The 57,671-nt window shown below is 46.6% G+C and carries 52 protein-coding genes, 2 tRNA genes and 1 pseudogene (1 of these 55 cut by a window edge); 25 read left to right on the top strand and 30 right to left on the bottom strand.

The window, feature by feature from the left end; genetic code table 11:
• The 3 genes from QUA83_RS01900 to QUA83_RS01890 all read right to left on the bottom strand — a co-directional run.
• Nucleotides 1-264, bottom strand: the 5' portion of a protein-coding gene (locus tag QUA83_RS01900; protein ID WP_333291068.1) for a hypothetical protein. Its footprint begins 153 nt before the window's first position; only the first 264 of its 417 coding nucleotides appear in the window; it begins with the start codon at nucleotides 262-264; its stop codon lies beyond the left edge, outside the window.
• Between the two features lie 265 nt (nucleotides 265-529).
• Nucleotides 530-602: transfer RNA gene (locus QUA83_RS01895), tRNA-Thr, on the bottom strand.
• A gap of 141 nt (nucleotides 603-743) precedes the next feature.
• The gene (locus tag QUA83_RS01890; protein ID WP_333291067.1) at nucleotides 744-2,900 is read right to left on the bottom strand and encodes a WD40 domain-containing protein; all 2,157 of its coding nucleotides are present in this window, start codon (nucleotides 2,898-2,900) and stop codon (nucleotides 744-746) included.
• A gap of 382 nt (nucleotides 2,901-3,282) precedes the next feature.
• Here QUA83_RS01890 and QUA83_RS01885 point away from each other — a divergent pair, with 382 nt between their 5' ends.
• From QUA83_RS01885 to QUA83_RS01865, 5 genes are all read left to right on the top strand, one after another.
• Nucleotides 3,283-4,428 carry a sulfate ABC transporter substrate-binding protein gene (locus tag QUA83_RS01885; protein WP_333291066.1) on the top strand — a complete coding sequence of 382 codons (1,146 nt, stop codon included), beginning with the start codon at nucleotides 3,283-3,285 and terminating at the stop codon, nucleotides 4,426-4,428.
• A gap of 101 nt (nucleotides 4,429-4,529) precedes the next feature.
• Nucleotides 4,530-5,390 carry a sulfate ABC transporter permease subunit CysT gene (gene cysT / locus QUA83_RS01880; RefSeq protein ID WP_333291065.1) on the top strand — a complete coding sequence of 287 codons (861 nt, stop codon included), beginning with the start codon at nucleotides 4,530-4,532 and terminating at the stop codon, nucleotides 5,388-5,390.
• Nucleotides 5,380-6,258 carry a sulfate ABC transporter permease subunit CysW gene (gene cysW, locus QUA83_RS01875; protein WP_333291064.1) on the top strand — a complete coding sequence of 293 codons (879 nt, stop codon included), beginning with the start codon at nucleotides 5,380-5,382 and terminating at the stop codon, nucleotides 6,256-6,258. The genes cysT and cysW overlap by 11 nt, the downstream gene beginning before the upstream one ends.
• 156 nt (nucleotides 6,259-6,414) lie before the next feature.
• Entirely contained in the window at nucleotides 6,415-6,774 is a 360-nt protein-coding gene (locus tag QUA83_RS01870; RefSeq protein WP_333291063.1) for an NIL domain-containing protein, read from the top strand.
• A gap of 525 nt (nucleotides 6,775-7,299) precedes the next feature.
• Nucleotides 7,300-12,762 (top strand): DUF4347 domain-containing protein, encoded by a 5,463-nt coding sequence (locus QUA83_RS01865; protein WP_333291062.1) that lies wholly within the window; start codon nucleotides 7,300-7,302, stop codon nucleotides 12,760-12,762.
• 145 nt (nucleotides 12,763-12,907) lie between these two features.
• Here the strand turns inward: QUA83_RS01865 and QUA83_RS01860 are convergent, their stop codons facing one another.
• On the bottom strand, nucleotides 12,908-13,288 hold the full coding sequence (locus tag QUA83_RS01860) for a c-type cytochrome (protein WP_333291061.1): 381 nt from the start codon (nucleotides 13,286-13,288) through the stop codon (nucleotides 12,908-12,910).
• Between the two features lie 180 nt (nucleotides 13,289-13,468).
• Here QUA83_RS01860 and petG point away from each other — a divergent pair, with 180 nt between their 5' ends.
• On the top strand, nucleotides 13,469-13,588 hold the full coding sequence (gene petG, locus QUA83_RS01855; protein ID WP_015174208.1) for a cytochrome b6-f complex subunit V: 120 nt from the start codon (nucleotides 13,469-13,471) through the stop codon (nucleotides 13,586-13,588).
• Nucleotides 13,589-13,694: 106 nt separating this feature from the next.
• Here the strand turns inward: petG and QUA83_RS01850 are convergent, their stop codons facing one another.
• The 9 genes from QUA83_RS01850 to QUA83_RS01810 all read right to left on the bottom strand — a co-directional run bounded on the left by QUA83_RS01850 (nucleotide 13,695) and on the right by QUA83_RS01810 (nucleotide 22,804).
• Nucleotides 13,695-14,777 carry a glycosyltransferase family 1 protein gene (locus tag QUA83_RS01850; RefSeq protein WP_333291060.1) on the bottom strand — a complete coding sequence of 361 codons (1,083 nt, stop codon included), beginning with the start codon at nucleotides 14,775-14,777 and terminating at the stop codon, nucleotides 13,695-13,697.
• A gap of 98 nt (nucleotides 14,778-14,875) precedes the next feature.
• A complete protein-coding gene (locus tag QUA83_RS01845) occupies nucleotides 14,876-15,946 on the bottom strand; it encodes a glycosyltransferase family 1 protein (protein WP_333291059.1) in 1,071 nt (356 codons plus the stop codon).
• Between the two features lie 14 nt (nucleotides 15,947-15,960).
• Nucleotides 15,961-18,090 (bottom strand): glycosyltransferase, encoded by a 2,130-nt coding sequence (locus QUA83_RS01840; protein ID WP_333291058.1) that lies wholly within the window; start codon nucleotides 18,088-18,090, stop codon nucleotides 15,961-15,963.
• 379 nt (nucleotides 18,091-18,469) lie between these two features.
• Nucleotides 18,470-19,003: a hypothetical protein gene (locus QUA83_RS01835; protein WP_333291057.1), complete on the bottom strand. Its 534-nt coding sequence runs from the start codon at nucleotides 19,001-19,003 to the stop codon at nucleotides 18,470-18,472.
• Between the two features lie 306 nt (nucleotides 19,004-19,309).
• The gene (locus QUA83_RS01830) at nucleotides 19,310-20,380 is read right to left on the bottom strand and encodes a glucose-1-phosphate thymidylyltransferase (RefSeq protein WP_333291056.1); all 1,071 of its coding nucleotides are present in this window, start codon (nucleotides 20,378-20,380) and stop codon (nucleotides 19,310-19,312) included.
• A 427-nt stretch (nucleotides 20,381-20,807) separates the two neighbouring features.
• Nucleotides 20,808-21,518: a M15 family metallopeptidase gene (locus QUA83_RS01825; RefSeq protein ID WP_333291055.1), complete on the bottom strand. Its 711-nt coding sequence runs from the start codon at nucleotides 21,516-21,518 to the stop codon at nucleotides 20,808-20,810.
• 25 nt (nucleotides 21,519-21,543) lie between these two features.
• On the bottom strand, nucleotides 21,544-21,792 hold the full coding sequence (locus QUA83_RS01820; protein ID WP_333291054.1) for a DUF433 domain-containing protein: 249 nt from the start codon (nucleotides 21,790-21,792) through the stop codon (nucleotides 21,544-21,546).
• A gap of 124 nt (nucleotides 21,793-21,916) precedes the next feature.
• A complete protein-coding gene (locus QUA83_RS01815) occupies nucleotides 21,917-22,579 on the bottom strand; it encodes a class I SAM-dependent methyltransferase (protein ID WP_333291053.1) in 663 nt (220 codons plus the stop codon).
• Between the two features lie 36 nt (nucleotides 22,580-22,615).
• Nucleotides 22,616-22,804, bottom strand: coding sequence for a hypothetical protein (locus QUA83_RS01810; RefSeq protein ID WP_333291052.1), 189 nt, complete (start codon nucleotides 22,802-22,804; stop codon nucleotides 22,616-22,618).
• Between QUA83_RS01810 and QUA83_RS01805 the strand changes: the two genes are divergently transcribed.
• Nucleotides 22,731-23,012, top strand: coding sequence for a MarR family winged helix-turn-helix transcriptional regulator (locus QUA83_RS01805; RefSeq protein ID WP_445301753.1), 282 nt, complete (start codon nucleotides 22,731-22,733; stop codon nucleotides 23,010-23,012). The genes QUA83_RS01810 and QUA83_RS01805 overlap by 74 nt on opposite strands.
• A 372-nt stretch (nucleotides 23,013-23,384) precedes the next feature.
• On the opposite strand, the gene QUA83_RS01800 is transcribed toward QUA83_RS01805, so the two are convergent.
• Genes QUA83_RS01800 through QUA83_RS01790 form a run of 3 tightly spaced genes read right to left on the bottom strand, consistent with a single transcriptional unit; the run spans nucleotide 23,385 to nucleotide 24,778 of the window.
• Complete coding sequence (locus QUA83_RS01800) at nucleotides 23,385-23,921, bottom strand: GNAT family N-acetyltransferase (RefSeq protein WP_333291050.1); 537 nt, start codon at nucleotides 23,919-23,921, stop codon at nucleotides 23,385-23,387.
• A complete protein-coding gene (locus QUA83_RS01795) occupies nucleotides 23,922-24,344 on the bottom strand; it encodes a type II toxin-antitoxin system VapC family toxin (protein ID WP_333291049.1) in 423 nt (140 codons plus the stop codon).
• Complete coding sequence (locus tag QUA83_RS01790) at nucleotides 24,341-24,778, bottom strand: type II toxin-antitoxin system HicB family antitoxin (protein WP_333291048.1); 438 nt, start codon at nucleotides 24,776-24,778, stop codon at nucleotides 24,341-24,343. The genes QUA83_RS01795 and QUA83_RS01790 overlap by 4 nt, the downstream gene beginning before the upstream one ends.
• Nucleotides 24,779-25,040: 262 nt before the next feature.
• Here QUA83_RS01790 and rpmH point away from each other — a divergent pair, with 262 nt between their 5' ends.
• The 10 genes from rpmH to QUA83_RS01740 all read left to right on the top strand — a co-directional run bounded on the left by rpmH (nucleotide 25,041) and on the right by QUA83_RS01740 (nucleotide 33,697).
• On the top strand, nucleotides 25,041-25,178 hold the full coding sequence (gene rpmH, locus QUA83_RS01785) for a 50S ribosomal protein L34 (protein ID WP_006632320.1): 138 nt from the start codon (nucleotides 25,041-25,043) through the stop codon (nucleotides 25,176-25,178).
• Nucleotides 25,179-25,220: 42 nt separating this feature from the next.
• A complete protein-coding gene (gene rnpA, locus QUA83_RS01780) occupies nucleotides 25,221-25,625 on the top strand; it encodes a ribonuclease P protein component (protein WP_333039176.1) in 405 nt (134 codons plus the stop codon).
• Nucleotides 25,597-25,989, top strand: coding sequence for a PH domain-containing protein (locus QUA83_RS01775; RefSeq protein ID WP_333291047.1), 393 nt, complete (start codon nucleotides 25,597-25,599; stop codon nucleotides 25,987-25,989). The genes rnpA and QUA83_RS01775 overlap by 29 nt, the downstream gene beginning before the upstream one ends.
• Before the next feature lie 204 nt (nucleotides 25,990-26,193).
• On the top strand, nucleotides 26,194-27,342 hold the full coding sequence (gene yidC, locus QUA83_RS01770) for a membrane protein insertase YidC (RefSeq protein ID WP_333291046.1): 1,149 nt from the start codon (nucleotides 26,194-26,196) through the stop codon (nucleotides 27,340-27,342).
• Nucleotides 27,343-27,353: 11 nt separating this feature from the next.
• Nucleotides 27,354-27,827 (top strand): R3H domain-containing nucleic acid-binding protein, encoded by a 474-nt coding sequence (locus QUA83_RS01765; protein WP_333152569.1) that lies wholly within the window; start codon nucleotides 27,354-27,356, stop codon nucleotides 27,825-27,827.
• A gap of 97 nt (nucleotides 27,828-27,924) precedes the next feature.
• A complete protein-coding gene (locus tag QUA83_RS01760; RefSeq protein WP_333291044.1) occupies nucleotides 27,925-28,437 on the top strand; it encodes a YceD family protein in 513 nt (170 codons plus the stop codon).
• A gap of 122 nt (nucleotides 28,438-28,559) precedes the next feature.
• Nucleotides 28,560-30,068, top strand: coding sequence for an AAA family ATPase (locus tag QUA83_RS01755; protein ID WP_333291043.1), 1,509 nt, complete (start codon nucleotides 28,560-28,562; stop codon nucleotides 30,066-30,068).
• 175 nt (nucleotides 30,069-30,243) lie between these two features.
• Nucleotides 30,244-30,705, top strand: a complete 462-nt coding sequence (locus QUA83_RS01750; protein WP_333291042.1) for an SH3 domain-containing protein — start codon at nucleotides 30,244-30,246, stop codon at nucleotides 30,703-30,705.
• Between the two features lie 708 nt (nucleotides 30,706-31,413).
• On the top strand, nucleotides 31,414-31,590 hold the full coding sequence (locus QUA83_RS01745; protein WP_006632312.1) for a hypothetical protein: 177 nt from the start codon (nucleotides 31,414-31,416) through the stop codon (nucleotides 31,588-31,590).
• A 529-nt stretch (nucleotides 31,591-32,119) separates the two neighbouring features.
• Entirely contained in the window at nucleotides 32,120-33,697 is a 1,578-nt protein-coding gene (locus tag QUA83_RS01740) for a peptidoglycan-binding protein (RefSeq protein WP_333291041.1), read from the top strand.
• Nucleotides 33,698-33,874: 177 nt separating this feature from the next.
• On the opposite strand, the gene QUA83_RS01735 is transcribed toward QUA83_RS01740, so the two are convergent.
• The 3 genes and pseudogenes from QUA83_RS01735 to lipA form a co-directional block, all read right to left on the bottom strand.
• Nucleotides 33,875-34,402 (bottom strand): transcriptional repressor, encoded by a 528-nt coding sequence (locus QUA83_RS01735; protein ID WP_333229416.1) that lies wholly within the window; start codon nucleotides 34,400-34,402, stop codon nucleotides 33,875-33,877.
• Between the two features lie 394 nt (nucleotides 34,403-34,796).
• Nucleotides 34,797-36,062, bottom strand: coding sequence for an RNA polymerase sigma factor SigC (sigC, locus tag QUA83_RS01730; RefSeq protein WP_333291040.1), 1,266 nt, complete (start codon nucleotides 36,060-36,062; stop codon nucleotides 34,797-34,799).
• An 848-nt stretch (nucleotides 36,063-36,910) separates the two neighbouring features.
• Nucleotides 36,911-37,786, bottom strand: a pseudogene (gene lipA / locus QUA83_RS01725) (lipoyl synthase); the annotation flags it as partial.
• 91 nt (nucleotides 37,787-37,877) lie between these two features.
• Here lipA and QUA83_RS01720 point away from each other — a divergent pair.
• Together QUA83_RS01720 and QUA83_RS01715 are read left to right on the top strand one after the other, a co-directional pair.
• A tRNA-Pro gene (locus QUA83_RS01720) sits at nucleotides 37,878-37,951 on the top strand.
• A gap of 474 nt (nucleotides 37,952-38,425) precedes the next feature.
• Entirely contained in the window at nucleotides 38,426-39,547 is a 1,122-nt protein-coding gene (locus tag QUA83_RS01715) for an EAL domain-containing protein (RefSeq protein WP_333291039.1), read from the top strand.
• A gap of 165 nt (nucleotides 39,548-39,712) precedes the next feature.
• On the opposite strand, the gene QUA83_RS01710 is transcribed toward QUA83_RS01715, so the two are convergent.
• The 3 genes from QUA83_RS01710 to QUA83_RS01700 all read right to left on the bottom strand — a co-directional run bounded on the left by QUA83_RS01710 (nucleotide 39,713) and on the right by QUA83_RS01700 (nucleotide 41,705).
• Nucleotides 39,713-40,588, bottom strand: a complete 876-nt coding sequence (locus QUA83_RS01710; RefSeq protein WP_333291038.1) for an SDR family oxidoreductase — start codon at nucleotides 40,586-40,588, stop codon at nucleotides 39,713-39,715.
• A 146-nt stretch (nucleotides 40,589-40,734) separates the two neighbouring features.
• A complete protein-coding gene (gene xth, locus QUA83_RS01705; protein WP_333291037.1) occupies nucleotides 40,735-41,520 on the bottom strand; it encodes an exodeoxyribonuclease III in 786 nt (261 codons plus the stop codon).
• Complete coding sequence (locus tag QUA83_RS01700; RefSeq protein WP_333291036.1) at nucleotides 41,517-41,705, bottom strand: hypothetical protein; 189 nt, start codon at nucleotides 41,703-41,705, stop codon at nucleotides 41,517-41,519. Before QUA83_RS01700 ends, xth begins: the two co-directional genes overlap by 4 nt.
• Nucleotides 41,706-42,004: 299 nt before the next feature.
• Between QUA83_RS01700 and QUA83_RS01695 the strand changes: the two genes are divergently transcribed.
• The 3 genes from QUA83_RS01695 (at nucleotide 42,005) to QUA83_RS01685 (ending at nucleotide 46,881) form a co-directional block, all read left to right on the top strand.
• Nucleotides 42,005-44,155, top strand: a complete 2,151-nt coding sequence (locus QUA83_RS01695) for a type IV pilin-like G/H family protein (RefSeq protein WP_333291035.1) — start codon at nucleotides 42,005-42,007, stop codon at nucleotides 44,153-44,155.
• A gap of 137 nt (nucleotides 44,156-44,292) precedes the next feature.
• Nucleotides 44,293-45,660 (top strand): hypothetical protein, encoded by a 1,368-nt coding sequence (locus tag QUA83_RS01690; RefSeq protein ID WP_333291034.1) that lies wholly within the window; start codon nucleotides 44,293-44,295, stop codon nucleotides 45,658-45,660.
• A 297-nt stretch (nucleotides 45,661-45,957) separates the two neighbouring features.
• Nucleotides 45,958-46,881: a fused MFS/spermidine synthase gene (locus QUA83_RS01685; RefSeq protein ID WP_333291033.1), complete on the top strand. Its 924-nt coding sequence runs from the start codon at nucleotides 45,958-45,960 to the stop codon at nucleotides 46,879-46,881.
• A 530-nt stretch (nucleotides 46,882-47,411) separates the two neighbouring features.
• On the opposite strand, the gene QUA83_RS01680 is transcribed toward QUA83_RS01685, so the two are convergent.
• The 3 genes from QUA83_RS01680 to QUA83_RS01670 all read right to left on the bottom strand — a co-directional run bounded on the left by QUA83_RS01680 (nucleotide 47,412) and on the right by QUA83_RS01670 (nucleotide 48,762).
• Complete coding sequence (locus tag QUA83_RS01680) at nucleotides 47,412-47,840, bottom strand: heavy metal-responsive transcriptional regulator (RefSeq protein WP_333291032.1); 429 nt, start codon at nucleotides 47,838-47,840, stop codon at nucleotides 47,412-47,414.
• A gap of 103 nt (nucleotides 47,841-47,943) precedes the next feature.
• Complete coding sequence (locus tag QUA83_RS01675) at nucleotides 47,944-48,237, bottom strand: hypothetical protein (RefSeq protein WP_006632298.1); 294 nt, start codon at nucleotides 48,235-48,237, stop codon at nucleotides 47,944-47,946.
• A gap of 354 nt (nucleotides 48,238-48,591) precedes the next feature.
• Nucleotides 48,592-48,762, bottom strand: a complete 171-nt coding sequence (locus QUA83_RS01670) for a hypothetical protein (RefSeq protein WP_172186391.1) — start codon at nucleotides 48,760-48,762, stop codon at nucleotides 48,592-48,594.
• Nucleotides 48,763-48,929: 167 nt separating this feature from the next.
• Here QUA83_RS01670 and QUA83_RS01665 point away from each other — a divergent pair, with 167 nt between their 5' ends.
• Nucleotides 48,930-49,520, top strand: coding sequence for a DUF3611 family protein (locus QUA83_RS01665; RefSeq protein WP_333291031.1), 591 nt, complete (start codon nucleotides 48,930-48,932; stop codon nucleotides 49,518-49,520).
• Here the strand turns inward: QUA83_RS01665 and QUA83_RS01660 are convergent, their stop codons facing one another.
• Nucleotides 49,521-49,703 (bottom strand): hypothetical protein, encoded by a 183-nt coding sequence (locus QUA83_RS01660; protein ID WP_445301752.1) that lies wholly within the window; start codon nucleotides 49,701-49,703, stop codon nucleotides 49,521-49,523.
• A 56-nt stretch (nucleotides 49,704-49,759) separates the two neighbouring features.
• Between QUA83_RS01660 and QUA83_RS01655 the strand changes: the two genes are divergently transcribed.
• Both QUA83_RS01655 and speA read left to right on the top strand, forming a co-directional pair.
• Complete coding sequence (locus tag QUA83_RS01655; RefSeq protein ID WP_333291028.1) at nucleotides 49,760-50,911, top strand: helix-turn-helix domain-containing protein; 1,152 nt, start codon at nucleotides 49,760-49,762, stop codon at nucleotides 50,909-50,911.
• A gap of 324 nt (nucleotides 50,912-51,235) precedes the next feature.
• A complete protein-coding gene (gene speA / locus QUA83_RS01650; protein ID WP_333291027.1) occupies nucleotides 51,236-53,245 on the top strand; it encodes a biosynthetic arginine decarboxylase in 2,010 nt (669 codons plus the stop codon).
• 122 nt (nucleotides 53,246-53,367) lie between these two features.
• Here the strand turns inward: speA and QUA83_RS01645 are convergent, their stop codons facing one another.
• The 4 genes from QUA83_RS01645 to QUA83_RS01630 all read right to left on the bottom strand — a co-directional run bounded on the left by QUA83_RS01645 (nucleotide 53,368) and on the right by QUA83_RS01630 (nucleotide 57,385).
• Nucleotides 53,368-54,531, bottom strand: a complete 1,164-nt coding sequence (locus QUA83_RS01645) for an NDP-sugar synthase (protein ID WP_333291026.1) — start codon at nucleotides 54,529-54,531, stop codon at nucleotides 53,368-53,370.
• Nucleotides 54,532-54,977: 446 nt separating this feature from the next.
• The gene (locus QUA83_RS01640) at nucleotides 54,978-55,796 is read right to left on the bottom strand and encodes a segregation/condensation protein A (RefSeq protein WP_333291025.1); all 819 of its coding nucleotides are present in this window, start codon (nucleotides 55,794-55,796) and stop codon (nucleotides 54,978-54,980) included.
• A gap of 73 nt (nucleotides 55,797-55,869) precedes the next feature.
• Entirely contained in the window at nucleotides 55,870-56,259 is a 390-nt protein-coding gene (locus QUA83_RS01635) for a LapA family protein (RefSeq protein WP_333291024.1), read from the bottom strand.
• A gap of 301 nt (nucleotides 56,260-56,560) precedes the next feature.
• A complete protein-coding gene (locus QUA83_RS01630) occupies nucleotides 56,561-57,385 on the bottom strand; it encodes a DUF3153 domain-containing protein (RefSeq protein WP_333291023.1) in 825 nt (274 codons plus the stop codon).
• Nucleotides 57,386-57,671: the final 286 nt, after the last annotated feature.

The raw sequence follows: 57,671 nt of genomic DNA, 5'->3' as shown, positions 1-57,671 counted from the left end.
CAGGTGAAGGGGGGTATTTCGCTTTCGTTCTAAATATTCTTCACGAGATATGCGAAGCTCTTTGCTCGGAAAATCTAGGGGGACATCAGGTTCTGTATAGGCATCAATGTAACAAAACTGACTGCGAAAGCGGATGCCTAGGCGAGTGTACTTACCAGCGTAGTTAGCAGCAGCATAATCGAGAATACGCTGCTTCACCCGTTCTTGAACTGCCGGAGGGATTTTAACTCCGCCTGAATGTGGATCTTTTACCCAAGGGGACATTTCGCTGCTCCGGTACAGTGCTGACAAATTTAGTTTAGAATAGCTTGCTAACCTGAGTTGCTAACATTTAATCAAACTTGATAATCAGACGCTCAAGTTGGCGATCGCCAGATTCAATATAGCTCTAGATATTTCTATTTTTGGAAAAAAGATTACGTTAACAATCAAAATTGCTGAGGCGGGTGACAAGCGCCGTGAGACGATCGCCCGCGAGGCAAAAAAAATAAAGGCTAGAAGTTTTATCTAGCCTTTATTTCCTAAAATAAGCTGGTGACAAGACTCGAACTTGCGACAGGCTGATTACAAATCAGCTACTCTACCAACTGAGTTACACCAGCAACAAAAACTAATATAGCAAATATACAGTCATTAGCGCAACCCCCCCAGCCATTTTTTTTTCAAATTCGCCCAAAAGCCGTACCCACAAAGGCTGAACCAAAATCATCTTTGCCAACTGCCAACTGCCAACTGCCCCTTGACTAATCGCAGCGCCAAATCTTGATCGTCTGATCCGCACTGCCGCTAGCGAGCAAATTGCCCGAAGGTGCGATCGCCACCGAGTACACCGTACCCGAATGTCCCTTAAGACTGCTCAACAACTCCCCCGTCTGCAAATTCCAAATATTAATCGTATTATCATCGCAGCCACTCACCAAAGTCAAACAGTCCCCACTGATAGCAACCGAATCGCCCCGACTCACATAATTTTGCAAAATATGCAGCGCCTCATTCGTTCCTAAATTCGTTACACCCTTTCCCTTCGCATAATGAGTATTTAAAATCCGCAACAAACTGCCCGTGTGCAAATTCCGCAGCTTAATCGTATAATCATTGCTCACGCTAGCAAGAATCTGACCGTCTGGCGCGATCGCCACAGAATTCACCCCAACATTCAACCCCGAAAGAGTCCGCAGCAACTTGCCGCTTTCCACATCCCAAACCTTACTCGTCGCATCCGAACTGCCACTCGCCAATATTTTACCGTCCGGGCTAAAAACCACCGCATTCACATTGTCAGAATGACCCTTCAAAGTCCGCAGCAACTCACCACTCCGCAAATTCCAAAGCTTAATCGTATTATCAGCCCCGCCGCAGCTAGCAATTACCGGGCGCTTCGGGTTAATCGCCACCGAATTCACCTCCATAGAATGTCCGGGAAAAGTACACAGCAAATCGCCGCTATGCAAATTCCAAAACTTAATTGTTTCGTCCGAACTGCCGCTGACCAACATTTTTCCGTCATAGCTAATAGCAACCGAATTTACGCGATCGGAATGTCCCGTCAGAGTGCCAATTAATTCCGCTGTTTCTAAATTCCAAATCTTAATAGTTTTATCCCAACTACCGCTAGCCAAAATTTTGCCGTCAGGGCTAATCGCCAGAGAATTCACAAACGATGAATGTCCTGGCACCGTATATACACACCGCCATTTCTGATGTTTTAATTTGTGGGCTAATTCCTTCACCCGCTTAGCAGCCGCCTCAGCTTCCTCTCTGCGTTTGAGTTCAGCCTCCTCCAAACGCTGGCGTTCCGCCCTAGCTTTCGCCTCTCGCAGCGCCAGCCGCCGCATCTCTCCCTTATAGACTATTCGCTGCTGCTCCTGAATTTCTTTAAGAGTTTCAATATACGGTTGGGCCCAATCTTTAGAAAACCATTCATGAGCAAATTCCGCCTCTAATTTAAATAACTGAGGTTCGTGAGTAAAATCGATATTTAAATAATACAAATCAGCTAAAAAAGCAGCCAATAACTTGTGAATAGTCACAATTATTTGCCGAATAATCCGCAGGCTCAGCTTTTTATCTTTCCCCTCCGCCTCCAACTGGTTATAAACCTCTTCCCAGTTCCAAGGCTGCATCGCCACTAGAGAAACGCTCTGATTGATAACTCCCCAAAAACCCACATGAAAATTAACTTCATAATCGCTGATATCGCTGTACAGTATAGCTGTCGGTACGGGAGACAACACAGTCTGCAACCGCTCCACATCAATATCAGAAATGGATTTTTTGAAATAGTCTCCGTAAAACTGAACCGGGCACAACTCTCCATGCGGGGGGTAGTGCTGGTTCAAAAAAGCTCTTAACTTAGCCGGCAGCTCGATATTCAGATTGTGGCGAAACGAATCGGGGCAATCTTCGCTAATTTTTGCGGGAGCAACTAACAGCAGCAAGCGGTGCTGCTGCTGCTGCAAAATCTGTTCAGTTTCCTGCCTGCTCAAATTAGAAAACCAGTTGTCTCTGTCCCAAATAGTTTGAATTTCGTTCAGCTTAACTCGAATTGCTTCTGATTGAAACTCCCGCATTAAGTCGCGGCAAAGTCGGCTAATTGCCCGCTTATCTCTTACTTCTTGTGCCTTAATTCGGTTAGCCCGTTCTTCCTTTACCCTTTCTTCTGCGTCGGCGATCGCGATTAATTCTTGTTCTCTGGCCTGCTGCCGCTGCAAATATCTCACTTGTGCTTTAATCCAGCGGGGGTCTTTTTTGATTTGCTGGTTCAAAGCTGAAGAACCAGACGGCTCAATTTCTGCATAGCGTTCGTTGACAGCGCTTGCTCCCAATCTTTCTCCCAATTCAGAGGCTACAGGCTTCAACAGTTCAATTAGGGTGTCTGAGACTGGGCGGGGTAAGGACATACCAGTTAAAACTTTTTCTTACTTAAGGACGATCGCGCGAGTCAGGCATATCTCGCTGGGGCGGGGACTCTTGGCAGGGATATTAGATTTGGGCGATCGGCCGATTGTATATGTAAGGAGAATCATGCAGGCGTATCGTGCAGCCGCGCCAGCTTAGCACCTTAACTTAATAATAATATTTATTTATACACTTTACATTTTACCCCGAATCTGAATCGAAAACACCGACGGAAAAGACTTCAGGATATGCGATCGACCCTGAGTTTACCAAATTCGTTTTTTTTGTTGCCATTTCACTCGCTCTTGTCTATAATCGTACTTCACAACCATAATTACGGTATTCCGACCTAATAACCGTACTTTTCCTAGAGGAACAAATATAATGAGCCCGTGGCAACGCTTAACTCAACACCTTCACTGGCCGCAACAGCCATCAGCCAGCACAAATAAATCATTGACTGCGCTGAAAAGATTTGTGTCGCTATTTTTAGTGGGAGTAACTTTAAGTCTGGCCGTTGCATCCTGCGGCCAGGGAACCACTAACAACCCCGCAGCCACTCCAGGCGGTGCTACCCCAGCAGCCAACAAAGGCAACGTAGAATTAACCCTAGTATCCTTCGCCGTCACCAAAGCGGCCCACGAAGCGATAATTCCCAAATTCGTAGAACAATGGAAAAAAGAAAAAGGCCAAACCGTCACCTTCAACCAAAGCTACGGCGGTTCCGGTTCCCAAACTCGGGCCGTAATTGATGGTTTAGAAGCAGACATCGTACATCTAGCCCTAGCCTTCGACACTCAAAGAATCGAAAAAGCCGGACTAATTGAGCCTGGGTGGGAAAAAGAAGTCCCCAACGAAGGGATAGTCAGCAAATCCGTAGCAGCAATAGTCACCCGCGATGGCAATCCCAAAGGCATCACAACCTGGGAAGATTTAAGCAAAGATGGAGTGAAGCTGATTACTGCCGATCCCAAAACATCAGGCGTTGCCCGCTGGAATTTCCTCGCACTTTGGGGCTCGGTTGTTAAAACCGGAGGAGACGAAACCAAAGCATTAGACTTTACTAGCAAAGTCTACAAAAACGTCCCGATTATGACTAAAGATGCCCGCGAAGCTACTGACGTATTTTTCAAACAAGGTCAAGGGGACGCCTTAATCAACTACGAAAACGAGATTCTTCTGGCAGGTCAGAAAGGCGAAAAACCAACTTATAGTATTCCTGAAGTCAATGTTTCGATCGACAATCCGATTGCCATTGTCGATAAAAACGTTGATAAACACGGTACTCGCGAAGTCGCCGAAGCATTTGTCAAATTTCTGTACACCCCAGAAGCTCAGCGAGAATTTGCCAAAGCCGGCTTCCGCCCAGTAGATGCGACAGTAGCGGCGGAACCAGAATTTGCCCAAAAATTTCCGCCCGTCAAAAACCTATTTACAGCTCAAGACTTAGGAGGTTGGGGAGAAATAGAGAAGCAATTCTTCGCTGACGGAGCTATTTTTGACAAAATTCAAGGTTCAATTAGACAGTAGTGGCCGGGGCGGGTTTACGAGATGATTGGTTTTAGGCAATTATTTTTGGTAAAACCAGCCCCGGAGCGCAATTATTCTTTCCAACTCAAAACTATTCACTTATGGCTGAATCATCTGCAATCAGTAACCCTCAATCTCCGATCGAAAATATCAAAAGGGCGATCGGCAAAATCACCTTACCTTGGGGCATCACCCTAGGCTACCTCAGCTTAATGCTATTGCTCCCAGTTGCAGCAATGCTACTGAAAGCCAGCACAGCAAACCCCGCCGAATTTTGGAAAATTGCCACCAGTCCGATCGCCCTTTCCGCCTACGATGTCACCTTCTTTACGGCATTAATTGCGGCATTAATTAACGGAGTATTCGGCACATTAATTGCCTGGGTATTAGTCCGCTACGACTTTCCCTTAAAACGGATTATAGATGCAGTCGTCGATTTACCCTTTGCACTGCCCACCTCCGTCGCAGGTTTAACCCTCGCCACAGTTTACAGCGATAACGGCTGGATTGGTTCGCTTTTTGCACCTTTGGGAATCAAGATATCCTTTACTCGCTTGGGCGTAGGTATAGCGATGATATTTATTTCCTTGCCATTTATAGTTAGAACCGTACAGCCAGTTTTAAACGAGATGGAAAAAGAGATCGAAGAAGCAGCTTGGTGTTTAGGTGCTTCTCAATTTGAAACCTTCTGGCGAGTAGTTTTACCGCCGCTATTTCCTTCTATTTTAACAGGAGTAGCACTCGGCTTTTCGCGAGCGGTAGGCGAGTACGGCTCTACTGTAATTGTAGCTTCTAACATACCTTTCAAAGATTTAATCGCACCAGTATTAATTTTTCAAAGATTGGAACAGTACGACTATGCAGGAGCAACCGTTATCGGCACTGTCATGTTAGCTATTTCCCTGGCAATGCTGTTCGCCATTAATCTCTTACAAGCATGGAGAAGACGCTATGACGGCTAATATCAATTCACCCGCTGATTACAAATTTCCGCCCGCAGGTTCTAGCCGGCGTCAAGAAAAAGCTTGGGTAAAACCAACTTTAATCGGAATTGCGATCGGCTATCTTGCTCTGGTCTTATTTATCCCTACTCTCAACGTTTTTTATCAAGCTTTCAGAAAGGGATTTGAGCCATTTTTGTCTAACTTAACCTCACCCGATTTTCTGCACGCAGCGCAACTTACCCTGGTAATTTCTCTGATAGTTGTGCCTATAAATACAGTATTCGGTTTGTGTGCAGCCTGGGTAATCGGCCGCAATAAATTTCGGGGGCGCACGCTATTAATCAGCCTTTTAGACGTGCCTTTTGCCATATCTCCCGTAGTTGCAGGTTTAATGATTGTACTGCTTTACGGTCGGCTGGGATGGTTCGGGCCGTGGCTGGAGGCGGCCAATATCAGGGTTATTTTTGCCTTCCCTGGAATGGTGCTGGCTACTGCTTTTGTTACCTTGCCTTTTGTGGCGCGCGAAGTAATTCCTGTTTTGGAAGAAGTGGGAACTGATCAAGAAGAGGCAGCGAAAACTTTGGGAGCAAATGACTGGCAAATTTTCTGGAATGTCACGCTTCCCAGTATTCGCTGGGGATTGCTTTACGGAGTAATTTTGACCAATGCTAGAGCAATGGGAGAATTTGGAGCCGTCTCTGTGGTGTCGGGAAATATTGCTAAAAAAACGCAAACTTTGCCTTTGTTTGTAGAGGATGCTTACAAGCAGTACGCGACGCAAGCCGCATTTTCGGCTGCGGTAGTTCTCGGTCTTTTAGCAGTTGTCACCCTTGTGCTTAAGGAGATTTTAGAACGAAAAACTAGAATCAAAGAAGTTGAAGAATAATCACCAGTCATGAGGCTTTAGGGTGCGAAATTGTTAGTCATTAGTATGGGGGTGGCGCTATCGACAATCTAGTGGGAAGCTCGAAAATCTCACAGCTACCCACCCTACAACATATTAGTGCAAAGTGTAAACTGAAACAAAAATTAGGAGTCCCAAATGTTAGCTCACAACACTAGCGAATCTCAATTTGAGGCGATCGGCAATTTTCACAGAACCCAAGAATCAGATATTCCAAAATCTGATAGTGCTGACAGCAGACCAACTCAAACCCGCATTCGCATTCGTGTTCCTAAAGAATATCATCAGGAACCTGTAATCTCTCACCTGATTTCTGAATACGGTTTGACCGTGAATTTTAAGGCCGCTTTGTTGGGTGTCAAAACTTTAGATGATGGTTGGTTTGACTTGGAACTTAACGGTACAAGTAAACAGATTGAAACGGCTCTGATTTATCTCAATGATTTAGATGTGGAAATCTGGAGCAATTCCAATAACCCGGATGAAGAAACTTGGTAATTAGTGAGTCTTTGACGAACAAACCTGGAAGAGTAGCTAATATTCGGGACTGACACACCTAATTTTCTTTCTTCGAGCAGATTTATTGAGTCTAATAGTCTCCAAGAATGTTAGTCATGAGTCAGCCTATCTCTTCCTGTAAAATAACAGTGATCAAGGTTCTAGTAAGGAATGCAAGCCTTCATAAAACTCAGAGAACTTGGATTCCTTACTACCAAGCCATTTGAGGGCGGTTGGTCGATCGCACCTACAGATCATTCAGCAGCTAACCACTAGCAAATCACACCAGCTTACAGCTAATAACCGTGACTGATGACTCTTGATTAACAAATATCGAGCGTCGTCAGTTAACTATGCGATTGAGAATTTTTATAAAATCTGCTGTTTTCTCCCTCTCTGGCATATCAATAAACAGCGCGCAAGTCTTCTCAAACATTGGTGTAACAGCCGGAACAATATCCCCCTTTAAAACTTCTAAACAATCAAACTAACTCAGTTAGGGCAGGGAAGCATAAAAAAAGGTTTTTGTCAATATTCAATTTAGGTGAAATTAAGGGCGATCGACTCTCATTCGCACCGGAAAAAGATCCATCGCTGCTGCGGTTGGTTTGTGATATGAATTTGATGTGTGTGTACCAGGAGAATTTGAACGTGGAACTATATAAAGAACGGAAACACCAGATAGTTTTTGCAGATTCACAAGTTAAAGATTGCGAAAGTTTAACAAAAACGGTCAATCCCGATACAGAAATTGTTATTCTGAATGCCGATCGCGACGGGATGGAGCAAATTGCCGAAACACTGAAACAGCGGCAAAACATTGCAGCCGTCCACATTTTGTCTCACGGCGCAGCAGCCAGCTTGCAACTGGGGGGCACAGAACTAAATCTGTGCAACATTGAAAGCTACCGCAATTATTTAGAAACATGGTTTGCTTTGCCAGCAGTCGAAGCAAACTCGAACTCTCCAATTACAGCTAAACCCGAAATTCTGCTTTACGGTTGCAACGTCGGCGCCACAGAAGCAGGTGTGGCTTTCGTGGAAAGGCTGAGCCAGCTCACGGGTGCAAATATTGCTGCTTCCGATAACTTAACTGGGAATGCTGCGTTGGGTGGAGACTGGGAACTCGAAGTAACTACGGGCAAAATAGAAACACCTTTGGCATTTTCGGCTGAGGCGAGGGAAGCTTACAGTGCAGTTTTGGTCGCCACATTTGGCGAACTCCAAGATGCGATAACTCTGGCTAACGCTTTGCCCAATGCAGACACGATCGCCATCACCGGCAACATCACCTTTGCGCCCGGACAGGTTCTGCCCAGGATTTCTACCCCTATCACCTTTACCGGCGGCGGTTTCACCCTAGATCTCGGCAATAACCGGGGCTTCTTCATCGACAGCACCACTACCCCAGTCACATTTTCCAACCTGACAATTACCGGCGGCATATCTACAGGCGCTGCAGGCACAGGTGGCGGCGGCGGTGCAGCCGGCATGGGCGGCGCACTATTTATCAACAGCGGCACTGTCACAGTTAACAGCGTGACCTTTACTGGCAACAGCGCGACGGGCGGCGCGGGCAGCGCGCCCCCCGTCGCTCCTGCAGTCGCAGGCCCAGGCGGCAACACCGATTTTGCAGGCCTGTTTCCCTTCGTTTCTGCAGGCGGGCCAGGTCAAACTGGCCTCACCGGGTTGCCAAGCATCGGCGCTGAGGGTGGTACGGGCGGTACGGGCGGCAACGGCGGCGCTGGCGGTGGCGGATTGCCCGGTACCGGTCTTAACGGCGGCCCCGGCGGCGCTGGCGGTACGGGCGGCGCTGGTACCGGCGGGACTAACGGCGGTACGGGCGGCGCTGGCGGCGCTGGCGGTCCGGGCGGCTTCGGAGGAGGAGGCGGCGGCGGCGGCGCTGGCGGCGCTGGTGGCGCCGCAGGCACTGGCACAGTAGGTGCAGCAGGCCCTGGGGGCATTGGCGGCGCTGGTGGCTTCGGAGGAGGAGGAGGAGGCGGCGGCGGCGGTGTTGGCGGCAACGGCGGTGTCGGGGGCTTCGGAGGCGGAGGCGGCTTCGGTACCGCAGGCGGAGGCAGCACGACAGTCGGAGCTTTCACCCCGGGCGGCGTCGGCAGCCCAGCCGGCGGCGGCGGCGGTGCTGGTTTGGGAGGCGCAATTTTTGTTAATAGTGGTAGTTTGACCCTGAACAACAGCACTTTGTTCAACAACACAGCAACCGGAGGCGCGGCTGGCGGTGCGGGGGCGACAGCGGGCCAGGGCGCGGGGGCTGCGATTTTTGTCAACAGTGGCGCTACAGCAACTCTGACTAACAACACCATCACTGCTAACACTGCTACTGCTACTGCCCCTGCTGTTGCTGTGGGCGGGGGCATTGCTACTAACGGCGGTACTGTGAATGTCCTAAATTCGATCGTCGCCGGGAATTTGGGCGGCGCGAATCCTGACGTGTTCGGAACCTCTTTCGCGGCCACCAGTATCAACAATTTGATCGGGAATGTTGCTGGCAGCAATTTACCTGTAGCTCAGCAACTGACAGTTCCTCTAGCAAATGTCATCGCCCCTACCGCAGAATTGAACCAGGCTACAGGCGTTCCCCTGACTTATGCTTTGGCTGACAGCACTGCAACTCCTAATCCGGCGATCGATGGCGGCGACGCCGCGGCGGCTGCGGCTGCCGGGGCAACTGACCAGCGGGGTGCTGGCTTTCCCCGGACGATCGGCGCTAGTGTTGATATCGGCGCCTACGAGTACGGCCCGATCGTCACAGGCGTTAAATTCAACGACCTTAACGGGGATAGCCTCCAAGGTGCCGCGGCTACTGAACCAGGTCTTCCGGGCTGGGTGATTTCTGTAGGCACGAAGAGCACTACTACCGCAGCCGACGGCACTTACATCATCCGCGACGTAAAAACAGATACTCCGATTACAGAAGCGCCACCCGATGGAACCCCTGCGACTGCTTGGGTGCAGACCCTCGGCCCGACTCCGGCAAATACGGGTATTGTTAATGTCACGGGTGCCAACTTCGGTAATTTCCAGAAAACATCGATCGCAGGCAAAACCTACACCGATCTCGCGGGCAACGGCTTCACGCCCGATGACACCGTATTAAACGGCATCACAGTTAACTTATACAAAGACACCAACAACAACAACACGCTAGAAGTCGGCACAGATACTGTTGTCGGCACTGCACAAACCACTGCGGGAGCAGGAGATTACACATTCTCGGAGATAGGCCCCGGCAATTACCTGATACAAGCCACTGCCCCAGCCAACTCCAGCATCTCTTTCCCCGCTGCCGCCATTCTCGTTAGTGCCCAAAGCGGTACTCCCGTCACCGGTCAAAACTTCGGCGTTTTCCAAAACATCACCGTTAGCGGCACCAAATTCACCGACCTCACAGGCAACGGCTTCTCTGCTGACGACACCCCGCTCAACGGCACTACCATTCGCTTGTTCAAAGATACTAACGATAACAGCACTTTAGATAGCGGTGATACGGAAATCGCCTCTCAAGTTACCGATACAGCGCCAGCAGCGGCTGGAACGTATAGCTTTGCCAACGTTGGCTCCGGTCGGCACTTTGTGAGAGAAGACGTACCGACTGGTTTCTCACAAACCGCAGGCCCGACTTTTTATCCAATTAACCCGGTCAGCGGCACAAATATTACGGCTCAAAACTTCGGCAACTTCCAGTTGGGCAAAATCAGCGGGATTAAATTTAACGATCTCAACAAAAATGGCATCCAAGATGCGCCAGCAGAACAACCCCTAGGAGGCTGGACAATCTACGTGGATGCCAACAATAACGGCACCTTCGATGCTGATGAAGAAAGCGAAATCACCGATGCTACGGGTCAGTATGAGATCGACGACCTTACAGCCGGCACTTATACAGTGCGGGAAGTGCCACAAACAGGCTGGACGCAAACTGTGCCGCCCGTCAATGCAGCCACGCCTACTCTTTCCGGCGCGTTTACGATCGCCGTCACTAGCGGTACCGACTCCCAAAACAACAACTTCGGCAACTTCAAGCCCAATAGCATCAGCGGTCTGAAGTTCAATGACCTCAACAACAACCGGGTACAAGATACCGGGGAACTAGGGCTTGCCAACTGGCAATTCTTCCTCGATACCAACGATAACGGCACTCTCGACACCGGGGAACCGAACACCCTCACCGATGCCGCCGGCAACTACCAATTCCTCGATTTATCAGCAGGAACCTACAAGGTGCGGGAAGTCTTGCAGCCTGCTTGGACGCAAACTACCCCCGACCCGGATGACATCACTGTCACCAGCGGTCAAGACATCGCTAATATCAACTTCGGCAACTTCCAGTCGAGCACTATTAGCGGTCAAAAATTCAATGACCTCAACAACAACGGCCTTAAGGATGCCGGAGAATTGGGGCTAGGTAACTGGCAAATATTCCTCGACAGTATCAATCCCGATGGCATCTTTCAGCAGGGCGAACCGACTACCATCACTGATGCAGCGGGCAACTACACTCTGCGAGATATACCCGCAGGTACTTACCAGGTAAGGGAAGTCCAGCAAAATGGCTGGACGCAGACGACCCCCAACCCCGCCCCCGTTACGGTAACAGGTGGAGATAACATCACGGGCATTGACTTCGGCAACTTCCTGCCCCAACCCGGGGCGATCCAAGGTCTGAAGTTCCAAGACAGCAACAACAATGGCACTCAGGATGCTGGAGAACCGGGTTTACCCAATTTCCAAATTCAGTTAACCAATGTCGTAGCTGGAACTGCTCCTGCTCCTGTTACTACTACCACAGACAACAGTGGCAACTACCTGTTCGCGAACCTAACGCCGGGAACGTACCGCGTCAGGGAAGTCAACCAACCTGGGTTCACCCAAAGCACACCCGAACCGGCCGACATCACCCTAACTTCAGGCGCTATTGTCAGCGGCATCAACTTCGGGAACTTCCCAGCGCCGACTCCGACGCCGACGCCGCCGCCGACTCCGACGCCGCCGCCACCGCCACCTGTACCCACGCCGACGCCGCCGACTCCGACGCCGACGCCTGAACCGACGCCGACTCCGACGCCGACGCCTGAACCGACGCCGACGCCGACACCACCTGTACCGACGCCGACACCACCTGTACCGACGCCGACGCCGACACCACCTGTACCGACGCCGACGCCGACACCACCTGTACCGACAGATTTGGTTTGCCCTGAGAACTTCCCCAGGATCGCTACTCCCAATGAGGCGGGCACTTCTTCAGCGGGTAATGTGATCAATGGCCCTAACGGCGACGATACGATCGTCGGTAGTGTCGCTAATGACTCTATCTTTGGGTTGGGCGGCAACGATTTGATCTTTGGCCGAGGGGGCGGTGACTATATCAATGGCAATATAGCCAACGATACTGTCTACGGAGGCATCGATAGCGATACTCTCTTTGGTGGCAAAGGGTTTGACCTGATTTTTGGCGATCGCGGTAACGATACGATTTATGGCAATCGTGGCAACGACTCTCTTTCTGGCGACGAAGGCAATGACATATTGTACGGGGGCAAAGCCGATGACGTAATGTTGGGAGGCGCTGGCGACGACGTGCTATTTGGCGATCAAGGCAATGACACTCTCTGCGGCGGCGAGGGTAACAATACCTTAATTGGCGGCAGCGGCGATGATTTGCTTTTTGCTGACACCGGCGATGACTTGCTCTTTGGCGGCATTGGCAGCGATACCCTCGTCGGCGGCAGTGGCAGCAATGGCTTTGTCTTGTCAGCGGGCGGAGGAATTGACACGATTTTCAACTTCTCCGCAGGAGTTGATTCGATCGAGTTGCTGGGAGGCTTGGACTTCAATCAACTGTCATTGACCGAAACTAATGGCTCGACGGCGATCGGAATCGCCAACAGCGACCAGATTTTGGCTATACTAACGGGCGTGCAGCCGAGCCAGTTATCGGCTCAGAGTTTTAACTTGCTGGTTTAGTCCGCAGATCAAACTCGGCACTTAAAACCGAGCATACACTTGCCTGCCGTCCCAGCAGAGAGGGACTAGCGGGAAGCAGTACCTCTAAGCATGGGTTTCGAGGATCAGCCAAAGAAGGGGAACGAATTCCGTTCCCCTTCTTTGGTCAAATTTGTTCGAGATACTTCAGCAAGTCTGCCATTTCTTGCGGACTCGGTTGAAACTGCGGCATTGGTGGGGTTTGTCCGCTGGTGACTTGCCGGATCAGATCGAATTCGGATTTGCGCTCGGAAACTCCGTGCAAGTTGGGCCCGACTTGACTGTCTGAAACCGATATATGACAACCCGCACAGTTCATTTGAAAGATGGCGGAACCCTGAAACGGGTTGCCCGTTAGGGATAGTACGCTTTTGACGTAAGGATCGGCGACTTGAAAGTGACGAATTGCGATCGTCGCCAAGATGATGGCAAGCAACACCGCTAGCGCAAAGATGGCAAGTCGCTCGATCGGGTTTTTAATTTCATTCCTGGCAAGTTGGTTATTCAAAGGAGTTCAATTAAAAATAGTATCTACAAGAAAATTTATTTCTCATAACATAGCTTAATCGTTCGCAGCGGGGAGAGCAAGATCTAATACTCCCGGAAGGGCGCTTTTTGGAAAATTCATCTGTGTAAGTGCTGGTAATATTAAAAATAGGTTGTTAAATCTTAACGTTAAGGAGCTCTCATGGTAGAACCGCTGCTTTCAGGTATTGTTCTGGGTCTAATCTTTGTTACTCTGTCGGGGCTGTTTTTTGCTGCTTATCAGCAGTACAAGCGCGGCGATCAGTTGGGTATCAATAAGTAAAAGGCTTGTAGGGGCGGTGCCTTGAGTGCCCGCCCTGTTTTGAGTGCTCCCCGACTCATCCGTGTATCCGTGTCCAAATCCGTGTTGTGCTGTTCGCTTTTGTTCGTTAAATATATCGATCGAGAATAGCAGCAGTTTCCAAGCCTGTTTTTTCCCAGCTAAATTGTTTTGCTCTGGCTAAACCGAGCTCCCGCAAGTGCGATCGAACTTTGGCATCGACTGCAAGCTCTTGCATAGCAGAGGCAATTTCCTCGACGCTGTAGGGGTTGACTAATAAGGCGCCGTCCCCCGCCACTTCTGGCATGGAAGACAGGTTAGAGGTGATGACAGGAGTGCCGCAGGCCATTGCTTCGAGTACCGGGAGGCCGAATCCTTCCCAAAGACTGGGGAAAACCAGGGCGATCGCTTGGTTGATGACTTTGGGCAAGTCGGCTGCGGGGAGGTAATCTAGGAATTTTACTTTATCGACCAATCCCAATTCTTGAACCTGCGCCTTCAGCAGCGGCGTATAGCGTTTGTCTTCCGAACCTGCTATCCACAATTCGTACTCTGAATTATGATGCAAAGCAGCAAAGGCTGCTACAACTCGCTGCACGTTTTTATAAGGATTATGGCGGCCGATATAAAGAAAATAATTGCTTGTTGGTAAGTCGAGAAAACGGAAAAAACTGGTATCGTATCCGGGGAAAATTGACGTAATTAAATTAGTAGGAATCTTGCAAAAATTAGCGATATCTTTGGCAGTTGATTCAGAGTCACAAATGACGTGTTGAGCCTGCCGCAGCACTTGGGGAATGTAGTAGCGGTGGTAAGGTGTCAGAGGATCGAAGCGGCGGGGAAATCGCAGCGCTATCAAGTCATGTACTGTAATTATATAGCGGCAACCTGCAAATAAAGGAGCTTCGGGAATTGGGGAAAATAACAGGTTAGATTTTAGCTGTTTGTAAATTTTGGGGAGTTGGGTTTGTGTCCACAGCAATCGGTTGATGTGTCCTTTGGTTCCTTGTTCTGGTGTTAGGTTTGGGGGGATTTGGTAGCAGTTATTATTGGGAAAATTTTCTGCTGTTAGTAATGTTGGGTTGAGGGATTTTAGGTGGGGAAATAGGTTTTTGGCGTAGATGGCTAACCCGGTTGGTTTGGAAATTAGGAAGGAGAGGTTGATTAGTAGGTTGGATTGGGGATTGGGCATGGGATAATATGTAGATTGCGGTTTTGGGCTGGGATTTTTTTTATTTAACCGCAGAGGGCGCAGAGGACGCAGAGAGGAGAAAGGAAGAGAGGGAAGATTTAAAGATATTGTTGTAAGATGTTGGCGGTTGCTTTTCCGGTTTTGTGCCAGCTAAATTGAGATGATCTGGCTAAACTAGCAGTTTTTAAGTTCGATCGCACTTTTGAATCTGTGGCTAGTATTTGCATGGCTTCGGCTATTTCTGGGACGCTGTAAGGATTGACTAATAATGCGGCATCTCCGGCGACTTCTGGCATCGATGACAGGTTGGATGTAATGACGGGTGTGCCGCAAGCCATTGCTTCTAAAATTGGTAAGCCGAATCCTTCCCAAAGTGTAGGGAAAACTAGGGCGATCGCCTGATTCATCAGTAGGGGCAATTGAGAATAGGGAACGTAACCGAGAAACTTTACCAAAGATTGTAAACCTAATTCTTCAACTTGTGCTGTCAACTGCGGCGTGTAGGCATTGGGAGGCCCTGCTAGCCACAATTCGTAATTTGCGCGATCGGGCAAAGTCGCAAATGCAGCAATTAATCTTTCCAAGTTTTTATAAGGATCGTGTCTGCCGGTATAAAGAAAATAATTTTTGGTTGGCAAGTCGAGATATCTAAAATTAATATTATCGCAAGCTAGGGGAATGGCGGTCATCTTTTTACGCGGAATTTGGAAAAATTTAGCAACATCTGCCGCCGTTGCTTGAGAATCGCAAATAATGTGTTCTGCTTGTCGCAAAACCTGCGGTATGTAGTAGCGGAAATAAGCTGTTAAACGAGAAAACCGTTGGGGAAATCGCAAAGGAATTAAATCGTGAACTGTGACAATGTAGCGACAGCCGGAATACAAAGGTGCTTCTGGAATTGGGGAAAATATCAGGCTTGACTGCAATTTTTTGTAAATCTTTGGCAAATGGAATTGAGTCCACAGCAGCCTGTTAATTTGTCCTTTCGGCCCTCGATCCGGTGTCAGAGTTTCGGGAATTTGATAGCAAGTATAATTGTCAATTTGCTGGGAAGCAAGTAATGTGGGTTCTAGCTGTTGCAGTTGCGGGAAAAGATTAGCTGCATAAGTTCCGATTCCCGTTGGTTCAGGAGTTACAAAGGATAAATTGATTAAAAGTGGGTTATACACGCTTGAATTAGCCTTTAAGTTCGATCGAGCATTTGAGCTATATCGGCAGGATTTGGCAGCCGAATTGTAGCATACTCTTGGTGAAGAATATCAAAAAAACTATTGACTTTTTTCTCAAAATGTGCAAGTTTAAAGTTCTGACTGCGTTGCTGTGCACCAGCTTGAAGTTCTGCTAGCAAATCAGGATTAACAATTAGTTGATGTGAATGCTGGCACAGCTCCTCAACGGTATTGAACACAAAGCCCGATCGCCCATGTTCGACAATTTCCGGTTGGCCACCACCGTTGAAAACAATCGGAGCACAATAGTTGTGCATTGCTTCCACAGTCGCCATCCCGAAATGCTCAAATCTTTGAGGATTGACTTCACCCAAACCGCAGCCGTGCCAAAATATACTTGCTCTAGCATAAAGTGATTTTACCTCATCAAAGTCAACATTGACTTTGAGATCGATCGCCCTTGAATCTTGCTTCAATAAATTCTGAACAGTCTTTAAATAAGGATTTTTCGGAATGCTGCTGCCAACTAAAATTAGTCGCCATCCTTGAAAATCTTCTGGATAATCCGCTAGCAAACTGCGGAAAGCTTTAATTAGTTCAATTTGCTTTTTTGTTCCCCCAGCTTCAAACTGTCCCACAGCTAAAATGATGTTTTCTTTCGGCACTTTAACTGTTGCCATTTCCACGGGCGGATAAAGCAGAAAAGTTGGCTTTAGGTTCCAGCGTTTCTCCAACCACTTGACGGTAAATTGACTGTTGGCAATAATGAAAGTGTAATCATCGACAGCAAAGTGACGGTTGCGGAAGGTATTGGGAAAGTGGCAGAAAAATACTGAGATCGGCGACAGTGGTTTTACTTTTTCCAGTTGGTTCGCATTGATAAAAATATCGTAGTTTTTGCTTTCTCTGGCAATTTCATCAAAGGGATTTTCCATATCTTCGACGATGATGCTGGAATCGATACACTGCATTCCGCGTTTCTCGTAAAACGCCAAGGGAATAATTTTAATTTTGCATCCTGAAAGGTTGAGTCCGTACCAGGATTCTAAATCGGAAACAGCAACTGGTTTGTTGGCGATAAAAGTAATGTCAAATTCATTTTGTAGCAGCGAGGCGAGGGTAGCGACGTATTTTTGACCGCCACCAATAAAATGTAGTCCGTGATCGTAAATGGCGATCGACATTTTGCGATCGCCCCGAACCACCTGCAACCGAGACAAAATGCGATCGATCTTCAGGCGACTGTAAATCACCGCCAACTTTTCCGACAACTGTGGCAATACTGTTTCGATGATTTCTGGTTTCTGATAATCTAGCAGTTTTTTAATCGCTACAAATAAACTCTCGAACAGCAAATCGTACTGCTTGTTAGTAAAAAAATCCGAAGTATGAATTCCTTTGACTAATTGCAACGGTTCATGTTTTGCCAAATACAAAAACCGATTGCGGTTGCAGAAATACTCGGTAAGTTTGCTGCCTTTACTCGAACCCCGATACTCGTGATGGGCGATGGCGGCGGGAGTATAAAGCATTTTCCAACCGCGTTTGTGGCAGCGTTTGGCAAACTCTACATCCTCAAAATACATCACAAAATCTTCATCTATTGGCCCGACATCTTCGAGACATTTCCTGCGGAAAAGCACCGCCGCCCAACAAAGCCCTTCGACTTCCCGTTCTGTATCGTACTGTCCCGCATCTTTTTCGCCAAAGCCGACATCTTGCCAATAAAAGTTAGGTAATTGCTGAATACCAGCGCTGTTAATTCGCCCGTCTTTAAACAGCAATTTGCCGCTAGTCGCACCTACTTCTTTATTAGTTTCTAGCCGTTTTACAAGAATCTCTAACCAGCGACTGTCAAGGGTAGCATCGTTATTTAGAAAGCCGATATATTGCCCTTTTGCTTCGCTGATGCCGAGGTTGAGGGCTTTAGCAAAGTTGTTGGCGGAGTTGACAAAAATCCGAACTTTGGGAAATAGTTCGCGCAGGGAATTAACGGAATCGTCTTGAGAACAATTATCAATTACAATTAAATCGAGTTGCGATTCGGGATACGCAAGTTTTTGTAGAGATTTTAAGCAATCTTTCGTGTGGCGCAGACCGTTATAGTTGACTATAATTAACGAACATATGGGCAGTGCAGTCATTCGATTTTAGATTTTAGATTTTAGATTTTAGATTGAGTAATTGAAGGATTGAAGAATTTTCGATTTTCGATTTGGAATTGAAGAATTGAAAATTTTTAGAGGGAAAATTTGAAGAATTGAGGAATGTTCGATTTGGAATTGAGGATTTTAGATTGAGGAATGGAAGAATTGAAGAATTTTCGATTTTCGATTTGGGATTGAAGAATTGAAAACTTTTAGATTGAAAATTTGAAGAATTGAGGAATTTTCGATTTGGGATTTAGGATTTTAGATTGAGGAACTGAATAATTTTAGATTTTTGATTGAAGCATTGAAGCATTGCTCTCGCGAATAAATCTAGGGCCTTGTGACCAAATTATTTTGGGTCATCTTTGATGCTTTATTTTTGTCGATCGAGCAATTGAGCGGTAATCTTCTCTAAAATAGCAGTATGTTGCTGCTGCACTGCTTTAATTTGCTCTATTTCCGAGTGAAAAGTTGCGATCGCTCTTTGTTGAGTCTCAAGCTGTGCTGTAACTTCGGGATATTCGCTGCTGAATTCCGATTCAATTTTTTCAAAGAGAGTTTGTTGATTTTCTTGCAATTTTTGCAATTGTGTGCTTAAGGTATGCACGACCCGGGTATTAGCAAAATTGTAAATTACTTGTCGTTCGAGTACCGGTCTGAGCAATTTTCGGACTATTTTCCTAACGACGATGACTGCGGAACCGAGTCGCCTTTGGTAAGAGGTAATGGGGATATTATAAATGTCGAAACCTGCCTTTAAAAGGGCGATATCTTCATCATCTTCATTTTGGGCGATCGCACTATTTTCTGTTCCCAACAGCGACAGCTCAGCAATACCAATTCGCGGCTCCAAAGTTTGCCGCAATTTATCTATAATTTGTTGAGTTGGTATTTCTTCGTACTGCAAACTTCCGTCTCCTTTAGATAACTTACTATGATTTAGTATGGAACAGGCATCTTGGCTGCGTGAATAATAATTGTAACTAATTGTGGAACAGGCATCTTGCCTGTTCAAGGGCGGGCAGGATGCCCAACCCCTACTCCCCACAAAAAAATTCCTCTCTTGTTAAATCAGGATTATTGCTTCCGATATTGGCAATATCTCAATTTAAGCTATAGCAATCCTAAATCATTTGTGAATTTCTTACTCCCTCCCCGAACCCGCGGGGAGGGTTGGGGTGGGGTAAAAAGTTTACGACTCCTGCAAGGATTGCTATAACTCAATTTGACTGTCATCACCAATCATAAACCGCAGAGCTTTTGGACGAGCTGGAGCATTGGTGAGTTGAGCTCGCTGCCCGATCACGCTGTCAACAATTCGCTGGTGAATGCCAACTATTTTCGCCCCTTGTAATATTACACTGTGTTCGATATCAGCATCAATCATCGTCACGCGATCGGCAATACTGCTGTAAGGCCCGATAAAGCAATTTTCAATGCGGCAATTTTCCCCAATTACCACTGGCCCGCGAATTGTAGAATTAATTACCTCCGTTCCTTCCCCTATTTGCACTCGCCCGATAATTTGACTTTTGGCGTCTACTGTTAATTCAGTTGAAGCTACGATACGGCTATCTAAAATGATTTGGTTTGCACTCAGCAAATCGTCTTTTTTCCCCGTATCCAGCCACCAACCCTCTAAATTGCAGGCTTCTACGTGTTTTTCCTGATTGATGAGCTGTTGAATGGCATCGGTAATTTCGAGTTCGCCCCGAGGCGAAGGTTGAATTTGATCGATCGCCTCATGAATACTAGGAGCAAAAAAGTAAATCCCCACCAGTGCTAAATTTGACGGCGGAACTTTGGGTTTTTCTACTAACTGTAAAACTCTGCCTTTCTCATCAACTTTTGCCACACCGAAAGCAGAGGGATTGGAAACTGGACGCAGCATAATCAGAGCGTCTAGTTTCTGCTTGTTAAAAATCTCTAAAAAGGGATCTAACTGATTTTCAATTAAGTTATCTCCTAAATACATAATAAACGGAGAATCGCCCAAAAACGGTCTGGCAACTTTTACCGCATGAGCGAGCCCCGCCGGCTCTGCTTGCAAGATATAAGTAATTTTCGCACCGAAGCGAGATCCATCTCCTGTTTTCATCTTCACCTCTTCCCCGGTTTCGGGACTAATAATAATCCCAATATCCGTAATCCCAGCCGCCACAATTCCTTCAATTCCGTACCACAGTATCGGCTTATTTGCTACAGGAACCAACTGCTTAGCACCCGTATAGGTGAGGGGACGCAAGCGTGTTCCTTTACCGCCAGAGAGGATGAGTGCTTTCATTTGGTGAACTCTGAGTTATCCTTTAGGGTTTGCAGTGCTTGCTTGATTTGCCTGCACTTGTTCGCTCTCGTTGATTTTAAACCACCGCTACCCCGCTGGCAAGAGTTGCCGTGTCTTCTGATACAAATGATTTATTTTGCTCATACTTTTATAGTGCTGGACACACAGAGTGTCAATCGATTTGAGATTTGAGATTTGAGATTTTAGAATTGAAGTATTGACCCCACGGATAAATACGTTCGGCAAGTTTCATCGGATACAGGTTTTTTATTTCTGGACGGATGAATCCGGGGGCTTGTATCCTAGATGCTTTCGGTCAGAAACCAGGTTTATTCCCACAGAAAGCAGTTAAAAGCTGAGTTTTTTGTCAAAAAAACCCTTTCTTAAGGTTGCAAGTGCGCCAGTCCCTATTTAATTGCGTACCCTTTTAATAGCGGCCATATCGGGCAATCAATTGACTACCACTATTGTTTTGATTTGTCAACCAAGCCCACATCTGATCGCCCAGACAAAAATGCCACCATTCGTTAGGATGTTGCTGAAAACCCGCAGCTATCATCGCATTTTTTAATATTTGCCTGCGACGGTGATATTCCTGTTTTGGCTGATCCTTGCTATTAGAAAAATAATCGGGGTAAGAACGTTCTGATATTTCATCAATCGGAGAACCCATATCAATTTGCCGATTGTTTTCATCCACTAAAGTTATATCTAAAGCTGCACCTGTACTGTGAGGGGGAGGCGTTGCGCGATCGAGGCTCGGTACTGCCCAAAATTGATATACGTGTTCTATAATCACTTGGCGTTTGTCTTCTGGAACCGGAAATTCGCAGCCTTGAGCTATGGCAATTTGATTAAAAGTATAATCTACCATAAATTGCTGGACTTCCACCGGCCGATAAGCGTCAAATATCAGAATTTTCCAATTAGGATGATTTTGTTGTAGCTGGGTTTGAGCAGCGATTAAACTCTCTACAACTCCTTGCCGCAAATAGTAAGGCGAATCTGCTTTGCTATTGTGATAGGGTGCACCTAACTTTTGATAAGGGTGCGGTATTTCAAAGGCAAAATGTTCTGGTGGAATAGGGACTAAAGGTTCGCCGCATTCGTCGATCGCTATTTGGTGATATGGTTTCATATCAAGGTTTTACCCTAGTTTATGATTACTGATGAACTACAATACTCGGTATATGCTTGCTTTTCACTTGAGTCCGTCGCGCTGCCAATAGCAAACCCGCTAGAATATCCTTATGTTCTAAATCGTCATAGTCATGTATAATTTCTTTAGCATTCATACCAGAACTGAGTAATTCAAGAATTAACTCTACTGGATATCGGAGACTGCGAATACAGGGTTTTCCGTGGCAGATATTTGGATCGAGTGTGATGCGCTGCAAAAGCTGGTTTTCCATATTTTAGGAGCAAATATTAAATATATCCTAACCTAAAAAGCGTAGCTTTCGATCTGTTTGTAGTAAGGACTTTAGTGCTTTCAATCTCCACCTAAAGTCCTAAAGTCCTTACAGCCAAAAAATCCTAACTTTGACGGTAAGCAACTACCGCATAAAATGGATCGCCGCTTCCTATTCGCAGCATTTGCATAAAACTCGGCAAGTTAGGCTTGCGAACAATTACTTCCGGCTTGCTAAACCCGGGTATGTTCGCTCCTTTAACAGAATCAAAGTAACCCTTGACTAATTCTACCCGATCGCCCTCCGAACCTTCCCGCCAAGCCGCGATCGCCTTTTGATAAAACATCCGGTTGGAAAAGCTCATAATTGCTACGCCACCAGGCTTCAAAATGCGGTGAATCTCGGCAAAAACCGCATCTGGGTGCTGCAAATACTGTACCGAAACGCAGTTGACAACGGCGTCAAACTCTGCATCCGGCAGCGGCAGTTTAGGATTTGCGTTCAAATTCTGCACGAAATAATGATTCAGTCTGCGATTCTTTGCCAACTCTTCTTCATTCATGCCGTGCCCTTCAACATGGGCAAATTGCATCTCGTCGGGCAAGTGAGAAACCCAACTGCTCATCATATCAAAAATCCGAGTATTCGGTTTCAGCCGTTCCCGATATAAATCGGTGAGTTGCTGAATGAATCCATCGTCTACGTGAGTCACAAACCGGGGAGCGGAATAGAACAAATTGTCGTCGGTGTCGTCTAACTTGGTGCGTTGGTCGGCTGGAAGCAACATAAATTCGGATCGCAAACTAGATTTACTCTTTCTAGTTTAAGAACAATAAGAATTGTTAACATATCCGGCAGAGGGCGGATTCCCGCTTTTAGCGTAGCAGTCGATCGCTAAAAAACCTGCTGGCACCCTTTGGGCTTGTGGCAAGAAGACGATTTGCCGACTTTCCAGCATTGGCGACAAACTGCAAGAGGTAAACGGGACGCTGACAGGCGCGATCGATCGCATGGAAGAAACAGGCCTAGTCCGCCGGGAGAGAGACACGCGCGATCGCCACATTTGGCGCATTTGGCTGACAGACTCCGGCATACAACTGCAAGACGTATTGCCCCCGCTGGTAGCTGCCATCCGATATCGAGGTGTCGAGAGCTTTTCAGAGGCCGATCGAGAACTCTTTTCCCAACGGATCGATCGGGCGATCGTCAATCTTTCCTAAACCGACAAATCAATCTTTTGAGTTAAGTGCAGCAGCATCTACCTCTACTACATTACAAATAACAGCAAAATACTACGCACTCTTAAAAAAAGCCGTTTTACTAAATAAAAACTACGCACCCTAACCAAACGACATCTTACTAAAGTATCAGCAGTCAAATACCATCAAAGGCACAAAGGAAATCAACCCAGAATTCAACGGCAACGGCAAAGCAGTCCCTCTATTAGAAAAGCCGATCGACGACACCATCGCTAAAACCCTACCACTAATCCCCCCGCCACCGAGGTCAAAACAGGCGCAGAAAGAGAAGTGCAAGCACCCTTGAATAAGCCGTTGGCCGTGAGCGGCTACATCCAGCCTACCCGCCCAAGCTCACTGCCCCTGAGCCGCCAGCGCCTTGCGGTAAACGATCTTGTCATCGCCAGCTTTGTAGAAGTCGCGGATTCGCGCTTCCTCCTCATAACCGCACTTGCGGTAGAAAGCCCGCGTGCGCTCGAAGCTAGCCAGCCCTGACGTTTCCACCAGCAGCACGCGCTCGCCGCGGGCCGTCAACGTTTGTTCAACGTAGCGCAGCAGTGTCGCGCCGCGTCCTTGCCCTTGACGGTCGGGTCGGACGGCGATCAAATACAGGTTCCACGTCCCATCGGTCATTGGTTCCGGCGCGCAGTAGGCGACCCCCACCGGCCCGTCCTCGTCGTCGGTGATCCAGAAGTGATCGCTGCCGCTGTTGCCGCCGAAGTAGTCGGCCAGCATTTCGCCAACTTCTTCGAGTTGTTTCGGCTCGAACAGGCCGGTGGCGTCGGCCAGGGCGATCAGCGCGGCCGTGTCATTGGGTGTGGTTGGTCGAATCATGGTGAACTCCATCGAACTTTTTTGAGCAACTAAATCATGCTCGATCGCATATGCCAATCATTGCAATGACCAGTCTTCAAACCTCAATCCAGGGATTCTTTCAAAATCTCGGCGATTCCGGGTAAGTAGAATACCGCTTTTTGCAAGTGCGATCGCGGCAATCCGTAAATCTTGCGTGCCAACGCGGATTTTTTGCCGCAAAAATTCCCTATAATAATTTTCAGCATCTCGATCGAAGTCAAGCAATTCAAAATCGGTCAGATAGTTGATGGTTTTTCGCAGACTTGCATAAGCTGATATTATTTCATCCCCTGATGTCGCTCGTCTGATACGGTTAAGTCGTCCATACATTTGCTCTTCAAATGTAACGATCGTAATGGCAATATCTTTTGGATTAACTGCACTGAAACGCTGCACTATTTGTGGATTCCCTTGCCCAAAAAGTGTGGCATGGTCTGTATCAAATATCCACAAAGTCACTTAGCTGTTTCCTCCACCTCAATTTTATTGGTGGCTTCTGCTTCATCGAGTCGATCGTAATATTCTGCCATTTGTGCATTCCTGTCGCGGCGCAGTTCTGCAATATCTTCTAGCATCTCATCAAAGTGCGGATCGTTTTTAAAGGCTCCTGCCCACTTCATTAAAGGATTTTCAGTTTGGGGAATGTCTACCGTCAGAGAGACTATTTCGACTTTTTTTAGACGCTCGGTCAACAATCGGTGCAAATTTTTTAAAGCTTCTTCTTTAGTAGATCCTGAGCTTCTGCACTCTGGCAATTCCCAAACTATTGCGCTGTAGAGGTCTTCATCGTGCTTTTCAATTAGAACTTGATAAGTTAATTGGGTTAAAGGATTCGGAGTAGGGGTGAATACTGTGGCATTCATCTGTTTTTTATGGTTGGTTATATTTGGCATTTTAACGCATTGTTTTTCAAACATCCAATTAATTATTTTCGCAAGGCTTTCAATAGATGTCAGCGGTTCAGAACGCCACCGCACTTAAAGCCTGCGGGATTCTAGCCTTTACCAATCATTCAAGGCTGCGATCGCAACTTCACTCTTACTCTCATTACATCTCTACTCGGAAAAACATTATTGCCAATAAAACCACTCTATGGTAAACTAGAAGATTGTGAATATTAATCAAAAGTAAAGTAACAAGCCGGGAGAAATCAAAATGACACAGCAAACCCTGCACGGAACCAGCCGCAAAAGAAAAAGAACATCCGGTTTTCGCGCCAGAATGCGTACCGCAACTGGTCGATTGGTAATCAAAGCTCGCCGCAGCAAAGGTCGCCACCGCCTCGCAGTCTAGCACTGCATCAAGGTTGAGAGGCCTCCACGATCGCCCTACGCCATGTTGCCCGATACAAACCGACTTAAGCACCGAAAAGACTTCAGCGCCGTATACCGCAAGGGAATGCGCCGTAACTCGGCCCATTTCAGCTTAAGAGCTCTGCGTAAACCCAAAAGCGTCGAATTAAGCAAACCGACAGCCGAGAAATCCTTGCAGCCGACTCGCACAGGCATTTCTATCAGCCTGAAAGTCAGCAAACGCGCTGTAGTCCGCAACCGGATTAAGCGTCAGATTCGGGCAGCTTTGCGACAGCTATTGCCCCGATTAAAATTCGGGTGGGATTTAGTAATAGTCGTGCGTCCGATCGCACAAGAGTGCAATTATGCAGAAATTCTGCAAGAATTAGAGCAGTTGTTGGTAGAAGCCGAGGTACTAGATGGGAATTCGAGAGGAAGTATATTATGAAGGCGGCCCCGCGCCGGGAGACTTGATCCTCAATTTACTCCTGGGGCTGACTGTGGTGGGAATCCCCCTAGCAGTAGGAGCAATTGTCCGGGCTCTGTGGCTGCGATATCGGATCACAAGTCGCCGAGTCTCCGTAACTAGCGGTTGGATGGGGGGCGATCAGACAGACGTTATCTACTCAGATATAGTCAAAATCGTCACAGTACCTCGCGGTTTCGGGACTTACGGAGACATGGTGCTCACCATGAAAAATGGCAGCCGCTTGGAACTCAGAGCAATGCCGAAATTTCGAGCAATGTATGACTACATTAACGAAAAACTTCCCATAGCCGCTCAAAAAGCAAACGCGGCCAAAGCTAAATAACCGAACCGCTTTCACCCTGATTAGAGGCCCAATTCAGTGCGAGTATTGGCAAACTCATTAAAACAAACCCGCAGACCGGGCGGTCGATCGACGGGCAATGTCCTAAGATAGAGACAAAACCCTAAAAATTGAGGCGGCTCGCCTTCAGCGGGTAAAAATAGTTCTCAACAGCAAACATAGAGCACCTAAATTAACTCAAAGCGAATGGATTTCGGTATCTCGTTTCTCTCCAACAACCTCATGCTCCCGATCCTAGATTTTTTCTACGGGATCGTGCCAAGCTACGGTTTAGCGATCGTAGCACTGACGCTCGTGATTCGCTTTGCTCTTTATCCTCTCAACGCAGGCTCTCTTCGCAATATGCGGCGCATGAAAGTAGCGCAGCCATTGATGAAAGAGCGAGTAGATCAAATTCAAAAACTCTATAAAGACAATCCTGCCAAACAGCAGGAGGAAATGAGCAAAGTATACAAAGAATTTGGTAATCCTCTAGCAGGATGCTTCCCATTGGTGCTGCAAATGCCAGTGCTGTTTGCACTGTTTGCAACCCTCCGGGGCTCGCCGTTTTCTGACATAAATTACAGCGTTAACGTTCAAGTTTTGCCCAAAGAACAAATCGAAGCTGTTCAACCGCAAGCTTTTGCTACACCGCCCCAAAATATTTACGTCACAGGTACTTTTCATGCTCCTGTTGTGGGGGTAATTCCAGGCGGCGACAAACTCGCAGTCGGCGACACAACCAAGATAAATTTTCAAACCCCAGAGGGCAAACCTCTCAAAGTTTTAGCGGCAGAAAATAAGAGCGAAATCGACTTTGAACCCGGCTGGAAAGTCATCAAAGGCGAAGATCTGATCAAGGTAGATGAACAGGGCAACATCACGGCATTAGCGCCCGGTGAAGCCACAGTTCAAGGCACAATCCCCGGATTGGCTAGTAACAAAGGATTCCTGTTTATTGAAGCTCTAGGCCGCGTTGGCGCGATCGACTCAGACGGTACAATCCACTGGGATATTTTGGTAATGATCCTGGGCTTCGGCATCAGTTTGTACATCAACCAAACTCTTTCAGGACAAGCACAAGGGCCAAACGACAACCCCCAACAGGCTACCGTCAACAAACTGACGCCAGTCATATTTTCGGGGATGTTTTTGTTCTTCCCACTGCCCGCCGGCGTGTTGATGTATATGCTGATTGCTAACATCTTCCAAACAGTTCAATCGTTTATTTTGTCGCGAGAACCGCTGCCCGAAAACCTCCAAAAAATAGTGGACGAAGCAGAGGCGAAAACCCAAAAAGAACAAGGATTAGATGCACTTCCCTTTGAGCCCAAGCGTTCTAAGAAAAAGGCTTGATTTTAACAACAATGAAAGACTCTCAAATGCAGCGCGGACAGGCATGGTTAGAAGAATTGCTACAACTGTCCGCAATTCCTTCAAAAGTGGTATGCGAACAACAAAAAGATTGCTATTGGATGACAATAGATGAAAGCAATCTGACTCCAGAACAAGTTGCAATCTTAGTCGGGCCAAACGGTAATGTATTAGATGCCATTCAGTACCTCTGTAACACGGTTCAGAATATAGGTCAGGAAGTAGAGGAGTCAATTCCTTATACAGTAGAACTAAATGGCTATCGCATCCGCCGCCAAGAAGAATTGCGATCGATGGCAGAGTACGCAGCAGATCAAGCCCGATCGACGGGAGTTGAAGTTGAAATAAAATCTCTGTCTTCGGCAGAACGCCGTCAAGTCCACAGCTTTTTGAGCGAATGTGAGGATATAGAAACTTACAGTCAAGGACAAGAACCCGATCGGCGTTTGGTAGTGCGGCTGCGCTGACGCTAAAGAAGGAAGAAGGAAGAAGGAAGAAGGAAGAAGTTAAAAATTAACTATTCCTTTTGACCTTTGAATTCAAGAAATAGGAAGGCAAAAGATTATGGAGACAATTTATATCCCTCATCTACTCACAAAAAGTGAGCGGAAAGAGGTCATTGATTTTGAAGAATTTATCCCCGATTTAGAAACTCTTACTCCGGTGCGAGGACGACTGCAAGTGAGTCACCAAGGGAATTATCTTGAGGTGAAGGCGAAAGCAGAAACAATTGTTACTCTCACCTGCCACAGATGCTTGAAACAATACAATCATCGTTTGGCACTCAACTCATCGGAACTAATCTGGCTCGAAGAAACAGCAAATCAAACAGATTCAAGTCCTGCCGAAATAGAAGTTGCTTTAGAAGATTTGGTGGAAAATTTGTCCCCAGGTGGCTATTTCTCTCCGGGCGATTGGGTGTACGAGCAAATGTGTTTGGAACTGCCGCACAAACAGATATGCGATACTGAATGTCCGGGAATTTCTTTAACTGATGATGCAAATACAGAAAGCTCCGAAACAGTCTCAGACAGTCGCTGGGCGTCTCTGGAAGCACTTAAACGGCAATTGCCTTAGTCAGTTGGCAGTGGGCAGTTGGCAGTTGGCAGTTGGCATTAGCTAATAAGAAATAACAAATAACAAATAACAAATAACAAATAACCACTGACAACTAACAACTATCCACTGACAACTGACTAATGACTATTTTTAGCGACGAGTTTGAACTGCTGCTGCGATCGCGCTACCCCCTAATTTACATTCCCACACGGGAAGAAGAGCGCGTAGAAGCGGCGATCGCCCAATGCGCCAAAAAACAGGGTTCTCGCGCCGTATACATCTGGGATTTTGTTGATGGCTACCAAGGCAATCCCAACGATACAGGTTTTGGCAAGCGCAACCCGCTGCAAGCTTTGGAATTTCTCGAAAAATTGCCCGCCTCCGCCCCGGCAATTTTTATTCTGCGCGACTTTCAGCGGTTTTTGGAAGATGTCTCGATTTCCCGCAAGCTGCGGAATTTGGCGAGACTCCTCAAATCTGTACCCAAAAATATTGTCATCGTATCTCCTCTAATTTCGATCCCGGAAGACCTCAGCGAAGTGATGACTGTTTTGGAGTTTCCCCTGCCTGCGGCGGCGGAAATCAAAATTGAGGTAGAAAGACTGTTAGGGGCTACCGGACAAGCCATTGAAGGGCGTTTGCTGGACGAAACAGTACGCTCCTGTCAAGGGCTGTCGCTCGAACGCATCCGCCGAGTTTTGGCCAAGGCGATCGCCACCAGAGGCGAACTCCATTCCGACGACGCGGAACTGATTTTAGAAGAAAAGCGCCAAACAATTCGCCAAACTCAAATTTTGGATTTTTACCCAGCCCGCGAAAATATTTCCGATATCGGCGGTTTGGACAATCTCAAAGAATGGCTGCTGCGGCGCGGCGGTGCTTTTTCCGAACGAGCCCGCCAATACGGTTTGCCACATCCCAGAGGTTTGTTGTTAGTCGGAATTCAAGGAACCGGAAAATCCTTAACAGCAAAGGCGATCGCCCACCACTGGCATTTGCCTTTACTGCGCTTGGATGTCGGGCGCTTGTTTGCCGGATTAGTCGGAGAATCGGAATCCCGCACCAGACAAATGATTCAGCTAGCGGAAGCTTTGGCCCCCTGCGTACTGTGGATTGACGAGATTGACAAAGCTTTTGCGGGATTAGACGGTAAAGGGGATTCCGGGACAACCAGCCGGGTGTTCGGGACATTTATTACTTGGTTGGCAGAAAAAACTTCGCCGGTGTTTGTAGTCGCAACGGCCAACAACATCCAGTCTTTGCCGCCAGAAATGCTCAGAAAAGGCAGGTTTGACGAAATATTTTTTGTGGGTTTGCCCAGCCAGGAGGAACGGCGGGCGATTTTTGAGGTACATTTGTTGCGGTTGCGATCACACAGCATCAAAAATTACGATGTAGAGCGCTTGGCTTACGAAACTCCCGATTTTTCAGGGGCCGAAATCGAGCAAACTTTGATTGAAGCAATGCACATTGGGTTTAGCCAAAATCGAGACTTTACCACTGATGATATTTTAGAATCAGCTAGTCAGATGGTGCCTTTAGCCAGAACGGCTCAAGAACAAATTCAGTTTCTCCAAGATTGGGCCGCTGCTGGGAAAGCTCGCCTTGCTTCTAGATACGGCAGTTTGAGCCGCCGGATTCAGGGGTAAGCTTTTGAAGTCAGTAGTCAGTAGTGAGTAGCCAGTTGTCAGTTGGCAGTTACCAGATTTTACTCAACATTCAGCAGTCAACACTCAACAGTCAACTTTCTTCCCTCTCCCCTCTTCCCTCTTCCTTCTTCCTTCTTCCTTCTTCCCTCTTCCTTCTTCCCTCATTTGCGGTTTTATGAACACTGTATATAGCGTTTTCAAATTTTTAGTGGGTTTTCTGCTCGCGATCGTCCTGATGGCAGGTGCTAGCGTGGCTGCTGCACTTTACTTTGCCGCTAAGCTAACTACTATCCCCGAAAAACCTGTTTTTTCCAACGACAAAACACCAGCTCAGGTTGCGGGCGCGGCGCCGAAGTCAACAGCCCAGGCTAGCCCTGTTTCTACATCTAGCGATGCCCCGTCTCCCAAACCGCTGGAACCGGGAGCTTACCGCGCGATGGTGACTCAGCCGATCGGCTTAATTCTCCGCGATACTGGTAGCCGAGACTCGAACCGCATTGGCGGTGTTGGTTACAAGGAAAGAGTCGTAGTTTTGGAAGAGTCGCCCGACAAAGAGTGGCAGCGAATTCGGATTGAGGATGGCAATCGCGAAGGTTGGGTCAAAGGTGGCAATACTGAAAGAATTGAGGGCGAATAAAACTTAGATAGTAATTTGACAACAAATATACTCATCTCATTGTCAGGGCAGCGAAGCAATCGCAGTGTGAAAATTGTTCACCAACCCCGGATTTTTTTCGTGTCTATTGTTAGCAAGAGCGCTATACACATTTATCCCAAAAAGTCAAGTTAAATTTATTTACGATATTTGAGATTGCAGTTTGATGCGCTGAGATTGCGGGTGCGATCATTGGTAACAAGTTAAGCTAAGAAAGCATTTGTCAATCAGCAATTATGCTCAACATTTACTGGGATTTTGGGCATAAAACTGAGATTTGGGCGATCGAGGAATCATGAGGAATCATGCCGAGGGTGATATTTATACCTACTCCCTCTCAAATCGTGAATTTTCCACTCCTAAAAAAGCAGTTTTTTTGAGTAATATTACTGATTGACAAATGCAATTAAGTCTTAACTTGTCACCAATGGGGTGCGATCGCCCCTGCAAAATCGTGAATTTGACATAAAATCCCAGCATACAAAAGGTTTCAAGAGCTAAAATTCAACAGAACAACTCGAAAATACATAATCCTAACTTATGTTATGCAGGAGATTATGTTAAGAAAATTAGCAAAATTTTAAGGTTAGTTGCAAAACCCAGGCAGTTGTCACCGCCCCAGAGGCAAGAGTGGTAGCTTGGATTACAAGATGTAAGTTTTCAGCTTAACAGCTACCAACAATAAAAAATATGTACGACAAACGTCCCGATCGAGATTTGGCGACTGCTGCTGTTACTGCGGCTTTGGGAGCTGGGGTCGTTACCTCTTTTGCGGTGAGCAGAGGGCAAAACCCGCTGGTAGCCATCGCCATTACTGTTTTTGCAGCGGGAGTAGCTGTAATTTGCGATCGGTTCGGCTTAATTTAAGCGATCGTCTATTTTTTAAGAGAAAGTCAACTTATCAAAAAATCCCCGCCCTATTTGCAACTAGCAAAAGTGGGGATTTTTAGTGGCTAGTTTTTTGGTTAATCAGCGGTACTTTCCTAGACGCACTCGCCACATGAAGAAGCCGCGTTTCTTAACAAAAAACCTACGATTTCAGGCTCTTTACCCGACAACCAATTAAAGTGATGAGAACCTGCGCGCAAGTCTTGTGGTAATTTCTGCGGCAGCCAGATAAAATATTAGCCAGCACTACTCCATAACTTATTCTGTTTCGGCATTAAAGGCTAAGATGTGCTTGCAAACTTTTTTGCTGAGTCTCGCGCCTCTAGAAACAGCGATGCTATCTTGGTTATTACCTGTAATTATTGTTGACGGTAAATTTTTTAGAAAAACGGGTGCTTCGCGCTTTCCAGGTAGAACTTAGCGTTGATAGAATCCAAGCCAAGCGTGCCAAAAATCATTTTTGGCAGTTTGCTCACACAACCCACCCACAATTTCACACTAAAAAATTATGGAATCTCTTGCTTACCTCGAACTTGCTCTTGTTTGCGAAGCACCCGCAGAGTCGAAAATTTTGGATCAGCCCAAGTGGAAAAACCTATCGAGTCAGACTTACGTCCGTTTGCTGTCTCTGGCTTTGATGCTGTCGGTTTTGAGTGCAGCCGGTGCGGCTTTTGCTCAAATAGATCCGGGATATCCCAATGTGCGAGCAATTCAAGACAGGTTGCGGGAACTTGGTTATTTTCCCAGATCTTCGACAGGTCAACTCGGCCCGGTAACAAAACAAGCGCTGACTAACTTTCAGCGAGATTATCAACTGTCACTGACTGGTAGGCCCGATCGAGCTACTGTGATAGCACTCAACAGTTTTGCCGGGGATGACGATCGACCTTTTAATACTATTTATACAAATTATCGGGATCTGCGTTTTGGAGACGCGGGTGGAGATGTTTCGGCACTCCAGCGCAGGTTGAAGCAGCTAGGCTACTTCAGCGCACATCCCACAGGGAGTTTTCGCGAAGTTACTCAAAATGCGGTTAGATACTTCCAGCGAATTAATCGACTGCGGGTGACTGGAGTTGCCGATAGGCAAACTTTAGCTTTGCTGTTTGGTTCCACCCGGCCGATTCCCCCCATTACGCTTCCAGGGGATATTTCGGGAAATGGCGGTTGCAAGGGGCTGCGGTTCGGGGACAGAGGGGCGACGGTAGACTTGATCCAGCGGCAATTAAAAGCTTTGGGCTATTTTGAAGGTGGCGTTGACGGCAAGTTTCGCGAACGCACTCTCTACGCTGTGACTCGTTTTCAGCAAGATTACAATCTCGTTTCTGACGGCTGCGCTGATACTGCTACTTTGACTGCTATCGATGCCCAGATGAGGCAAGCTGAAATTACCTCATGGACTGAGGAAGATGACCAACAGAGTAATGCCGGAGATTTTCTGGAGTTGGGCGACAGAGGCCGAGAAGTAGAATTTGTGCAGCGGAGGCTGCAACAATTGGGTTATTACAGGAGCCAGATTCACGGTTGGTTCGATCGACCAACGCAGGCAGCTTTGATCCGCTTTCAGAGAGATAGCGGGCTGTTCGGGACTGGAAGGGTCGATCGCAGCACTCGATCGGCTTTGCGGCAAGGCAACAGGCAGGCTGCAGCGCCTGTGCCGCAAATTGCCGCTGGTTTGCGACGGGGCGATACTGGGCCTGCTGTCCGACAACTTCAGTCTTCCCTCAGAAGTCTGGGCAAAAACCCCGGCCCGGTGAACGGAGTATTTGGAGGCGAAACCGAGTTTGCGGTGCTTTCGTTTCAGCAGGAACGCAATTTGTCACCGGCGACGGGTATTGCCACTCCGGCGACTTTGGCTGCGCTCCAAAACGGATTAGCTGGCCGGGTAGCTGTTCGTGCTGTTCCAATTAGCAGCAGTTTCAACTCTCGATCAAGCATTCAGCAATTACAAAGGCGGCTGCAAGACCTCGGCTTTTACACAGGCTCGATCAGCGGAGTTTTTGATACCCCAACGAGAGACGCCCTCGATCGAGCTCAGCGCAGTTACGGGGTCAGCAGCGACGATTTGTTGAGCCAAACTTTTTAGCCCCAGGCTTGTGGACGCTACATCAAAGAAATCGGGTTTCTGCTTTCCGACTCATTCCTGAAATGATGTATTTTTCTTAAGAAACCCGGTTTCCGCGTAACAGTAATCGCACTTGGGCTACCGATTATTGTTAAAACTTGTAACAATTCGTACTTGAAATGCGAAAATAGTGTAATGTCACTCGATTGAATCCGGGGCGCTGTTGCCGTTCTGGGCGATCGACCTCGGACAAGACCAATTGCTGGAAACCAAAGACGGCCATCCCATCCGCAAAGCTTCGTGGCACACCGTATGAATGGTTAGCTGGCAGTCTAGCAGGTGCAACCCAGACTTTTCAGCTTGCTTCATGCCAATTTTCAAAATCGAATCGTTGTTAAATTCGATCGTTCTGTTGCACTGAACGCAGACTAGGTGGTGGTGGTGATGCGGGTAAGGCTGGTTTATTTCATAGTGTTTGTGACCTTCTGCTAGTTCGAGTTCGCGGAGGAGGCTCATCCTTGCCATTAACTTTAAAGTTCGGTAAATGGTGGACAAGCTAATGTTTTCTCCGCGATTTTTTAACAAAGTGTACAAATCCTCCGCACTCAGGTGATTGCCTTTGGGGAGGTTCTGAAACACGTGCAAGATGGTTTCCCGTTGGGGAGTCATCCGCCAGCCTTTGTCATTGAGTTCGGATTTGAATGAGGACGCGGTATAAAGTGCCATAGTGACCCTCTCAAGAAAGTCTGCCTATTGACAATAATACACAACGATCGAGATATTTTGCAAATATCGCAGCTTATTGAAAAAAGATTGAGGAAAAAATTTGGTTTTTGATATTGTTTGACTTTTAACCAGCTTTATGAATGAAAGCATCCAGGATACAAGCCCCCGAATTTATCCGTGGGGTGAATGCTTCAAATCTAAAATCTAAAATCTAAAATCTAAAATCTAAAATCTAAAATCTAAAATCTAAAATCTAAAATCGATTGACTTGCTGCAGAGGACAGAGAAGTGGTTGAGAAGTAAATATTGTTACTTCTGCCCAATGCCTCATGCCTTCTGCACAAGTGCGGAATGCCTTGCTCCCTGATTAATCGCGCTGACTGACCTGGCCAATTTAAGTCAGAGACTCCAGATAGTCACGGACGCGGTTGCGACGCTTAGGTTGGCGGAGTTTTTGCAAAGCTTTGGCTTCAATTTGGCGGACCCGCTCGCGGGACAAGTCGAGGGCACGACCGATTTCTGCCAGCGAATAGGGGTGTCCGTCACCCAAACCAAAGCGCATCAGAATTACATCTCGCTCGCGGCTGGTCAAATCTGCCAGCAGTTGCTGCAAGTCGCGGTGCAGAGCTTCTCGCATCAGCATTTCTTCTGGGGAGATGCTGTCGGTTTCTAGCAAGTCGCCCAACTCTGTATCTTTTTCGTTGCCCACTTTAGTTTCAAGAGAAACAGAACGGGGAACCCGCAGTAAAACTTCTCGGACTTGGGGCGCCGTCATGTCCAACTCGACAGCGATGTCTTCGATCGTAGCTGTCCGACCTTTTTCTTGAGAAATTTTGCGCTGGGCTTTCTTGATTTTGTTAAGTTTTTCGGTAATGTGGACGGGGAGGCGAATGGTGCGGCTTTGAGTAGCGATAGCCCGCGTAATTCCCTGCCGAATCCACCAGTAGGCATAGGTGCTAAACCGATAGCCCCGCGTCGGATCAAACTTTTCTACAGCTCGCTCCAGTCCCAGAGTACCTTCTTGTATTAAGTCGAGCAATTCTAAACCGCGATTTTGATATTTTTTCGCCACCGAAACCACCAGGCGCAGGTTCGCCTTAATCATGTGGTCTTTAGCTTCGACGCCTTCAGCTTGAATTCTTTCGATCGTCTCCACCGTCATCTCGGCTAACTCGGCCCACTGGCGCTTGCCTTCGGCCATAATTCGCTTGAGTTCTGGCACGTCACCGACGCCGGCGGTTAATGCCCAGCGTTCCAAGGAAGGTTTGTGTCCCAACTGTGCTGCTAACCGATCGCGCACTTCAATTAAATGCACGAAGCGCCCAATTAGCCCTTCTTCCTGGGAGGCGACGGTGTTGCGTAATTCCAGCAATTTGATATAGCGCTGAACTTTTTGAGCCTCCGAGACTTCTTCGTCTCTACCCAAGAGACGAACCCGACCTATTTCTTGGAGGTACAGGCGCACTAAATCTGTAGTGCGACGGTTGGCATTTTTTTGCAATTTGGCTGCTGGGTCTGCATCTTCTGTCTCTGCTGGGTATTGGTCGAGCAGTTCGTCTCCAGCTTCTTCAGCATCTTCATCCAACACATCACCTTGCAAGGGATTGACTCGCAGTTGTTCGTCGAATTCAGCTTCAGCGTAAAAAGAGGTGGCTGGCATAGTGATTTTCTCAGTTGCTCCGGGTGAAAAGATGCTACGCTTAGCGGTTATTTATAATTAAGATGCCCATTTGGTTAAGACGAAGCATCACCGCTTTGTGTTTCTTTACTAACTTTCCTGACTTTTCTGCTGTTGTTCGATCGAACTTTTGCTGCCCCACTTGTTTTACCAAGATTCTGGAAAACGCTAAGAACTTTCTGATGTAACAGGTTGAAGCCCCGAAAAGTGTGTTGTACTTCTTTGTTTATGTAGCTAGTATAGATAGTGACTCGCTAGAAACAAGTGACGTTAGTCAGAAGTTAAGTTAATCTTCATCACCAATAAGCTGGTTCCCGATCACTTCCGAAAATTAGCCATTTTTTTAATAAAACTTTATATAACTCTGCGCTCTCAATTAAATACCCCGCAGTTGGACGGAAGTTTAATCCTTACAGAATATCAGCTTCAGAGTTTGTAAAGTCCGCAGTACCGAATTAGCTGCTGACGCAAAAACCGGGTTTCTCGATGTCTTTTGCGTAAGTCATGAGTTTGAGGGGGCGATCCACCGATAATTGTTTGGCTATTTGCTGCTGCTTCCAGGTTAACATCACGTCCAGAACACTAGCATCAGAAACGGGGTCTTTTGCACCATGTCTGCACAGAAAGCGCAGGTTTTTCGTTGCTGTTGACTCGATCGGGTCTTAAAGTTCTTGACGCATGGGTGCGTCGAAACCGGGTTTTTTAACCAAAAAACTTGATGAAAGCCCTAAATCTCTGTTAAAAAACCCGGTTTCTTTGTGGGCGAGTGCCTCAATCCTATCTTACTCAGAAGGCTGCGATCGGGCGCGAGTCAACTCAACTTAAAATTCCTAGCGTGGGTAAAGTTTCATCAGTTCCCTCACCTGTTCAGCGTGATAGGAACTGCGAGTTAAGGGAGAAGCGACAACTTGCAAGAATCCTAAAGATTCCCCAAACTTTCTCCAAGCATCAAACTGTTCTGGAGGCACAAAGTTTTCTACGTTCAAGTGCTTTTGAGTCGGTTGCAGATACTGTCCCACTGTTAAAATATCGCAGCCGACAGCCCGCAAGTCTTGCATCGCCTCCCGAATTTCGGCGTCTGTTTCTCCGAGTCCCACCATGATGCCGGATTTGGTGTAAACCCCAGGTGCGAGTTGGCGACTTCGCTGCAATAGTTCCAAGGTGCGATCGTATTTTCCTTGCGGCCGCACCTTGCGGTAAAGTCGCTTTACGGTTTCGGTATTGTGGTTGAGTACCTCTGGCCCGGCTGCGAGAATTATTTCTAAAGCTTGCCAGTTGCCGCACAAGTCGGGAATCAAAACTTCTATAGTTGTATCGGGCATCGCCGATCGCACTGCTTGAATGCACTCGACAAACTGAGACGCGCCCCCATCCGGCAAATCGTCCCGGTTGACAGAGGTAATCACGACGTGGTTGAGTTTGAGCCGCTGTACTGCTTGCGCCAATCTTTCGGGTTCCGTGGGATCTAAAGGTTGGGGCTTTTTCTCAAAATCAATGTCGCAGTAAGGACAGGCGCGGGTACAAGCCGGGCCCATAATCAAAAATGTCGCAGTACCAGCGTTGAAGCATTCGCCGATGTTCGGACACGACGCCTCCTCGCAAACCGTATTCAGGGATAAATCCCGCAAAATTTCTTTGACGTTGCCGACGCGCTCCCACTGGGGGGCTTTAACTCGCAACCACTGGGGCTTAACTGTCACGTCTGTCTCCGCCTGAGTAGTGTTTTACAAATTATTATATACGAGGTTGCTAAATTTTAACTTGAATGTGATAAGCTTAAAATATAGTGACTAATTTCGGGATGTAGCGCAGCTTGGTAGCGCACCTCGTTCGGGACGAGGGGGTCGCAGGTTCAAATCCTGTCATCCCGATTATAAAATTAAATTGGATATTCCCCAGGAAGTGAGTTTGTTTTGGGCGATCGTCCGGGTGTGTAGATTTGTGGTACGCATAAATTAGTCGATCGGGCGATTCCCTACGGAATAGCTGGGCTTCGCGGGCGTGTTAATTTGCCTATGGTAAAAAATCAACTGTAGCGACTGTTTTGGCAGAGGGAATTATAGAAAAAACGTAAACAATCAGAGCAGTAGTAAAGTACAGAACAAGTCTTTGCCTTCTCCCTCTGTGATGATTTGGGACTGTGTTTGATCGCAGGTACTTACTCAATGCTGAGAACTTTGAACAAGGTTTGAAACCGAAGGCAAGTATAAATACTGCAATAATTCTTAAATACAAGTTCATCAAGATTTACATCTTGAGATAGATGAATTAAGCTCGGAATGAGGTTATAATGAATTTAATTGTTAGCTTGTCTAAAACTAACCCAAAAACCGGAAGATATTTCAATGCAAATAAGTGGCAAAGCCTTCGGCTCCTGCTCTCGCTGTGAAACAGTACCTGCAAAAATAGAGGGCAGCGGAGGTCTATACCTGTGGTTTCCAGTATCGCACACGCTCAAAAAGGTTATTTCTGCACTAACCCAGGCTGATCTTGAATTCCGGCTGTTAGAAGAGAGCAAGTGTTTGTACGTTATCCTTGAGGGAATAGCGAGAGAAAATTTTAGCGCCCTAGCATCATCGGTGCTGACAACTCAAGAGTTGAAAGAGACAAAAGTTTTGTGGATGCGCGAAGTTGAAGAGCCTAAATTTAGCGATTTTTCTCGCAGCACTTCCTTAGACAGTTTTATTAATTTTAGCAAGTCTGATTGGCTGTTAGATTTATTGTCCGAAGAACGCATTACTACACATTTTCAGCCCATTGTTTACACCTCAGATACTTCTAAAATTTTTGCCCACGAAGCGCTGCTGCGAGGAATTGACGAGCAAGGAAACTTAATTTATCCGGGTCGGATTTTTGGCCAAGCAGAATCAGCAGGTCTAATTTTTCAACTAGATGTTTTAGCCCGGACTCGCGCTATCCGCGAAGCCCATCTTTACGATATCAAAGAACTACTGTTTATTAATTTTTCTCCCACTTCAGTTTACGATCCCGCTACCTGCCTGCGAAGAACAGTACAGGCTATTGATGAAGCGGGAATTCCTCACAGCAATATTGTTTTTGAAGTAGCGGAATCTCAGCACCCTCCTGATATTAATCACTTGATTAATATTCTGAGGTTTTACCGAGAGGCGGGATTTTTAATTGCCCTTGACGATTTTGGCAGCGGTTCTTCTAATTTAAATTTGATGCACCAACTGCGTCCAGATTTTATTAAGTTGGATATGCAATTGATTCGCAATGTCCATCAAGATTATTATAAGGCACTAATTACGGAAAAGATGTTAGAAATTGCCACTCAATTAGAAATTAAAACTGTTGCTGAAGGTGTGGAAACTTTGGAGGAGTTTGAGTGGGTGCGAGAACGGGGAGCAACTTTTGTTCAAGGTTATTTGATTGCTAAGCCGACTTCTCCGCCGATCGCAGTTACGAGCTATATTGGTGCTGAACCAGTACCTATTTCTGCTTAAATGGTTTCCAGTTGCGATTTGGGGCTACCTTTGCTCGTCCCCAGGTTCTGCCTGGGGACCCATATCGGGAGGCTCTGCCTCCATTAAAATGAGACAACAATTTGGAGGCAGAGCCTCCGAACTTTCATTACCAGGCAGAGCCTGGTAACGAGAATAACTAGCATTTTAAACGCTCAAATTGCGTCGCAGAAACATTTCTAAGGATTCCATTCTCATGCCGTAGATAGATTCCAAGTTTTGCACTTCTTCGGGAGTGCAGAAATACTCGTTACCCAGCAATACGCGCAAAGTTCCTAAGTCTTTTTGAGCTTGAGGATTCAATAAACCCAAGGCATTTCTCAAACCGTCAAACACCATCAGTGGCGGATTGATTACCATCGGTTCGCGCTTGAATAAGCGTGCAAAAATGCGGGGAATGTCATCCCTTGTCAGCACATCCGGGCCACCGACTCGCAGAATTTGGTTGCGCGCGCCCTCAACTGTTGCCGAATCTACTGCAATCTTTGCTAAGTCGTCGGTACTGACAACAGAAGTGCGGTTTTTGCCATCGCCAATAAGCAGGTAAAGTCCGGTTTCTCGAAATCTTTCTGCTAGGGGTAACAAGCTGGAAGCAAAACCGGCAGGCCGCAATATTGTATAATTCAAGCCGCTGTTTTGCAGGTATTTTTCTACTTCTCGCTTGGCTTTGAATACTGCAGAATCTTCGTATCCTCGATCGACTCCCAGTACGGAAATAAAGACAAAGTGCTGCACTCCCGCTTCTTTGGCGCAGTCGATCAATTCTATGTTAGCGCGGTAGTGTACTGCTTGAACGTCGCCGCCGGTGCCGTGGGTGCTGATGATGTATTGCACTCCTTGGCAGGCTTTTTTAATATCTTTGTCTTGTTTTAAGTCGCCGATAAAAATCTCAGCGCCTCGGTTTTCTAGTTCAGAGTAGCGAGATGCGAGGCGAACGAATGCGCGGACAGGCTTTTGTTGCTGTCTGATTTCTCGTACAATTCGGCGACCTAGTGCGCCTGTTGCTCCGGTTACTAAGAACATGATTTTTAGTTGCTGGTTGTTATTAACTGGATCGGGACTTACGCATAGGATCGAGAAACCCGGTTTCTTAAATTTCTCGTTGCTAAATCTAAGATTTATGGTAGAAACCGAGTTTTTTGGCCTTAGTTTTATTTATAACTCATAAATCAAATTTCGACAATTACGGGGGCGTGGTCGCTGGGTTTGATTAATTTTCTGGGAGCAATGTCTATGATACAGTTTTTTGCTTGTTCGTACAGGGGAGGGCTGAGATAATGGTGGTCGATTCTCCAGCCGTTGTTGCGGGGAAATGCGGCGGCGCGGTAGTCCCACCAGCTATAATGACCTCCTTCTGATGTGAATTTGCGAAAGGGGTCGTTTAATCCTAATTCAATGATTTCTGTTAGTGCGAGGCGCTCGGCGACAGACAAGCCGACGGAGTTAGCATTGGCTTTGGGATTGTGGATATCTCGATCGTCCGGGACGATGTTGAAGTCGCCGCAAATGCACAAGTTGGGGGATTTATCTAGTGCTATCTTGAGGTATTCTTGCAGCAGTTTGAGCCACTTTAGCTTGTACTCATATTTCTCGCTGCCAACTTCGGAACCGTTGGGAACGTATACGCAAATAATGCAAATATCGTCTATAACCCCGGCTATTAGGCGTTTTTGTTCGTCAAAAATACCTGTGGTTTCGTCGCCGAGAAGGGGGGCAAATCCGCTGCTGATTTGCGTTAGGGGCGATCGGCTAAAAATGGCGACGCCGTTGTAGGATTTTTGACCGGAAATGTAGCAGTTGTAGCCGAGGTTGGTGAAGGGTTCTAGGGGGAAGTCTTTGTCTGTAACTTTGGTTTCTTGGAGGCAGAGAACGTCTGGGGAGTTTGTTTGCAACCAGCTAGTAACGTGTTCTATGCGGGTGCGGATTGAGTTGACGTTCCAGGTGGCGATTTTCATTTTTTGTTGGTTATATACTCTCTGATTACTGGCGCGATCGTAAAGTGCGATCGCCCGTTTTGTTGTACTGTTTCAACTAATGACCGTCGTCCTAAAGATTGCATGACATTTAATAGTTCTGCCCGTGATAGTTGCAGGTTTTCTGGTATTTTTGAGATGTCTGCTGGTTCGATCGTGCTTGCCAAGAGATAACTTGTTGTTCGGATGCGGTTAGGCGATCGCACTGCGGGTGCAGGAGTGATTCTAAGTCACCTAAAAATAGGGTATCATAGGAGACGAATTCGGAAACGCTACCGCCGAATAAGTCTTGAATCTATGACTTTTTTGATAGCAACCAGCTAAATGTGACTTTTTATGGTTGAGCTGGGATGCAAAAAACTACTAAATAGGACTTTATATGGCTTGACAAGCTTTGGTATTTAGGAAATAATTTATACTTAAGACAACAAAAAGTTATTCTAAGCGCTAGTTGTATCGACCTGTTATGACACAACCGAATATTTTGGAACTCGCGAAACAGGGAGATGCAAAGGCGATCGCGCTTCTGCTGAACCGCCAGCTACAAGCCAAGGGCATCACCGCCGCAGCTTCCCTTAAGGATGGTTGTTTACAGGTGATGCTGGAATCGGCAGAAGCGCCTAGTCAGCAAGTCTTGGCCCCGTGGGTGAGTAAGTCGATCGCTGGTTTGGGGGCTGCATCCATTGAGAAAGTCAAGGTTTACGGGCGACAGACGGGGGCGAAGGTGCCGGCGTGGAGTCAAGAGTTTGAAGTGGCGGGGCAAAAATTGCCTGTTGCAAATGTCACAGAGGGGCGGGCAAGTTCTAGTGAGAATACGGAGTCGAATCAGCTTAGTTTGAAGGAACGGGCTAAGCTTGGGGATGTGGAGGCGATCGCCAGTCTGTTAAATCTTCCGTTACAGAATAAGGGGATTAGTGCGACTGCGAGTTTGCAAGATGGTTGTTTACAGGTGATGCTGGAGGGCGATCGGGTTCCTGATGAGGAGGTTTCTATCAGGATTGTCCGCAGGGAGTTGACGAATTTGAAGGCGGGGGCGATCGCTTCTGTGAAGGTTTACGGGCAGCAGGCGGGTGAGGATTTTCCGGCTTGGAATCGAGAGTTTGAGATAGTGGTACAAGTAAGTCACCCAACGTCTAAAGCTGATACTTCAACGCCTAAGCCATCCAAGAAAGTTGAAACTGAAGAATTAGTTGAAATGCTTGTTCCTGGGCTTAAGCAACTCAAAAATGGGATGACAGGTCTTGGCGTGGCATGGTTATTAGGTGCTTTTATTGGTTACTTATGGATGTTTTGGGTTGGGCTGATTATTCATGCAATCTACATTTGGAAAAATTTTGATAAACAAGTTATAAAAATAGTCTCTATTTTGGCTGACCAGTTCAATAATTTAGTGTCATCTAATACCACTTTTAACACTCAACCCAAAGCTGAGAATGGCAACACATCAACAAAATTCACAGTTAGTGGCACTCAATCTCATCAGAATAAACAGTCTTGTCCTCGCAGCTACTTGGGTGCATCTATCCTAGTAACCATCCTGGCTTTCCCTCCTTTAGGAATAGCAGCAATAATCTTTGCTGCTCAGGTTGGAAGTAAATATGAGCAAGGGGATTACGAAGGAGCTAAATCTAATTCTAATACAGCTAAGGTTTTGTGTATTGTAGGTGGTGCCATTGCGGTTACTTTTTATGTGTTGCTGCTTTCAGTTTTTGGGATGTCACTGTTTGCTAACACTCAATTTGAAAGCCAAGCATTTAAAGCTAAACAATCCGAAGCTAAACAATATATTAGTTCTATTAATAAAGGTCAACAAGCTTATTACGCAGAAAAAGGTAAATTTTCAGATACGATAGAAGAAATAGGATTAGGGATAAAAACAGAAACAACAAATTATAAATATACTATTGTTAACGTAGATAACACGAAAGTTACAGCATCAGCAACAGCAAAAACTAAAAATTTAAAAAGTTATACAGGAGCAGTTTTTTTAATTAAGGATATTGATGGTAGTGATACTACAAAAGCTGATGTTTGTGAAACAGATAGATCATCTCAAACACCTCCTAATATACCTCAATTAATTGGCAACGACATTCAATGTCCTGCTGGCTCTGTGTCTTTAGATTCCGAACGAAAAAGCAGCAATTTAAAAGCTCAATCTGAATTATCCACTGCTAGTTCAAGTACCAATGTTTTTACACCAAAGGAAATACCAATACTAGGAACTATTAATCAACAATTAGAGGACGAATTAATAGTTTCAGAAATCATCGTTTATGGTAAAACACACAATGGGAATCTAACTGAAATTCCTCAAAGTTCTATGGCTGGAGTTACACCAAATCCCATTGCGGTTAAAAAAGGCTACCCTCCGAAAGGAACAAACATTTGTAATTTACCATATTCTGCTTTAATTCGTGCTATTTATGAACAGTGTTTGTCTGAAGGAATGAGCTATGTTCAAGTATCTAATATTATAGGTTGGAAAGGAGAGGAATTTGCCAGTTCTGGGTCATCTGTAACGTATCGTTGGGGAGATGGAAAGAATGGCAGTATGATAATAGTTTTTGAGAATGATCGATTAATTTCTAAGTCACAAAATGGATTAAAACCATAGCCAGTAATGGAAACTGCCCAATTATGAAAAAGCAATAGTTCCACCAGATTAAAAAAGAAAATGATTCAAGAACTTGACAGCATTGTTTTAACAACTGATATATGGAATAAGTGAAAATGTCTAACCCAAACTCAAATATGACACAACAGAATATTTTAGAACTCGCGAAACAGGGAGATGCAAAGGCGATCGCGCTTCTGCTGAACCGCCAGCTACAAGCCAAGGGCATCACCGCTGCAGCTTCCCTTAAGGATGGTTGTTTACAGGTGATGCTGGAAGCTGCAGAAGCGCCTAGTCAGCAAGTCTTGGCCCCGTGGGTGAGTAAGTCAATCGCTGGTTTGGGGGCTGCATCGATTGAGAAAGTCAAGGTTTACGGGCGACAGACGGGCGCAAAGGTGCCGGCGTGGAGTCAAGAGTTTGAAGTGGCGGGGCCAAATTTGCCTGTTGCAAATGTCACAGAGGGGCGGGCAAGTTCTAGTGATAATACGGAGTCAAATCAGCTTAGTTTGAAGGAACGGGCTAAGCTGGGGGATGTGGAGGCGATCGCCAGTCTGTTAAATCTTCCGTTACAGAATAAGGGGATTAGTGCGACTGCGAGTTTGCAAGATGGTTGTTTACAGGTGATGCTGGAGGGCGATCGGGTTCCTGATGAGGAGGTTTCTATCAGGATTGTCCGCAGGGAGTTGACGAATTTGAAGGCGGGGGCGATCGCTTCTGTGAAGGTTTACGGGCAGCAGGTGGGTGAGGATTTCCCGGCTTGGAATCGAGAGTTTGAGATAGTAGCACAAACGCAGACAGTAAAACAAAATAATAATGTTAAGTTAAACAATCACAATCACACTCTTGGAGATTCGATAGAATCAGATGGTCTTCAAGAAATAGCAAAGAACGGAGACTTAAATGCGATTGCTATCTTAATTCAAAAATCCCTTGCTGCTTATGAAGTTCATGTAGATGCTGAAATACAGTATGGCGTAATGCTCTGGTTAAAGCTGAAGTCTGACAAAACTTTAGATTCCCAAGCCTGCTTGAATAGGGTTTCAAGAATCCTAAATAATATTCAACCCGATAAAATTGTTTCGGCTAGAATTTCTCAAATCAATTCCAAGAATCCTAAACAGCAAGCTTGGAACAAATATTTAGCTTTCAAAGAAGGGCAGTTCATTGATAACACGAAAGCAGTTAATCAGATGACTGGTGCTTTTTGTGCAGCAGTTGTTATTGTATTAATATTCATTTCGGTTATGTACAAACCAACTTCTACTACTTCATCAAGTCCTGCATCTTCATCATCTACTCCTGCATCTTCCTCAACTTCCAACTCAACAACCCCTAGAACCTTTCTTGGTAAAAGTCAGACAGGATATGAGCTTTGGGCTGATAAAAACTGTGTTTATGTCAAAGGAATGACGGAAGGTGATTTAGCGCGTCTCAATACTGATGTATGGCGTTTCAAAGATGAAGTCAAGTTACAGACTGGCTATAAATGCGTTCTGTTTGAGTAGGTGAAATATCCAGCTACCTTGGCTTTTCAATTGATACTGCTGTCTTTATGGAAAGGCGATCGCCCTTACGTCCCAACTTGTCACAAAGTGCGTGAAGCGCAGCTATCCCGTAGGGAATCGCCCCTACATGAATTATTCAAACTAACTCCGACACACTCAGCCGCCCTTCTACGGGTTCATACTCATCGTAACTGCTCACCGCAGCGCAGTTGCGGTGAGCAGTTACGCATATTTTGGGTTAAAGTTAAGATGCCTTTACCCTGAATCTAAAATATTAAATCTAAAATCTAAAATCGTATGACTGATTATAAAGGCGATCGACAAACTAGCAATTTAGCAGCTATCCACCAACAAATCAATTGGCTTCAGCAACAGCCAGACGGCATCCTATTTCAACAAAACTCCGGCGACAACTGCATCGCCGTCAAAAAAATAAACTCAGTTCTACTACTGCTTTTAGCAGACAGAGAAACCTTAATCACAAATGTAGCTCAATCAATCCTAGACCTCAACAATCCACTAAATTTAATCTTTCCCTATTCCCGATCCGTGTTGCTAGCATTAGTCTGGAAAACTCACCCAAAAAAAATCTATGTAATCGGATTTGGTGGCGGCACCCTCCCCAGATTTTTTCACCACTATTTCCCTAACGCGATAGTCGAATGTACAGATATTGACCAAAAAGTAGTCGAAGTAGCTCAAAAATTTTTTGGCATTCAATTCGACGACAGACTCAAAGTAGCCATTCAAGACGGGCGCGAATATCTAGCCCAACAAAATTCCACAGTAAAAAACGATATAATTATCGTGGATGCTGGTTTTGGCAGCGGCTATATGCCCTATAAATTGGTGACACAAGAATTTTACCAACTGTGCAAAACTCGCTTGTCAAGCGCAGGTGCTCTAGTTGTCCACCTGTTCCACAAACAAGAGTTTAATGCGGCAGCGGTGAAAACAATTCAAACTGTGTTCGCACAAGTTTATATATGCAATTTAGAAACCGGCAACAGCATTGTCATTGCCACTAATGCTCCCGATTTAGCTAAAAATGAAATTTTCTTGAAAGCCGAACTTATTCAAGATTTCCACAATTTAGGATTTTCCTTAATAGAATTGTCGCTCCAGCTAAAAAAAGTAGCCCAATTGCCGGAATGGGTAAAAATTTGGGAAACGCTGCCAATTTTTACAGATGCTGAAATACCCGCCCGATATTTGGACTGATAAATATAGCCTTTCTCAGAAAGATGAGGTACTCATGGGCATAGGGCATAGGGCATGGGGCATAGGGCATAGGGCATACCTCACTTTTTTGAGAACCGCTATATACATAATTAGGGCTGTTAACCGAATCCCACAAAAAACTCTAATTGTAGGGTGCTTATGGGGGAACTATCGGGCTGTAGGATGCTTATGGGCGCACCATCGCTATGTCTGTAGCAAATCCCCATCAGTCAACAGTTGATACTACGAAACATCGCTCTAAAAAATACTTGACAGTGAAAATATGGCGGTGTATTATAGAAGTAGTGAAAACACTGAAAAACATGAGACTAAAAAGTTGGGAGTCTCCTCGCAGCGAGGGTAGAAACTCCAAAGGTAAAGGCGGCTCAGCCAGGGCTCGGCAACTCAAAAAGCAACAGCAAACTCTCCGAAAACAGTTAAAAGCTCAACACGATCGACAAAACCACCCACAAAACCATCAAGGGAAGGAAACCAATAATTCCTTCCCTTTTTTTGTATCTTTCCGCTCCTCAATCCCGCTGAATGTTCGGACAAATCGTGGTAGTAATGCTCGCCTGCGAGGGTTCCTCTTGCCAGCAGTTGAGAATGCCTTGCAACTCCCCCTTCAAAGTTTCTAAGGCTGCAATTTGCACAGAAATTTCCTCTACCTTAGCCGTTAGATGCTGCTTCGCTTCAGAGCAAGGCAACTCTCCCCGATCGCGAACTTGTAAAATATCCTTAATCTCATGAAGGCTCAAACCCAGAGCCTGAGAGCGTTTAATAAACGCCAACCTGTTAAATACCGTTTCGCCAAACAAGCGATAACCAGCGGGCGAGCGCTTTACGGCAGGAGACAGCAAGCCCATCTCCTCATAGTAACGAACAGTTTTCACCGACAAACCACTACAGGCAGCTACAGAGCCAATTTTGTACAGTTTCTCGGCAACAGAAATATTCATAAACCAAGCATCCAAGATCGAAAGACTTTCTTGCCCTATCTTTTGGTGCCTCAGATCCAGGGAGTCGATCGGCACATCGCCCAGTCAGCATTGCCCAGTAATCTTAATAAGGAGGATTTTTTTTAGACACATTAAGCACAGGCAACTGAGGTCTAGAAGACTGAGGAGGAAGATAGTATTCGGGAGCCGGTGCGGGTTGTTCGGCTCCAGAGCGGTAAAATTGCCACCAACGGAGAGCCATCGCCACCCCAGCGGTGCCAAGCCCAAAAGCCAATAAAGAGCCACTCGCACCCATGCTGCCGATGGCGGCATCGACAACGCCCACTGTTACAACAAAACTGGTAATTGGCTCTTTACGGTAAGCTGACCTCAAAAGTCGCGTCCACGAAGCATTCATTTGGTTTTACTCTGTTCTATATTTATTTACAATCTCTAAAACTTAGAGTTGGCGGAACGATCGGGATTTCTAGCTCAAAGACTAGCTTCACCTAAATTAATCTTCTCGCCTGTGGGGAATTGTACGGGAGCGAGGCAAAATTGCCAAGCTTGTCAAATCAAAATTCCACCCCATATATACCTCCAAAAGCCAGCTATTGCATTCGGGAACAGAACTCTCTCAGCAGAGAAGTCGCTGGGCTTGTTTCTAATTAATATTTTAATCAATTCCCGAATTTGTCGCGGTCAGCAGAAGTCACACCCGCTGCCGGAAGAGTCTAGACAAAGTGTAAGGCTGACCGCGCCATTGCTAAAATTAGTTGAGACCTAACCAGGACAGCAAGCCCTGGCCTGTGACATACTCGATAATTAAAGTTAAAGAAAAACCGATCATCGCGGCTCGACCGTTAAGGCGTTCCGCGTAGCTGTTGAAGCCAAACTTTGGCTGTTCCAGTTTGGGAGTGACGGTGGGTTGTAGTTGTGTCATTGCTTTGGGTACCTGGCGATCGACGCTATTCAAATGTGAAATCCAATGTTAGTTACAAATCTTAAACATTGCTACTTCTATTATAAAGAGGGTTAACCGCCGTCAACCGTCCCCGAAGAGAAAAAACTGCTGCCAACTAATGCCAATTAATTATACCCGCTCAAAATATGACTAATCAGTTAGATAACGATAAGCTTCCTGTCGCCGTACAGCGAGTAGCCTTTGCCCTTCGTACAACAGGCTGGGTTTGCTTCTGGGTACAGTTAGTGCTAGGGGTGGTAGCGGCGATCATTTTGCTCTTTGCCATCCCCTTCGCGCTCCCTAGGGCTACCGCCGCTGGCGGTTCAAACAGTGCCGGCACCGGCGGCGGCGTATTTTTTGCCATTTGCGGGCTAGCCGTACTCGCTTACAGCATATATCGCTCTTTCCGCTTCACCCGCTTGTCGAGAGAACTGCGATCGCCCGGTAACGCTGTCCGCCCCAAAAAAGCAGACACCATCAAAGAGATGCGGCTGTCACTGATGAGCAACTTGTCAGGAATGGTGCTGACGCTGATTGGCGCAGAAGCTATCAGTGGAACACTTTTAGCTAAATCTCTAGCTCAGCCACAAGCCTTGTTCGGTGCCGCAGTTGATGTGGGCCGATTTATTCAGCCCCTAGATATATTTGTGGTACTCGCCAATACTCACGCCACTGTTGCCCATTTTGTCGGGATTTTCGGGGCTCTTTGGTTGCTCGATCGCATCCACAAACAGTAGTTATTGGTGAGGGGCAACCGATGCCCGATGCCCGATGCCCGATGCCCGATGCCCAATGCCCAATGCCCGATGCCCGATGCCCGATGCCCAATGCCCAATGCCCGATGCCCAATGGCCGATGCCCGATGCCCGATGCCCGATGCCCCACTCTCCCACTCTCCCCCAACCCACATCCGGAATCACTGCCAACCTGTCGAAGAACGTACTCAGATACCTTCTACTAAGACAACATGAATATCATGGCACTGAAACCCGAGGCTTATTTTGGGGTGACAGATCACCCAACTATTGAAATTTCTCAAGAAAGTTTTCGTTCTGTCCTAGGTCAAATAGAAACTGAACTCCTCTGTAGCGACACCTATAGCCACGCTCTAGCTAGCTTGCAAACAATGTTAGGCGAAGCAGCCTCTGCTGCCGAAATTTTAATTAGAGCAGTTAGCAGAGAAGCCGTCAAGCTCGCATTCGATCGATTTCCCAAACAAAACAAAATTGAACCGCAAGTAGCCCAAGAGAGTGTTACTGCTGTAAGTCCCGCCATTGAGACGGTGACAGAAATTCAAGAATTGGAGCCACCAGTAACTGCTCCTGTCTTTTATTGGCGCAGCGCTAGTGTGGAAGCGCCGCCCCAAACCGATTCCGACACAGAAGAAAATTCCGATCGAGACACTAACACTTCTGAAGACAGCAAAGAAGCGCCCCAAGACGAAATTAAAGTCGAGTCGGCTCCACCTGCAACTGTCACCGTCCCCGGAAAATCCTTCCCAGGGTTCGGTTTTCCCAAAAAGCCGAAAAAACTCACCAAGGAAGAAGAAGCAGCTTTAGCCGTTCAACAGCGAGAAGAGTGCCTGCAGGAGTTGGGTAGAGAATTGCGTAAGGGACGGCAAATTCGCTCCCTATCCCTGCAGCAACTCCACAGTCAAACTCTCGTGCCGCTGCACCACATCGAATCGATCGAAAATGGGGAAATCGACAAACTGCCCCAAGATATTTACGTTAGAGGTTTTATCCGCAGACTCGGCGACGCCTTGGGACTAGACGGTAGCGCTATGGCGAATGCTTTACCCAAACCCGCTCCAACTCCAATTCCCAGTATGTATGTGTCTGTTTCCGATTCCGACTCAGGCGAAGGCTTTCAAATGCGTCCGGTGCATTTGTACATCGGCTACACCGCTTTGATGGCTGGGGCTGTAGGGGGTTTGGGTTGGCTGTCACAGCAACCCGTGGTGCCAGGAGCACAGGCAGTACCTCAACCGCAGGTGACACCGCCAGCCTCAGTTGCACCGGCTCAGAAGACCCCAGAAAAAGCACCTCAACCGGGCTTGAAGAAGTCTAATAACGGGGGATTGAGGATGGGGGCTGACATGGCGCCGCCGGAGGTGATTTTTGGTTAGTGTGTGTCGGGCGATCGATCGTCCGACAACTCTCTTGGCGCAGGTGAACTCGGAAACCCGGTTTCCGAGTTCACCTACATACGAATATTTGTTTGAACAAAGGAGTCCTGGAGAGCAATTACGGTTGAGATTTTAGTTAAATCCCCCACATTCATCCACCTGTAGAGTCAATTCTAAAATCTAAAATCTAAAATCTAAAATCTAAAATCTAAAATCTAAAATCGCCAGCCCGTGTACCCAAAGTGATTTTTCAACTGCATCAGGAAACCCGATATGTGCGATAAACTATCTATTTGACCACTCCTAAAAGAGGTTTCCGATAACATGAGTTCCCCAGCCACCGCTGCTTTCTCCGATCTCGATCCGCTATCGACTCACTCGCCAACAGTCACGAGTTTGGCTGCACCAGACAGTGCTTTGGTAACGGCAGCTCAACTGCCACAAGCATCTTGGACAATTGAAGATAGTGAGAAACTCTACCGAATTCAAGGTTGGGGCGAACCGTATTTTTCGATCAATGCAGCCGGTCACGTTACAGTCTCTCCCAAGGGCGATCGCGGCGGTTCCCTCGACTTGTGCGAGCTGGTAGAATCCCTGAAACAGCGAAATTTGGCTTTGCCCCTGCTGATTCGATTTTCTGATATTTTGGAAGACCGGATCGAGCGCTTAAATTCTTGTTTTGCCAGAGCGATCGCTCGGTACAATTACAAAAATGTCTATCGCGGTGTCTTTCCAGTAAAATGCAACCAGCACCGACAATTAATTGAAGATTTGGTGCGTTTCGGTCAACCCCATCACTTCGGGCTCGAAGCCGGATCTAAACCGGAATTAATGATAGCTTTGGCGACCTTAAAAAACCCAGGCGCTTTATTAATTTGTAACGGTTACAAAGACCGCGAATACATCGAAACTGCTATTTTGGCGCAGCGGCTAGGGCAAACTTCCGTAATTGTGCTGGAGCAAATAGAGGAAGTAGAACTCGCAATCGCCGCCAGCAAAGCATTAGGAATTAAACCGATTTTGGGAGTGCGAGCAAAACTCACTACCAAAGGCGTTGGCCGCTGGGGAGGTTCCACGGGCGATCGGGCAAAATTTGGCTTGACAATTCCTGAAATTATCCGTGCAGTCGGCGAACTAGAAAAAGCTGGAATGCTCGATTGTTTGCAGTTACTGCACTTCCACATCGGCTCTCAAATTTCCTCAATTAGCGTCATCAAAGACGCCATTCGAGAAGCCAGCCACATTTATGTGGAATTAGCTAAATTGGGAGCTAATATGAACTACTTGGACGTAGGCGGTGGACTCGGTGTTGACTACGACGGGTCTAAGACAAACTTCCACGCTTCCAAAAACTACAATATGCAAAACTACGCTAACGACGTAGTAGCAGGAGTGAAAGATGCCTGCGATGAGCGCAAAATCCCGGTCCCCATTATCATTAGCGAAAGCGGGCGGGCGATCGCTTCTCACCAATCAGTGTTAGTTTTTGACGTACTCGGTACTAGCGATGTCCCCAGAGAAGTACCAGAACCAGTAGATGAAAACGCGCACCAAATTCCGCGCAATCTCTACGAAATTTACCAATCTATCAGTCCCGAAAATTACCAAGAAGTTTATCACGATGCTATCCAATTCAAGGAAGAAGCAGTCAGTTTATTTAACTTAGGCTATTTGGGAATTGCGGAACGGGCGAAAACCGAACAGTTGTACTGGGCTTGCTGCGATAAAATACAGGCGATCGCGCGGCAAAAAGAATATGTATCGGAGGATTTGGAAGATTTAGAAAAGGTGATGGCGTCCATTTATTACATCAACTTATCTGTTTTCCAGTCCGTACCGGACAGTTGGGCAATTAACCAATTGTTCCCTATTATGCCAATTAACCGACTCGACGAAGAACCAACTCAACGCGGTATTTTAGCCGATCTTACCTGCGACAGCGACGGCAAAATCGACCAATTTATTGATTTGCGAGATGTAAAGTCGGTTTTAGAACTGCATACTCTCAAACCTGGAGAGCCTTACTATTTGGCGCTATTTTTGGGAGGTGCTTATCAAGAAATTATGGGCAACCTTCACAACTTATTCGGCGATGCAAATGCAGTTCACATTCAGCTAACACCTTCTGGCTATCATATCGAACACGTTGTGAAAGGAGACACTATGAAAGAAGTCCTCAGCTACGTACAGTACGATTCAGAAAACTTGGTGGAAAGCATCCGCCGTCAGACAGAAGCAGCTTTGCAGCAAAATAAAATTACTCTTTCCGAAGCCCAACTTTTGCTGCAAAATTACGAGCGAAGTCTCAGCCAATATACTTATCTTCAGTCGTGAAATGTAGGGTGCAACCTAAGCAGATTACCAGAATTAAAAGCTGAGATCATAAATGTAAAAGTAGGGTGCGCTAGGCGCACCTTACCTTGAGTAATTAGCAATTAGCAATTAGCAATTACCAATTATCCACCATTACCGAGAATTTCAGATATCGCCCGCCGCTCTTCTCCGTGTTGAGTCGGTAAAACTTGGCGAGCGTCAGTAATCAGCCAATCGAGAGCCGCCGCTTGCAAATCGATCGCAGCCCCGGTTTTATCAACGCAGTAGCGCCCGAACACCAGTTTGTCAACCAACCGCACCTCCGGGCCCAAACGGGAATACTCAAAAATTACGCTGTTTTCCACAGTGGCCCCACTGCAAAGCCAACAATTTGGGCCAATCATTGTCGGCCCGACAATTTTTGCTCCATCCTCAATAATCGTCATCCCGCCAATGTAAACAGGCCCAGTAATATCAACTTTATCCCAGTTGACAGCTACATTCAAACCAGCGTAAATGCCGGGGCGTACTTCAATTCCCGGAATCGAAACATTTTTAACTTGTCCCAGCAGCACACTCTGAATTGCCCGCCAATAGTCAGGAACTTTGCCGATATCCACCCACTCAAAGTCCATGCTAATCCCGTAAAAAGGGGCGCCTTCTTCTACTAGCTTGGGAAATAACTGCGAACCGATATCGTATTCCTGGCCCGAAGGGATGTATTTGAATATTTCCGGTTCAAAAATATAAATACCAGTGTTAATGTCGGTACTCAGAGCTTCCTCTACAGAAGGTTTTTCTTGGAAATCTTTAATTTTGCCAGACTCGTCTGTTACCACCACTCCATAACTAGGAACTTCCTCGCGGGGAACCGATTTCATAACAATAGTAGCGATCGCCCCTTTTTCCCGGTGCCACTTCACAGCAGCAGTCAAGTCCAAATCAATCAAAGCGTCGCCGCACAGCACCACAAAAGTATCGTCAAAAAACGGCGAGAAGTCCTGAATTCGTTTCATGCCGCCAGCCGAACCGACAGCCTCTCCAATCATTTCTCCGTCCTCAATTCGCCCTTCAAAAGAATAGGCAATTTGTACCCCAAACTTTTGACCGTCGCGGAAGTAGTTTTCAATCACGTCTGCCAGGTGGGAAACATTGACCATAATCTGGTCAAATCCGTGCTGGCGGAGCAATTCAACCAAAAACTCCATCACTGGCTTTTGCAGGATGGGAATCATCGGTTTGGGTATTGTCTGAGTAATAGGACGGACGCGAGTGCCTTTACCGGCCGCCAGAATCATCGCTTTCATTATTAACTTCCTCAACCCTCTGTTAACTGATATCAACTGAACAATTAGATGCTAGCGGTTGCGATCGCATCGATCGCCGCAAAATCCTGACCCCGCCCAAAAACGGGTACAAGTTTCCGACGCGAGCGTCCGGGTCGATTTCAAAATTTTAGACGCTAGTTCAAGCTCTCAGATTCAATGCGAAAGTAAATCTAAAATCTAAAATCTAAAATCTAAAATCGACTGACCTGTTTATAGGCGACATCGTACCAGGCTATCAATCATTTATTCCGAATTAACCTGGATTTAAGAAACCAGGTATCGGGAACCAGCAATAACTTCAAACTCCCGCTCTCCGCATCCCAGACTCAGCAACAGAATGCCAGAGAGCGAGATTCTGCCTAGAATCTTAACCGACGCCGTGGCCTAGTTATTAGTTTCCTCCGAGAACCTAATACCCTGCAAGCTCAAAGCGCGCGGATTTTGAGGTCTTGGTAAAACTCCTCTTGAAGCAACTCTACTTTAGACTGAGCCGATAGCAGCAACAACGCCCAAAAAATACCCACGCGGTCATGATTTGGCAAGTTAACTTCCCCAGTCGATACCGGGTGTTCTGGGTTGACAGGAGAGTGCAAATCCTTATGATGCCAAAGTTCTAGCAGTTGTTCCAAGTCGAGCCAACCCTCGTCAATTTCTGAACCCCGTTCTGCCAGAAACCGATCGAGTTCACTAGCAGTTTCCACCAAATTTTCTTGGTGAGCTAGCTCAAAGATAGCCTGGGCCGCTTGCGATCGCATTTTTGAGGTAGGGCGGCGCCGGGGGGTAACAGTCTGCTGCTCCATTGCTGCTTTCATTAGCTGCAACTGCTCAATCAGTTCTGGGAGAGTCACCGGGCGTTTTTGCGGTAGTTGAGCTACACCGCGACGGCGCAATTGCCGCTCTAAATGCTGCGGCAAGTGTCGCCCGCCTGAGTGTTCTGCGTCTTCTACTGCCGGCTCGTCGGCCGAGTCGGGATTCGCGGGGGGTTCTGAGAGGACGATACTTTCTGCTTTGAGTAAAACCAGCATTGAAGCGTACAAAAACGCTTGGCCGGAGTGGGACAAATCGGAGAAATCCTTACTCTGATCTGCATCGGAGGCGTTCGTAAGCTTGCTCAGACATCGATCGAACACTTCAATTACCTTAACGTCCCAAGGATCAATTTCTCCCCGTTCGGCTAAGTCAATTAAAATTGCGATTCCCTCGGAAATCGTTTCTAAGCCATCTTGGTCTCGGGAAACGGCCATTCGATTTTAGATTTTAGATTTTAGATTTTAGATTTTAGATTTTGCCTCTGGGAAAACGAGAGAGCATATCAAATTAATTGGCGGTTATTTCAGCAGCTTTGGCCTCAATGGCTGCTATTTCTAAACTTATCGGTTCTGCACTTTCTAACAAAGGTTGTTGGCCTTCTACTTCGGCTTTATAGCGTTCAAGGTTTTGTTCTAATTCCTGAATCCGCTGCTCTTTTTCGCGAACTTGGCGGAGTTGTTGGCGCGAGGCGAGGGTTCGCTGCATTCTCGACCACAGACTGAACAGCCACGCTAGTGTTGCCCCTAATCCCGTCGCTACAATTAGTTCTACGCACAGCGGAGCTTTAACTTGGACGCCTTTGATAACTTGAATCGCGACTGTCTCTGTATTTTCGATGCTGAATAATACTAGAGCCAAGCAAATCAGAAATATGAAGAAGAAATTTAGCGATCGCATTTTCTCTGTTCCTAATTCTCAATTCAGGTTAAGCAAATTATTTACCATTTGTCAACACTTTTTTGACAGATGTTCTCAGTGCTTTTTTGATCTGATCAAATCGGGTCAATTAACCATAATATCCGGGGAGGGGCGGGTTTATTGGAGTTCTGAGAGTTGATTGAAGATATTGGTTAAACTCTTGGGCCTCTAAATTGTATTTTTCCGGCGGGCGGGACGCCCACCCCACAAAGCTGATGTGTTCTGATAGTAAAACTTAGATGCGACTGAGCTTAACTCGCCCCTCCAGCACATATCCTCTTTAGGTTTGACCGATGTTTTGTGGTTTCTTGCCGATTCCCAGTGCGGGCAATATTTGATATTTCAAAGCAATGCCTGCGGCTACAAATAAGGCAATAATCAGCGCCCCAATTCCTACCGGGCTGGGAATCCAGAATATCGCCTCCAAATAGTTAACTTCTCCGGGTTTGAGCTTCCAAACTAACTGTTTTCCTTGCTGATAGCTTTCGGGAACCAGCGCACCGGCGACAGTTTCAATACTTTCGGCGCCCCAAGGCGTGTTCAAGCTAAAGTCTAGCTCCAAAAGTCCCCCCGGACTCAGCAGCAGACTGCCGTTAGAAGAAAGCAGTGAAAGAGAGCGCAAATCCAATTCCAAACTCAACCGATTTCGCAGCACCAATAATAAATTATTCTGCTTGACACTAAGGTGAGATTCAAACTTCGGCAAATCGGTTTCTAGCGGACTTGCAACCCGAGATTTTGTGGTTGGTGCGATCGGATTGTAAAATTGGTTAAACTTGTCTTGCAACTCGGCTCCATTATTGAAAGGAATCCTCACTAGAACTTCTGTGGGGGAAACCCGTTTAGTTTTTCCGTCCAGCAACCTCACCCGGCGTTCTACGCTTTTCAACCATTCTGCAACAGTTTCGCTGCTGAAGCTCGTCAACCTTTCCCCCAGTTTAATGTGCTGCACGATTTCGCCGCGAGTTTGACTCTCAAAGTTGACCCCGACATCGTACTGAACGCATCCAGTCACTAGAGTTAAAAGGCAAAAAACAAAAGGTAAAAGAAAGAAAAACTGCTTTTTCCTCTTCCCAGTTCCATCCTTGACATTTTGCTCTTTCATTGTACCTTTTTCCCTGTTTTTTCCTATTTGCATGAATTAGCAAAGCGTTGAATTGCCGACACTGTTTCTATGTTTGTTTAACTGGTGCCTAGGCTCTGCCTGGGAACCCATATCCAGAGGCTTTGCCTCGCAAGCTTTCATCCAAATTCGAGGCAGAGCCTCATCATCTGTATTACCAGGCAGAGCCTGGTAACGAGTAAAACCGCATTTTTACCTATTTGCATGAATTAGCAAAGCGCTGAATTACCGACACTGTTTCTATGTTTGTTTAACTGGTTCCTAGGCT

Origin of the sequence: Microcoleus sp. K1-B1 (assembly GCF_036704705.1) — a bacterium.
GTDB lineage: Bacteria > Cyanobacteriota > Cyanobacteriia > Cyanobacteriales > Microcoleaceae > Microcoleus.
This window is presented reverse-complemented; position numbering and strand designations above follow the sequence as displayed.

Bases quoted from the DNA above. Each gene is read 5' to 3' on its own strand.
- QUA83_RS01890 (WP_333291067.1), bottom strand. From the start codon at position 2,900: ATGTCCTTACCCCGCCCAGTCTCAGACACCCTAATTGAACTGTTGAAG.
- QUA83_RS01885 (WP_333291066.1), top strand. From the start codon at position 3,283: ATGAGCCCGTGGCAACGCTTAACTCAACACCTTCACTGGCCGCAACAG.
- cysT (WP_333291065.1), top strand. From the start codon at position 4,530: ATGGCTGAATCATCTGCAATCAGTAACCCTCAATCTCCGATCGAAAAT.
- cysW (WP_333291064.1), top strand. From the start codon at position 5,380: ATGACGGCTAATATCAATTCACCCGCTGATTACAAATTTCCGCCCGCA.
- QUA83_RS01870 (WP_333291063.1), top strand. From the start codon at position 6,415: ATGTTAGCTCACAACACTAGCGAATCTCAATTTGAGGCGATCGGCAAT.
- petG (WP_015174208.1), top strand. From the start codon at position 13,469: ATGGTAGAACCGCTGCTTTCAGGTATTGTTCTGGGTCTAATCTTTGTT.
- QUA83_RS01850 (WP_333291060.1), bottom strand. From the start codon at position 14,777: ATGCCCAATCCCCAATCCAACCTACTAATCAACCTCTCCTTCCTAATT.
- QUA83_RS01840 (WP_333291058.1), bottom strand. From the start codon at position 18,090: ATGACTGCACTGCCCATATGTTCGTTAATTATAGTCAACTATAACGGT.
- QUA83_RS01830 (WP_333291056.1), bottom strand. From the start codon at position 20,380: ATGAAAGCACTCATCCTCTCTGGCGGTAAAGGAACACGCTTGCGTCCC.
- QUA83_RS01825 (WP_333291055.1), bottom strand. From the start codon at position 21,518: ATGAAACCATATCACCAAATAGCGATCGACGAATGCGGCGAACCTTTA.
- QUA83_RS01820 (WP_333291054.1), bottom strand. From the start codon at position 21,792: ATGGAAAACCAGCTTTTGCAGCGCATCACACTCGATCCAAATATCTGC.
- QUA83_RS01815 (WP_333291053.1), bottom strand. From the start codon at position 22,579: ATGTTGCTTCCAGCCGACCAACGCACCAAGTTAGACGACACCGACGAC.
- QUA83_RS01810 (WP_333291052.1), bottom strand. From the start codon at position 22,804: ATGCGATCGATCGCGCCTGTCAGCGTCCCGTTTACCTCTTGCAGTTTG.
- QUA83_RS01790 (WP_333291048.1), bottom strand. From the start codon at position 24,778: ATGCCAAATATAACCAACCATAAAAAACAGATGAATGCCACAGTATTC.
- rpmH (WP_006632320.1), top strand. From the start codon at position 25,041: ATGACACAGCAAACCCTGCACGGAACCAGCCGCAAAAGAAAAAGAACA.
- rnpA (WP_333039176.1), top strand. From the start codon at position 25,221: ATGTTGCCCGATACAAACCGACTTAAGCACCGAAAAGACTTCAGCGCC.
- QUA83_RS01775 (WP_333291047.1), top strand. From the start codon at position 25,597: ATGGGAATTCGAGAGGAAGTATATTATGAAGGCGGCCCCGCGCCGGGA.
- yidC (WP_333291046.1), top strand. From the start codon at position 26,194: ATGGATTTCGGTATCTCGTTTCTCTCCAACAACCTCATGCTCCCGATC.
- QUA83_RS01765 (WP_333152569.1), top strand. From the start codon at position 27,354: ATGAAAGACTCTCAAATGCAGCGCGGACAGGCATGGTTAGAAGAATTG.
- QUA83_RS01760 (WP_333291044.1), top strand. From the start codon at position 27,925: ATGGAGACAATTTATATCCCTCATCTACTCACAAAAAGTGAGCGGAAA.
- QUA83_RS01755 (WP_333291043.1), top strand. From the start codon at position 28,560: ATGACTATTTTTAGCGACGAGTTTGAACTGCTGCTGCGATCGCGCTAC.
- QUA83_RS01750 (WP_333291042.1), top strand. From the start codon at position 30,244: ATGAACACTGTATATAGCGTTTTCAAATTTTTAGTGGGTTTTCTGCTC.
- QUA83_RS01745 (WP_006632312.1), top strand. From the start codon at position 31,414: ATGTACGACAAACGTCCCGATCGAGATTTGGCGACTGCTGCTGTTACT.
- QUA83_RS01740 (WP_333291041.1), top strand. From the start codon at position 32,120: ATGGAATCTCTTGCTTACCTCGAACTTGCTCTTGTTTGCGAAGCACCC.
- QUA83_RS01735 (WP_333229416.1), bottom strand. From the start codon at position 34,402: ATGGCACTTTATACCGCGTCCTCATTCAAATCCGAACTCAATGACAAA.
- sigC (WP_333291040.1), bottom strand. From the start codon at position 36,062: ATGCCAGCCACCTCTTTTTACGCTGAAGCTGAATTCGACGAACAACTG.
- QUA83_RS01715 (WP_333291039.1), top strand. From the start codon at position 38,426: ATGCAAATAAGTGGCAAAGCCTTCGGCTCCTGCTCTCGCTGTGAAACA.
- QUA83_RS01710 (WP_333291038.1), bottom strand. From the start codon at position 40,588: ATGTTCTTAGTAACCGGAGCAACAGGCGCACTAGGTCGCCGAATTGTA.
- xth (WP_333291037.1), bottom strand. From the start codon at position 41,520: ATGAAAATCGCCACCTGGAACGTCAACTCAATCCGCACCCGCATAGAA.
- QUA83_RS01695 (WP_333291035.1), top strand. From the start codon at position 42,005: ATGACACAACCGAATATTTTGGAACTCGCGAAACAGGGAGATGCAAAG.
- QUA83_RS01690 (WP_333291034.1), top strand. From the start codon at position 44,293: ATGACACAACAGAATATTTTAGAACTCGCGAAACAGGGAGATGCAAAG.
- QUA83_RS01685 (WP_333291033.1), top strand. From the start codon at position 45,958: ATGACTGATTATAAAGGCGATCGACAAACTAGCAATTTAGCAGCTATC.
- QUA83_RS01680 (WP_333291032.1), bottom strand. From the start codon at position 47,840: ATGAATATTTCTGTTGCCGAGAAACTGTACAAAATTGGCTCTGTAGCT.
- QUA83_RS01675 (WP_006632298.1), bottom strand. From the start codon at position 48,237: ATGAATGCTTCGTGGACGCGACTTTTGAGGTCAGCTTACCGTAAAGAG.
- QUA83_RS01670 (WP_172186391.1), bottom strand. From the start codon at position 48,762: ATGACACAACTACAACCCACCGTCACTCCCAAACTGGAACAGCCAAAG.
- QUA83_RS01665 (WP_333291031.1), top strand. From the start codon at position 48,930: ATGACTAATCAGTTAGATAACGATAAGCTTCCTGTCGCCGTACAGCGA.
- QUA83_RS01655 (WP_333291028.1), top strand. From the start codon at position 49,760: ATGGCACTGAAACCCGAGGCTTATTTTGGGGTGACAGATCACCCAACT.
- speA (WP_333291027.1), top strand. From the start codon at position 51,236: ATGAGTTCCCCAGCCACCGCTGCTTTCTCCGATCTCGATCCGCTATCG.
- QUA83_RS01645 (WP_333291026.1), bottom strand. From the start codon at position 54,531: ATGAAAGCGATGATTCTGGCGGCCGGTAAAGGCACTCGCGTCCGTCCT.
- QUA83_RS01640 (WP_333291025.1), bottom strand. From the start codon at position 55,796: ATGGCCGTTTCCCGAGACCAAGATGGCTTAGAAACGATTTCCGAGGGA.
- QUA83_RS01635 (WP_333291024.1), bottom strand. From the start codon at position 56,259: ATGCGATCGCTAAATTTCTTCTTCATATTTCTGATTTGCTTGGCTCTA.
- QUA83_RS01630 (WP_333291023.1), bottom strand. From the start codon at position 57,385: ATGAAAGAGCAAAATGTCAAGGATGGAACTGGGAAGAGGAAAAAGCAG.